Source organism: Micromonospora sp. WMMC250 (genome assembly GCF_027460215.1).
Classification (GTDB): Bacteria; Actinomycetota; Actinomycetes; order Mycobacteriales; family Micromonosporaceae; genus Micromonospora; species Micromonospora taraxaci.
Genome location: NZ_JAPZBJ010000002.1, coordinates 1,484,356 through 1,542,026, shown reverse-complemented (window position 1 = coordinate 1,542,026; position 57,671 = coordinate 1,484,356). Strand labels below are relative to the sequence as shown.

Sequence of the window (57,671 nt, the reverse complement as noted above, 5' to 3'; positions counted from 1 at the left end):
GGCGTGACGCTCAGCCGGCTGCACACCCCCGTCCCGCCCGAGTTGGGTGTCGCCCTGCGGTCGCTGGCCGAGGCGGTCAGCCACGCCGGTGCCGCCCTCGCCGCCGACCTGGACGGCCAGGACGACAACGCCGACCAGCGCGCCGCGCGGGCCGACGAGGCGGCGCTGGCCGCCGTGCGCACCGCTGGGCAGCTCTTCGGCACCACCCAGACCCTCCCGTTGGCAATGATCATCGGGCAGGTCCGGGCCACGGCCATCGACCTGCTGCGTGGCGTCAACCCCGAGGACGACGCCGCCGTCCTCGCCCGCGTCGACGAAGCCCTCGGCCTCCCCGCCGTCTGATCGGGCCGTCGGCCCCGCCACGAAGTGACCCGCCGGTCAGGCGCTGGCCCGGGCCACCAGGGCGGACGGGAAGAGGGTCACCGGCGCGGCCGGACGCCCGTCCAGCAGGGCGGTGGCAGCGGCGGCGGCGATCCGCCCCACCGGGTGGCTCGCCGTGGTCAGCGCCGGGGCGGTCAGCCCGGCCAGTGGGATGTCGTCGAAACCGGCCACCGCGACGTCGCCGGGCACCCGCACCCCGGCGTCGCGCAGGCCGGCGATCACCCCGAGCGCGCTGTCGTCGCTGATCGCGTAGATCGCGTCGACGTCCGGCCACTGACGCAGCACCACGTCGGCCGCCGCCCGGCCGCTCGCCGCCGTGAAGTCCCCGGGCAGCACCCGCTCCGGCATGGCGGCCTGACGCATCAGCCGGCGGTACGTCTCCACGGGGCGCTGCGCGCAGGGCAACCACCGGGGGCCGGCCACCATGGCGATGCGGCGTCGACCGGTGGCGTACAGGTGGCGCAGCACCGCCTCGGACCCGGCGACGTTGTCGACGTCGAACGACGGCACGCTCGCCGAGCCGACGCCGATCGAGACGACCCGGCCCCGCAGTGATCGGGGCACCGACTCCAGCAGCTCCTCTGTGGTGTTGACCAGGATCACCCCGCAGACGCTGCGATCGTCGAGCCGGGCCAGCCCGCCCGGGTCGTTCAGCGGCAGCCAGTGCAACGCCACACCGACACCGGCGGGCGTGCACACGCGGGCCGCCGAACCGACGACCTGGTGCACGTACGGGTCGTCCAGCACCGCCGCGCTGGCCCCCAGGACCGCCACGACCATCCGTACGCCGCCGCCGCGGACCAGCGCCCGGGCAGCCGGGTTGGGCACGTAGCCGAGCTGGTCGACAGCCGCCGCGACGAGCTCCCGGGCCGCCGGCGAGGCGAACCCCGTGCCGGCGATCACCCGCGACGCGGTGGACCGGGACACCCCGGCGACCCGCGCGACGTCCTCGAGAGTTGCCGGTCGGTGTGCCGCTGTCGTCATCGTCGCCTCCCCGCCGAGGCCCGCCCGGTCGGACAAACGCCTGCTCACATCATGCCCCGGCGGACACCTCAGCGGTAAGGGGCGGTTGCCGGTTGTGGTGGTAGCGCTCTCAGGTGTGCGATCGTCCCAGGAGATCACCCCGAGGAAGAGGACCCACCCCGTGAGCGCCCCCACCAGTCGACCCGTAGCCCCGGCCGCCGCGCCGTCCGCGAAAGCGGTGCTGCTCGCCAGAAACGGTGTCGCGGCCACCTTCACTCTCAACGGGCTCGCCGTCGGCAGCTGGTTCTCCCGGGTGCCGGCGGCCCGCGAGGCGTTGGACCTCTCCGCCGGCCGGCTCGGGCTGCTGCTGCTGGCGATGAGCGTCGGCGCGCTGCTCGCCATGCCCACCGCCGGGCTGCTCGCCCAGCGTCTCGGTGCGGCCCGCACCGTCACCCTCGCCACCGGGGTGGTCGCGGTCGGCCTGACCGTGGCGGGGCTGGGTGCCACGATGACCGGGTCGTTCGCCGTCGTGGCCGTGGGCCTCGTCGCCTTCGGCTACGGCTCCGGCGCCTGTGACGTGGCGATGAACGTCGAGGGCGCGGCGGTGGAGCGTCGACTCGGCCGCACGATCATGCCTCGTTTCCACGCGGGGTGGAGCCTCGGTTCGGTCGCCGGAGCGGCGCTCGGCGCCGGGGCGGCCCGGTTCGACGTGGCGGTGGGCGCGCACCTCGTCGCGGTGGCGGTGGTCGTGTTGACCGGCACGGTGCTCGCCGCCCGGACGTACTTGCCCCAGGGCGTCGACTCCACCGGCGACCCGGCGGACGCCACCCCGACCGCCCGCCGTCGGGCGCAACTCGCCGCCTGGCGGGAGCCGCGCACCCTGCTGATCGGGCTCTTCGTGCTGGTGGCGGCGTTCACCGAGGGCGCCGCCAACGACTGGCTGGCCGTCGCGTTCATCGACGGACGGGACCTCAGCGAGGCCGCCGGCGCGGCCGTCTTCGCGGTCTTCGTCGTGGGCATGACCGTCGGACGCACCGTCGGCACCGTCGCGCTGGACCGGTGGGGTCGGGTGCCGGTGCTCAGCGGCACCATCGGGCTCGCCGTGGTCGGCGCCGGCCTCGCCGTACTGGCCGGCTCCGGGCCGGTGGCCGTCGTCGGCGTCGCGCTGTGGGGCCTCGGCGCGTCGCTGGGCTTCCCGGTCGGCATGAGCGCTGCCGCCGACGACGAGGCGCACGCGGCGGTGCGGGTGAGCGTCGTCGCGGTGATCGGCTACACCGCGTTCCTCGGTGGCCCCCCGCTGCTGGGGCTGCTCGGCGACGAGGTCGGCACCCTGCGGGCGCTGCTGGTGGTGCCGCTGCTGTTGCTGCCGACACTGCTGCTGGTGCCGGTGCTGCGCCCGCCGCACGCCGTTTCGTCCGCCATAGAAAACTAACCCACCCCGCCGTCGAGCGGTATCGGGTGCGTGGCCGACTGCGTCACGTACCCGAGCTGGTTAGGGTCGCCCGATGCCAACCGACGAGATCACCGCCGCAGCGGCGGGCACCTGGACACTGGGCGACCGCACCGTGCGCCGGATGGGCTTCGGCTCCATGCGGATCACCGCCGACCCCGACCCGGCCCGGGCCGTCGCGCTGCTGCGCCGCGCCGTCGAGTTGGGCGTCAACCACATCGACACTGCCGCGTTCTACGTCTCGCCCGGCGGCACCCTGCGGGTCGGCACCGGCCCGGCCCGCTACGCCACCGAGCTGATCCGCGCGGCGCTCGCCCCGTACCCCCAGGATCTGGTCATCACCACCAAGGTCGGCTTCGGGTACGACCCGGAAGCGGGCTTCACCGAAGCGTTCACCCCGGCGCAGTTGCGTGCCCAGGTGGAGGAGAACCTGCGTCGGCTCGGCCGTGACCACCTCGACGTGGTGAACCTGCGCCTCGGCCGAGGGCCGGGCGAGGTGCCGCTGACCGAGCGGTTCGGCGCGCTCGCCGACCTGCGTGCCGCCGGGCTGATCCGGCACCTCGGGCTCTCCAACGTCCGGCCCGAGCAGCTCGACGAGGTGGCGGGCATCGCGCCGGTGGTCTGCGTACAGAACAACTACGGGGTGGACGCCTACCGGGAGCAGGACGACGTCGTCCGGCTCTGCGGCAAACGGGGCATCGCCTACGTGCCGTTCTTCGCACTCGCCGGCACCGGCCGGGAGGCGGGCGCGAGCGCCGCGCAGGGCGGGGCCGTCGAGGCCGTCGCCCGCGCGCACGGCGTCACCGGGCACCAGGTACGCCTGGCGTGGACCCTGCACCAGGGCCCCCACGTGCTGGCCATCCCCGGCACGGCAGACCCACACCACCTGGAACAGAACATCGCCGCCGGAGCCCTACGCCTGACCGCCGACGACCTGACCCGTCTCCACAGGCCGTAGGGCCTAGGCCCGCACGACGTGCACGACGATCTCCTGACCGTCGCCCACGGTGCCGGCGAAGCCCTCCGACACCGCGTCCGCCACCGTCAGCTTGAGCGCGAGGGTCTCGTGGGCGATGAGCTCTTGATGTGCGGAGATCGCCGCCGCGACATCGGCGGGCGCGGCGATCGACACCGTGATCCGGTCGGAGACCTCGAAACCAGCCTCGCGGCGGGCCTGCTGGACGATGCGGACGACGTCACGTGCGACGCCCTCGGCTGCCAGTTCCGGGGTGATCGCGGTGTCCAGCGCGATGGTCACTCCGCGCTGGGACTCCACCACCCAGCCGGTGCGCGGCACCTCCGTGACCAGGATGTCGTCCAGACCCACCTCGACCTGTTCGCCGTCGACCGACAGCGGGAACGTCCCGTTCGCCCGGACACCGTCGACCAGTTCCCGCGCGGCCACGGCGGCGACGGCCTTCGCGACGTGCTGGGTGCGGTTGCCGAACCGGCGACCCAGTGTCCGGAAGTTCGCCTTGACCCGCACGTCGATGACTCCGCTCTGGGCGTCGAGCGGTTGGAGGACCTTGACGTTCAGCTCGTCGCCGATGTCCTCCAGCAACGCGTGCGGGAGCACCGTGCCGGCCGGTAGTCCCACGAGCGCCCGGCTCAACGGCTGACGGATCCGCAGGCTGCTCGCCTTACGGGCGGACCGGCCCGCCTCGGCCAACGCCCGCGCCGTGGCCACCTGGGCCGACAGCTCCGTGCTGATCAGCGTGGTGTCGGGCGTGGGCCAGGTCGCCAGGTGCACCGACTCCGGTGCCGACGCGGCGCCGCGCCGGATGACCTGCTGCCACACCTCCTCCGTGATGAAGGGAATGAACGGCGCGAGAAGCCGCGTGAGGACGTCGAGGCACTCGTACAGGGTGGTGAGGGCGTCGGTGTCGCCCTCCCAGAAACGTTGCCGCGAGCGCCGGACGTACCAGTTCGACAGGTCGTCGATGAAGTCGGCGAGCAGCCGGCCGGCGCGGGCCGTGTCGTAGTTCCGCATCCGTTCGTCAACGGCGGCGGCGAGGGCGTGGACCTCGCCGACGATCCACCGGTCCAGCACCGGTCGCCGGGCGACCGGCTGCGCCAGGTGCGGCGTCCACGTCGCGTTCGCGGCGTAGAGGGAGAAGAACGCGGCGGTGTTCCAGTAGGTCATCAACACCTTGCGGACGATCTCGTCGAGCGGACCGGGACCGATCCGGCGCGGCGACCACGGTGAGCCGGAGCACGCCATGAACCAGCGCACCGCGTCGGCGCCGTGGGTGTCCATCAACGGGATCGGCAGCAGGATGTTGCCCAGGTGTTTGCTCATCTTGCGGCCGTCCTCGGCCAGGATGTGCCCGAGGCAGACGACGTTCTCGTACGGGGACCGGTCGAAGACGAGGGTGCCCACCGCCATCAGCGTGTAGAACCAGCCCCGCGTCTGGTCGATCGCCTCGCAGATGTACTGGGCCGGGTAACTGCGCTCGAAGACCTCCTTGCTGCCCGGCACGTGGGGGTAGCCCAACGACGCGAACGGCATCGCCCCGGAGTCGTACCAGGCATCGATCACCTCGGGGACCCGGCTGGCGGTCCGGCCACAGTCCGGGCACGCGAAGGTGATCTCGTCGACGTACGGGCGGTGCGGATCCAGCTCGGACAGGTCGGCGCCGGCCAGCTCCCCGAGCTCGGCGCGGGAGCCCACCGCGGTCACGTGGTCGTCCGGGCAGCGCCACAGCGGCAACGGGGTGCCCCAGTAGCGGGAGCGGGACACCGCCCAGTCGATGTTGTTCTTCAGCCAGTCGCCGTACCGGCCGTGTTTGATGTGCTCCGGGAACCAGTTCGTGTTCTCGTTCTCCCGGGTCAGCTGGTCGCGTACCTCGGTGGTCCGGATGTACCAGGACGGCTGCGCGTAGTACATCAGCGGGGTGTGGCACCGCCAGCAGTGCGGGTAGGGGTGCTCGAACGGCTCGTGCCGGAACAACCGACCGGACTCCCTGAGCCGGTCGATGAGCAACGCGTCGGCGTCCTTGAAGAACACCCCGCCGACCAGGTCGATGTCGTCGGTGAACCGCCCGTTCGGGGCGACCGGGTTCACCAACGGCAACCCGTAGGCGCGGCAGACGGCGAGGTCGTCCGCCCCGAAGGCCGGCGCCTGGTGCACCAGACCGGTGCCGTCCTCGGTCGTGACATAGTCCGCCAGGACCACGCGGTGCGCGTCCGGGATCTCCACCAGGTCGAACGGCCGCTCGTAGCGCAACCCCTCCAGGGCCGATCCCGGCACCGTCGCCAGGATCTCCGCCTCCTCACCGAGGACCCGCCGGACCAACGGCTCGGCGACGACGAACGTGCCCCGTTCGGTGCGGGCGAGCGCGTACATCACAGTGGGGTGGACGGCGACGGCGGTGTTGGACACCAGGGTCCACGGCGTGGTGGTCCAGATCAACAGCTCGACGTCGCGGTGTCCGGCCACCTCCTCGCGTACCGGAAACCGCACGTACACGGACGGGTCGGTGACCGTCTCGTACCCCTGCGCCACCTCGTGGTCGGACAGGGTCGTGCCGTCGCGGGTGCAGTACGGCGCGACCCGGAAGTCCTCCACCAGGCGCCCGCCGTCGTGGATCCGCTTCAGTGACCACCAGACACTGTCCACGTATTCCGGGGACATCGTCTGGTACGGGTGCTCCAGGTCGATCCAGTAACCCATCCGTTGGCTGAGCTGGACGAACTCGTCCACGTGTCGCAGCACCGAGGTGCGGCACAGGGCGTTGAACTCCGCCACGCCCATCTTCTCGATGTCGGGCTTGCCGCTCAGCCCCAGCTCCTTCTCCACGGCGAGCTCGACCGGCAGGCCATGGCAGTCCCACCCGGCGCGGCGGGGCACCGAGAAGCCCCGCATGGTCCGGTACCGGGGGAAGAGATCCTTGAACACCCGCGCCTCGATGTGGTGGGTGCCCGGTGTGCCGTTGGCGGTCGGCGGCCCCTCGTAGAACACCCACGGCGGCCCGTCGGCCGTCCGTTCCAGGCTCCGGTTGAACACGTCGTTGGTCTGCCACCACCCGATGACCGCACGGTCCATCCCGCTAAGGTCGATCCTGGTGGGCAGTGGCACGAATGGCGACTTCGACGGACCGTCCGGCACCGACGTTCTCCCTACACTCCACGTCCGCTCACGCGGGCATCAGCTCACTGCCCACGCGGGGACGAAGCGTCAGGCGTATGGCCAGGACTCCGCGGTACCACCCCGCTTGCGCCCCGGTGGTGCGGGCGCCGCTCGATTTCGCGACGTGACGTGCCGCGACGTCCGGTTCTACTGGGGCGTTGACGTGCCCGTTCTTCCGGAGGCTCCCCGGTGATGGCCGGATCGGTGCCGATGCCTCGAGCATAGCCGTCCGTGGGCGGACCACTGGGGCGTCGAGGGCGGGCCGTGGGCTCAGGGCGCGTAGACCAGGTCCATCGTGTCGGTGTGCCCGGACCAGCGCAGGTCCAGACGCCAGCAACCAGCCTGGGGCAGGTCGATGATCGACGGACCTGGACCGCCGGCGACCTCCCGGGTGACGGTGGTGTCGGTGCCGTCCAGCGTCGCGGTGATCACCAGCGTCGCGGGCGCGGCGGGGTCGGGCGAGGTCGTGGAGGCCTGGGCCACCCACAGGATCTTGTTGTTCGACCCGTCCTCGCGGTGCTGCCGCAGCGGGTGGGCGAACAGCACCGCCACGATGTCGCCCTTCGCGCCGAAGACGTGCGGGACGCGGGCGTCCCCGCTGAACCCGGCGTCCGCCCAGTCCGGCAGCGACCCCGTCTCGACCCGCGCCGCGCAGGCAGTCGGGGTGCTGGCGGTGGTGGCCGCACCCGCCGTCGGCGCCGCGCCGCTGGTCGTGGTGGTGCACCCCGTCAGCAGGACCATCGAGGATGCCAGCGTCAATCTGCCCCAGGAAACCATCTCGACCCTTCCGGTATCCGTCGACGACTCGTCACGTCTTTCCGACACCGCCCGGGCCCCCGGGGTTCCTACTGCGTCGTCGTGGCCCGGTGGTGCGCCACCCGTGCCCGACGAGGCACTAGTTGCCGACGCCGAGGCTCGACATGAACGCCGCCGGGTAACGGTCACCGCGCGCGGCGCCCTTCGGCACGGCCGCCTCGATCTCTTCGAGATCATCGGCCGACAGGTTCACGTCCAACGCCGGCAACGCCTCGGTCAGCCGCTGCCGGGTGCGCGCACCGACCAACGCAACGATGGACGGGTGCTGCGCCGCCACCCACGCGATCGCCAACTGCGCCACCGTGCACCCCTTCGCGTCAGCGACCCTGCGCAACGCCTCGACCAGGGCGAGGTTGTGCGACGCGTTCCCGGCGGAGAAGCGGGGACTGTGGTTACGCGGATCGTCCGCGCGCCCCGGCACCCAGTTCCCCGAGAGCAGGCCACGGCCCAGCACCCCGTACGCGGTCAGCCCGATGCCCAGCTCCCGCAGCGTGGGCAGCACGTCGGCCTCGACCGCCCGCGACAGCAGCGAATACTCAATCTGAAGATCAGCAACCGGATGTACGGCGTGCGCCCGCCGGACGGTCTCCGCGTCAACCTCGGAAAGCCCCACATACCGTACGTAACCGGCGTCGATCATCTCCTTGATCGCACCGATCGTGTCCTCGATCGGCACCGACCGGTCGAGCCGGGCCGGCCGGTAGATGTCCACGTGGTCGACGCCGAGCCGCGTCAGTGAGTAGCCCAGGAAGTTCCGCACCGAAGCCGGGCGGGAGTCCTGACCGGCGAACCGCATGCCCGGCCCCACCTGCTGCCCGAACTTCACACTCAGCAGATAGCTGTCCCGGTCACGTCCCCGCAACGCCTCCGACAGCAGCAGCTCGTTGTGCCCCATGCCGTAGAAGTCACCGGTGTCGACCACCGTGACCCCCGCGTCCAGTGCGGCCCGTACCGTGGCGATGCTCTCCTCGCGATCGGCCGGACCGTACGCGCCCGACATGCTCATCGCCCCCAGCCCTACCGCGGAAACCGTGGGACCCGTGTTGCCCAGAGTGCGTGTCTGCATCGAAACTCTCCCTCATCGGTCGATCTCGGCTCCACCATGCGCCGCTTTCCGGCCCGCCGGCAGCGGAGCGCTTATCGTGGGAGCGCCACTCCCTGGCTCGGTGCCCAGTCCCGAGGGAGCATGGACGCATGCAGCGTGAGCAGCTCGCCGACTTCCTGCGGCGCCGGCGCGAGGCCATCCGCCCCGCCGAGGTCGGCATCGTCGACGGCCCTCGCCGCCGCACCGCCGGCCTGCGCCGCGAGGAGGTCGCCATGATCGCCGGCATGTCCGTCGACTACGTCGTCCGCCTTGAGCAGGGCCGCAGCAGTCAGCCGTCGACCCAGCTGCTGGGCGCCCTGGCCCGGGCCCTGCGTCTGACCGACGACGAGCGAAGCCATCTGTTCCACCTGGCCGGCCACCAGCCGCCGCCCGCCGACGGCATCGCGCGCCTGGCCCGGGCCGGCCTGGTCCGCCTGCTCGACCTGGTGGGCGACACCCCCGCCATGGTCCTGTCCGACCTCGGCGAGGTCCTGGCGCAGAACCGCATGTCGATCCTGCTCACCGGCGACCACACCGGGCTGACCGGTGACCGCCGCTACGTCGCCTACCGCTACTTCACCGACCCGGCCATCCGCGACCTCCACGGCCCCGAGGAGTGGCAACGGCACGCCCGCCAGCAGGTCGCGGACCTGCGCGCGGTGGCCGGCCGGAGGGCCGGCGACCCGGCCGTGACCGGCCTGATCGAACGGTTGCGGTCTGCGAGCGACGACTTCCGGCGGCTGTGGGCCGAGCACGAGGTGGCGGTGCGCCGGGCCGACCGCAAGACGTTCCTGCACCCGCGCGTGGGCCGCGTCACGATGGACTGCGAAACCCTGGTCACCCCCGACCTCGGCCAGCAGCTGCTGGTGCTGACGCCGGCCGACGCCGAGGCCCGGGAAAAGCTTGAGCTGCTGCGCGTGCTGGGGGTCGAGGAGTTCCCGGCGTTAGCGCAGTGAGCGAGCGATCTCGAGCGCGTCGGCCTTGCTGAGGGACCCTTCGAGCCGGTAACTCACGTCGGCGTCCCGCCAGATCAGCGTCGAGGCGGCCAGTCGAGCGGTCTCCTCGCGGACCTCGCCCGCCCGGTCCACGTACGACAACACGTGTGGTCGGTCGACCCAGACCGCGAAGTCACCGCCGACCTGTGTCCACTCCGCCCCCGGCGGGGTGACCTCCTTGTGGAAGGCCAGGTTGAGGCGACCGTCGAACGCGTCGATGCGCAGCGCGCCCCCGCCGTAGAGCAGCGTCGCCACCCGGCAGACACCCGAAGGGTCGGGATCGGCGACCAGCACCTGCTCGGGAGGACCCAACGACGCCGGTAGCCGGATCGGGAACCGCACCGCCCGCTGCGCCTCGTCCAGGGCGACGGTCCGCTGCGCGGGAAACGGCGACGGGGTGCCGGCGGCCGGCGTCGGGGCGGACGAGGTGGCGATGCTGACACCGGCGAAGCGAAGCAGCCCGGCGACGGCGTCCGCGACGGCGGCCCGCGTCGGCGGCACCAACGCGACCAAGAGGGCGACCAGCGCCGCCGCGGCGAGCGGACGCCACCGGCGCACGGGCCTGTCGAGTCGTACGCGGACACGGGCGGTCACGTCGGGCGGCTCGGGTGTCTCCAGCCAGGCGGACAGGTCGCGCAACTCCCGTTCGAGGTCACCCATGCCGGACCTCCTCCCGGTCGAGGAGGCCGCGGAGTTTCGCCAGCGCCCGGGAGGTGCGCGACTTCACCGTCCCCCGGGGCCAGCCCAGTGCCGCCACCGTCTCCTCCTCGGTGAGATCGAGGAAGTACCGACAGACGATCACCTCGCGGTCCCGCACCGGCAGTTGCCGCAGGGCCCCGACCAGCGCATCCCGGCGCTCCCCGGCGAGGACCGCGCCGACCGCCCCGTCCTCGGCGATCTCCGACGTCGGGTCGGCCGCCGCCGCCCGCAGGACGAGCCCGTCCCGCCGGCCCCGGGACCGGTGCAGGTTGCGGGTCTCGTTGGCGACGATCGCGAGCAACCACGAGCGGAAGGACGAGTCGCCCCGGTAACGGGACAGCTTGCGGTACGCCTTCACGAACGCCTCCTGCGTGACGTCCTCGGAGTCCGAACCGGCGCCGAGCAGCACCGCCGTCCGGTACGCGGACGCGGTGTGCCGGGCGACCAGGAGGTCGTACGCCTCCAGGTCACCGGCCCGAGCGCGGGTGACGAGAGTGTCGTCGTCCAGGGGAGGCCTCCGTTCGGATCACACTCATGACACCGCCCACGCGTCGCGGGTTCCACCCGGCGCGGGTCAGGTTGCTCCCACCCGGCGTGCAGCGTATTGCCAGGATTCGGTGGTGCACTGGGAGAGGTGTCGAGGAGAGGGGCTGGTCATGAGCTGGTTCAATCGCCGGGCACGGGGTGCCGAGGCGACCCCGACGAAGCTGGACCGGGAGGCGACCCGCGAGGACCTCGCGGCGTTGGAGGCGTTCGTCGCCAGCCGCCGGGGTGTGGAGTTCTACCTGGAGCCGGAGACCACGGCGACGGACACCACCGTGGTGGCGATCGCCCACGACGGTGAGTGGATCCGCCGGCGCACCGGTACGCCCCGGGCGGCGGGGACCATCGCCCGCAAGCACGCGGTGCCGCTGTACGAGGCCGCCCGCACCGGCTACCCGGAACGGATGCGGGTGTGGAACCGCGCCCACCCGGAACGCCACGCCCGGTGAGGCTCGCCTGCTCAGGCGTCCTCGACGGCTGACCGGGCCTGTTCGGCGCGCACCTGCTCGTCCAGGTAGTGGACGGGTGCGGGTGGAGATGAGCCAGCGTGGTTGCGGTAGCCCGGCGGCGGCGAGCGCGATCTGGATCTCGCGGGCGTGCGCGGGGCTCTGCCCGGCGTCGATCATCACATCGCCGCGCTCGTCGACCACGACGGCGACGCCGGCCTGGACGGCCTCCGGGTCGGGATCGCCCGGACAGATCCAGACATGGCCGGCCAGGTGGTGGAGCTGCGGGGCGACCATGGTGATCGACCTCCGGAATTGATCGCGGACGTTGCTGCGGCGTGCGCCGATCGTGGGTGACGGTGCCGCGCGGCACCGTTCCGACGGGCGATCGGCGCAGGCCAGAGTAGGTCCGGCCATCCTTTGCTCTGCATACCTGGAGGCACCGGTGACGGTCCGTGTCCGGTGCGGATAGGTATGCAGAGCAAAGGGCCCGGGGCATTCATCCGGGGCATTGCGACAGCGCGCATCCGCCGTCACGGTAATCGCTGAAGTTCGATGGATGACGGCCGTCGGGCCGGGTCGGAGCGGCGTTGACCCGCAGCGCAGGGGTGTGGCAGCATTCGCGGCCTGACGGCAGTGAAGGAAGTCGGTGCGATTCCGACGCGGTCCCGCCACTGTCACCGGGGAGTGATCCCCCCTCGTGCGCCACGGCCGTGTGTCTGCGGTTGGAAGGCCGGGGGAGAGCGTCGATCCGGAAGCCAGGATACTTCGGCCGTCGGGACGTACCCCAGGGCGTGGACACCCGAGGAGGACCCGATGACGCACGGCGTCTCATTCATCGACGAACTTCGTCATGGCTCGCACGGTGGGCGATTCACCGCCCCCGCGACCGGTCACGCTCCGCTGAGCTGAGCGCCGCCCGCCGCCGACCGGCCCCGCCGCTCGCGCCCGCGAGTCGTCCGCCCCGCCGTCGTACCGGCTGACGCCGCACCCACCCGCATCGTCGCGGTCACCCTCGTGGTGGCCGGGGCGTCACTCCCCGGAGCCCGCCGTGCGCATCCTGCTACTGTCCACCGCTGACACCGACCTGCTGGCCGCCCGCGCCAGCGGCGCCGACTACCGGCTGGCCAACCCCGCCCGGGTCGCCGCCGACGAGGTGCCCGCCCTGCTCGACGGCGTGAACCTCGTCGTCGTACGCCTGCTCGGCGGCCGACAGGCCTGGCCGGACGGCCTGGCGGCGGTGCTCGCCACCGGCGTGCCGACTGTCGTGCTCGGCGGTGAGGCGCTGCCCGACGCGGAGCTGATGGCCATCTCCACGGTGCCGTCCGGGGTCGTCAGCCAGGCGCTCGCCTACCTGGTCGAGGGCGGGCCGGACAACCTGGGGCAGCTGGCCCGGTTCCTCTCCGACACGGTGCTGCTCACCGGCGAGGGGTTCGACCCGCCCACACCCACCCCGGCGTACGGCGTGCACCGTGAGTACCCCACGAATCCGGAGCAGCCCACCGTCGGGATCGTCTTCTACCGGGCGCACGCCCTCGCCGGTAACACCGGCTTCGTCGACGTGCTCGCCGACGCGGTCCGCGAGGCCGGCGGCAACCCGCTGCCGATCTTCTGCGGCTCGTTGCGAGGGCTGACCACGGGGTCCGGCCCGCTCGGGCTCTTCGCCCGCTGCGACGCCCTGCTGGTCACCGTCCTCGCGGCGGGCGGCGCGGTCGCCGCGGACGCCTCCGGCGGTGGCGACGAGGACGCCTGGGACGTCGGCGCCCTGGCCGCCCTGGACGTGCCGATCATCCAGGCGCTCTGCCTGACCAGCACCCGCAAGCAGTGGGCCGACAGCGACGCCGGACTGTCCCCGTTGGACGCCGCGATGCAGGTGGCCATCCCGGAGTTCGACGGCCGGATCATCACCGTGCCGTTCTCGTTCAAGCAGATCGACTCCGACGGGCTCTCGGTCTACGCCGCCGATTCCGAGCGGGCCGCCCGGGTCGCCGGGATCGCGGTGCGCCACGCCCGGCTGCGGTACCTTCCCAACCCGGACAAGCGGGTGGCCGTGGTGCTCAGCTCGTACCCCACCAAGCACTCCCGGGTCGGCAACGCCGTCGGGCTGGACACCCCGGTCTCGGCGGTCCGGTTGCTGGCCGCGCTGGCCGAGGACGGCTACGACCTGGGCGACGCGCCGCCCCCCGCCGACGGGGACGCGTTGATCCACGCGCTGATCGCCGCCGGTGGGCACGACGTGGAGTGGCTCACCCCGGAGCAGTTGGCCGCCGCCGAGGCCCGGATACCGGGGGACACGTACCGGCGGTGGTTCGACCAGGTTCCCGCCGAGCTGCGCGATCGGATGCGGGAGCACTGGGGTGAGCCGCCCGGCGAGCTGTACACCGAGGGCGGGGACATCGTGCTCGCCGGCCTGCGCTTCGGCAACGTGGTGCTGCTGATCCAGCCGCCGCGCGGCTTCGGGGAGAACCCGATCGCCATCTACCACGACCCGGACCTGCCGCCCAGCCATCACTACCTGGCCGCGTACCGCTGGTTGGCCACGCCGGCCGCCGACGGCGGCTTCGGCGCGGACGCCGTGGTGCACCTGGGCAAGCACGGCACCCTGGAGTGGTTGCCCGGCAAGGGTCTCGGTCTGGCCGCCGACTGCGCGCCCGACACGGTCCTCGGTGACCTGCCGCTGGTCTACCCGTTCATCGTCAACGACCCGGGCGAGGGCACCCAGGCCAAGCGGCGGGCACACGCCGTTGTCATCGACCATCTGGTGCCGCCGATGGCCCGTGCCGAAACCTACGGCGACCTGGCCAAACTGGAACAACTGCTCGACGAGTACGCCACCGTGCAGGCCCTCGACCCGGCGAAGGTGCCCACCGTGCGGGCGCAGATCTGGGACCTGGTGCGCGCCGCCGAACTGCACCACGACCTGCACGCCGAGGCGATGCCCGACGCGGACGACTTCGACGACTTCGTGCTGCACCTCGACGGGTACCTGTGCGAGGTCAAGGACGTGCAGATCCGCGACGGCCTGCACATCCTCGCCGACGCGCCGACCGGGGAGTCTCGGATCAACCTGGTCCTCGCGGTGCTGCGCGCCCCGCAGATCTGGGGTGGCGCACACGCTCTGCCCGGTCTGCGGCAGGCCCTCGCCGTCGCCTACGGCCTCGACGAACAGGAGCTGCTCGCGTCACCGGGGCAACGACTGGCGCTGCCCAGCGCGTTGACCGACGTGGTGGACGGGCCGGCCGGCACCGCCGCCGACGCTGTCGACCTGGTCGAGGCCCTCGCCCGGCGGCTGGTCATCGGCATGGAGACGCTCGGCTGGGACGCGGACACCGTCGACGCTGTGGTCGCGGAGGTGACCGGGCAGCCGATCCCGGACGTCGCCGCGGTGCTGCGCTTCGCCGCCACCGAACTGGTCCCCCGGCTGGACCGCACCACCGACGAGTTGACCAACACCCTCGGCGCGCTCGACGGCCGGTTCGTGCCGCCCGGCCCGTCCGGTTCCCCCACCAGGGGCCTGGTCAACGTGCTGCCCACCGGCCGCAACTTCTACTCGGTCGACCCGAAGGCCATTCCCAGCCGCAACGCCTGGGACGTCGGGGTGGCCCTCGCCGACTCCCTGCTGGCGCGGCACCTCGCCGACACCGGCGCGTACCCCCGATCGGTGGGTTTGACAGTGTGGGGCACCAGCGCCATGCGCACCCAGGGCGACGACATCGCGGAGGTGCTCGCGTTGCTGGGCTGCCGGCCGGTCTGGGACGAGCGGTCGCGGCGGGTCACGGGCGTCGAGGTGGTGCCCACTGCCGAGTTGGGCCGACCCCGCGTCGACGTCACGGTGCGGATCTCCGGCTTCTTCCGCGACGCGTTCCCGCACGTGGTGGCGCTGCTCGACGACGCCGTGCGGCAGGTCGCCGCCCGGGACGAGCCGGCCGAGGACAACTACCTGCGGGCGCACGTCACCGCCGACCTCGCCGAGCACGGTGACGAGCGGCGGGCCACCGCGCGGATCTTCGGCTCGAAGCCCGGGGCGTACGGCGCGGGGCTGCTGCCGCTGATCGACGCCCGGACGTGGCGCAGTGACGCCGACCTCGCCGAGGTGTACGCGGTGTGGGGCGGCTACGCCTACGGCCGCGGACTGGACGGGCGGGAGGCGCGGGCCGACATGGAACGGTCCTTCGCCCGGATCTCGGTGGCGGTGAAGAACCAGGACACCCGCGAGCACGACATCGTCGACTCCGACGACTACTTCCAGTACCACGGCGGGATGGTGGCGATGGTCCGTCACCTGACCGGCACGTCCCCGCAGGCGTACGTGGGTGACTCGGCGATGCCGCACGACGTGCGGACCCGCACCCTGGGCGAGGAGACCCGGCGGGTGTTCCGGGCCCGGGTGGTCAACCCGAAGTGGATCGCCGCGATGCGCCGGCACGGCTACAAGGGCGCCTTCGAGTTGGCCGCCACAGTGGACTACCTGTTCGGCTACGACGCCACGGCCGGTGTCGTCGACGACTGGATGTACGAGCACCTGGCCGCCGCGTACCTCTTCGACGACACCACCCGGGAGTTCCTGGAGCAGTCCAACCCGTGGGCGCTGCGCGGCATCACCGAGCGGCTGTTGGAGGCCGCCGACCGGGGGCTGTGGGCCAAACCCGAACCGGCCACCCTGGACCGGCTGCGCGACACCTACCTGGCCAGCGAGGGCGACCTGGAGGACCGGGCATGACGTATCCGTTCAGCGCTGTGCTCGGCATGGAGGACATGCGGTTGGCGCTGCTGCTCAACGCGGTGTCCCCGGCGATCGGCGGGGTCCTCGTGCGGGGCGAGAAGGGCACCGCCAAGTCCACCGCCGTACGCGCGCTCGCCGCGCTGCTGCCCCCGGTCCGCCGGGTGGCGGGCTGCCGTTTCGGCTGTGATCCGGTCGAGCCGGATCCGGCCTGCCCGGACGGGCCGCACCCGGCCGCCGCGACCGCCGAGATCCGCCCGGCCCGCCTCGTCGAGTTGCCGGTGGGTGCCGCCGAGGACCGGGTGGTCGGCTCACTGGACCTGGAGAAGGCCCTCGGCGAGGGTGTACGCGCCTACGAGCCGGGTCTGCTCGCCGCCGCGCACCGGGGGGTGCTCTACGTCGACGAGGTGAACCTGCTGCACGACCACCTCGTGGATCTGCTGCTGGACGCGGCGGCGATGGGCCGTAGCCACGTCGAGCGGGAGGGCGTCTCGGTCAGCCATGCTGCCCGGTTCCTGCTGGTCGGAACGATGAACCCGGAGGAGGGGGAGTTGCGCCCTCAGCTTCTCGACCGGTTCGGGCTGACCGTGGAGGTGGGTGCCAGCCGCGATCCGGAGGTCCGGGTGGAGGTGGTCCGCCGTCGGCTCGCCGCCGACGCCGACCCGGCCGGGTTCGCCGCACGCTGGGCCGACGCGGACGCGGCGATCGCCGCCCAGGTGGCCGCCGCCCGCCGCCGCCTTTCCGGGGTACGCCTGCCGGATGCCGCGTTGCGGCAGATCGCCGAGGTGTGCGCCGCGTTCGACGTGGACGGGATGCGCGCCGACATCGTCACCGCCCGTACCGCTCTGGCGCACGCCGCCTGGCACGGTCGGGACCGGGTCACCATCGACGACGTACGGGTGGCGGCTCGGCTGGCTCTGCCGCACCGCCGCCGCCGCGACCCGTTCGACACTCCCGGGCTGGACGAGAAGCGCCTGGACGAGGCGTTGCAGCGGGCCCAGGACGCCCACCCCGACGATCCCGACGACGACGGCCCCGACGACAGTGGCCCGAACGACAGTGGCCCGAACGACGGTGGCCCGAACGACGGTGGCCCGAACGACGGTGGCCCGAACGACAGCGGCCCGGGTGGCGGCGGTCCGCAGGATCATGCGACATCCGACGGTGAGTCCGTCGACCATCGTGGGCCCGGCCCGGCCGGACCCTCGGCGGCCGACGGCGACACCGGTGGGGCCGACGGCCCCGCTGGGGCCGACGGCGACACCGGTAGGGCCGACGGCCCCGCTGGGGCCGACGGCGACGCGCGCTCGGCGGACGACCGGGGCGGGCGCGCCCGGCACGGCGGCCGGGAAGCGCCGGACGGTGCCGACGCCGACCCGCGCCGAGGGCGGGACGGTGGCGCGGACGCGCAGCCGGTGGCCGTACCCCGAGGTGGGTTGACCGCCCGGCTGCTCACCGCGCCTGGCGTGGGTGACGGGGTGCCCGGGCGGCGTTCACGGGCCCGTACCGGGCGGGGGCGCACCACCGGCGCCCGGGTGCCCAACGGTCGGGTGGGTGCGCTGCACCTGCCGGCGACGGTTCGCGCCGCCGCGCCGCACCAGGCGTCGCGGGGTCGGTTGACCGGCCCCCTGCGGTTGCGTCCGGACGACGTGCGTGAGGCGGTCCGGGAGGGGCGCGAGGGCAACCTGGTGCTGTTCGTGGTGGACGCCAGCGGGTCGATGGGTGCCCGGCAGCGGATGACCGCGGTGAAGGACGCGGTGCTCGCGCTGCTCACCGACGCGTACCAGCGGCGGGACAAGGTCGCGGTGATCGCCTTCCGGGGCGCCGACGCGCGGACGTTGCTGCCGGCCACCTCGTCGGTGCTGGCCGCCTCGACCCGGCTGACCGAGCTGCCCACCGGTGGGCGTACCCCGCTGGCCGAGGGACTGCTCGCGGCGGCCGACCTGCTGCGGGTGGAGCGCCTGCGCGACCCGAAGCGGCGTCCCCTCGTCCTCGTCGTCACCGACGGCCGGGCCACCGCCGGCACCCGCCCGCTGGACCGCGCGGCGGGAGCCGCGACGGTCCTGGCGGCGACGGGCGCTCCCTGCGTCGTCGTGGACTGCGAGAGCGGTCCGGTACGCCTGAACCTGGCGCGTCGCCTGGCGACGCAGTTGAACGCGCCGCACCACCCGCTGGCCGCCCTCACCCACCCGCCGGCCCGCGATGCCGGGCTGCCGGTCGCGGCGTGACGGGGGCACCGATGGCGGGCCGAGACCGCAGGATCGCGCGAAGGGGAGATCGCTGATGCCGCAGGGACAGCCGAGTGTGGTGCCCGCCGACGGGTTGACGACCCGGCAGCGGCGGCACCGGCCACTGCTGATGGTCCACACCGGACAGATGAAGGGAAAGTCGACGGCGGCGTTCGGATTGGCGCTGCGGGCCTGGACGGCCGGCCTGCCGATCGGCGTGTTCCAGTTCGTCAAGAGCGCCAAGTGGCGGGTGGGGGAGGAGAACGCCTTCCGGGCCCTCGGCGAGGTGCACGAGCGTACCGGCCAGGGCGCACCGGTGGCCTGGCACAAGATGGGCGAGGGCTGGTCCTGGATCCAGCGCGGCGGCGACGCCGACCACGCCGCCGACGCCCTGGAGGGGTGGCGGCAGATCCAGCGGGACCTGACCGCCGAACGCTACGGGCTGTACGTGCTGGACGAGTTCACCTACCCGATGAAGTGGGGCTGGGTGGACGTGGACGAGGTGGTAGCCACCCTCGCCGACCGGCCCGGCTTCCAGCACGTCGTCATCACCGGTCGCGACGCCGACCCGCGCCTGGTCGCCGCCGCCGACCTGGTGGCCGAGCTGACCAAGGTCAAGCACCCGATGGACGCCGGCCAGAAGGGCCAGAAGGGCATCGAGTGGTGAGTGCCAGCACCGAACCGCTGTCGCTGCCCCGGGTGGTCGTCGCCGCGCCGGCCAGCGGCCACGGCAAGACGACCATCGCCACCGGGTTGCTCGCCGCGCTGCGCCGACGCGGCCTGACGGTCAGCCCGCACAAGGTCGGCCCGGACTACATCGACCCCGGCTACCACGCCCTCGCCGCCGGCCGGGCCGGTCGCAACCTGGACCCGTTTTTGGTCGGCGCCGAGCGGATCGCCGGTCTGCTGCGGCACGGCGCGAGCGTCCCCACGCCCGCCGACGTCGCAGTGGTGGAGGGCGTCATGGGTCTGCACGACGGTGCTGTCGGCCGTCGCGACTTCGCCTCCACCGCCCACGTCGCCCGGCTGATCGACGCGCCCGTGCTGCTGGTGCTGGACACCACCGCGCAGGGCCGTTCCGCCGCCGCGCTGACGCTGGGCATGGCCGCCTTCGACCCTGCCGTACGGATCGGCGGGGTGATCCTCAACCGGGTCGGCTCGTCCCGGCACGAGACCCTGCTGCGCGACGCCCTCGCCGAGGTGGGCGTACCCGTGCTCGGGGCCGTCACCCGGGCCGCCGAGGTGGCCGCGCCGGCCCGGCACCTCGGGTTGGTGCCGGTCGCCGAGCGGGCCCCCGAGTCGCTCGCCATCGTCGCCGCGCTCGCCGAGCTGGTCGAGGCCACAGTGGACCTGGACGCGGTGCTCGCCCTGGCCCGCAGCGCCGGGCCGCTGACCGCCCCGGCGTGGGACCCGGTCGCGGCCGTCGGCGGGCAGGCCGACGCGGGGCGGCCACGGGTGGCGCTCGCCGGGGGCCCGGCCTTCACCTTCTCGTACGCGGAGACCACCGAACTGCTCACCGCCGCCGGCGCGGACGTCGTCACCGTCGACCCGCTCCGTGACCCGGCACTGCCCACCGGCACCCGCGCGGTGGTCATCGGGGGCGGCTTCCCCGAGGCGTACGCGGAGGCGCTGGCCGGGAACACCGCGCTGCGCGCCGAGCTGGCCGACTTCGACGGGCCGATCGTGGCCGAGTGCGCCGGGCTGCTCTACCTCGGGCGGTCCCTGGACGGCGTACCCATGTGCGGCCGGCTGGACCTGACCGCCCGGATGACCGGCCGTCTCACCCTCGGCTACCGCGAGGCGGTGGCCGTCACCGACTCCCCGGTGGCCCGGGCCGGCGAGCCCGTACGCGGACACGAGTTCCACCGCACCACCACCGACCCGGGGCACGGCGACCGGCCCGCGTGGCGGTGGGACGACACCGCGCACGGCTTCGTCGCCGGACGGGTACACGCCTCCTACCTGCACACCCACTGGGCCGGTCACCCCGAGGCGGCCCGCCGGCTGGTCGAGGCCTGCCGATGACCGCCACACTCACCGGGGTCGGCGTCGGCCCCGGCGACCCGGAACTGCTCACCGTCAAGGCGGTGCGGGTGCTGCGCGAGGCCGACGTGGTCTTCGTACCCGTGATGGCGGACCGACCCGAACCGGACGCCGGGCGGGCCGAGACGACAGTGCGGGAACACGTCCCGGCGGACCGGCTGCGGCGGCTGCCGTTCGCCCTGGACGACCGGGGTGGGGTGACCGCCCGTCGGGCGGCGGCCTGGGACGACGCGGCCCGCGCTGTCGTCGAGGCGGTCGACGCCGGCGCGCTGTCGGTGGCCTTCGCCACCATCGGTGATCCCAACGTCTACTCCACCTTCGGCTACCTGGCGCAGGGCGTGCGGGCCCTCCGCCCGGCCGTGCGGGTGGCGACCGTCCCGGGCGTCACCGCCATGCAGGAGCTGGCCTCGCGCAGCGGCACCCCGCTCTGTGAGGGACGCGAACCGCTGACCCTGCTGCCGGCCACCGCCGGGTCGGCGCTGTTCGCCGACGCCCTCGCCGGGCCGGGCACCGTCGTCGTCTACAAGGGCTGGCGGCGGCACCCCGACCTGCTCGCCGAGCTGCGCCGACAGGGCCGCCTCTCCGACGCGGTCCTCGGACGCAGCCTCGGGCTGCCCGGCGAACGCGTCGGCCCGGTCGACGCCACCGAGAACGACCTGCCGTACCTGTCGACGCTGCTGGTCCCGGCCCGCCGCGACCACCGAGGAGGAAAACTGTGACCAGCGACGGCACCGTGTGGTTCGTCGGCGCCGGCCCCGGGGCCGCCGATCTGCTGACCCTGCGGGCCGCCCGGGTGATCGCCGAGGCGGACATCGTGATCTGGGCGGCCAGCCTGGTGCACGCCGACGTGCTCGGCCACGCCCGCCCCGACGCGGAGATCGTCGACTCGTCGCAGCTGCCCATCGAGGGCGTGCTGCCGCTCTACCAGCGGGCCGCCGAGCAGGGGCTGACGGTGGCGAGGATCCACTCCGGCGACCCGGCGCTGTGGGGCGCGGTACAGGAGCAACTGGACCTGTGCCGAGGGCTCGGTCTGGCCGTCGAGATCGTGCCCGGGGTGTCGTCGTTCACCGCCGTCGCGGCGATCGTCGGGCGGGAGTTGACAGTGCCCGAGGTGGCCCAGTCGGTGATCCTCACCCGTCTCGAAGGCGGCAAGACCCCGATGCCGCCCGGCGAGCGGGTCCGCGACTTCGCCCGGCACGGCACCACAATGGCGCTGTTCCTCTCCGCCGCCCGCTCCGGTCAGGTGCAGGCCGAGCTGCTGGCCGGCGGCTACCCGGAGGACACCCCGACCGTGGTGGCGTACCAGGCGACCTGGCCCGACGAGCTGGTGGTGCGCTGCACGGTCGGCACCCTGGAGGCCACCGTCAAGCAGCACAAGCTGTGGAAACACACCCTGTTCCTGGTCGGCCCGGCACTCGCCGCCGAGGGCACCCGATCGCACCTCTACCACCCCGGTCACTTCCACACCTTCCGCCGGGCGGAGCCGGCCGCCCGCGCCGAGCTGCGCCGCCAGGCCACCGGTCGCGCCGGGGGAACAGGCACACCATGACGTACCCCGAGCCGCCGCTGCGCGAGCCGGACCTGCCGCGTACCGCGAAGGTGCGGCCCACCGCGCTGCGGACCGGTTGGACCACCGGCGCGTGCGCGACGGCGGCGGCCAAGGCGGCGGTCACCGCGCTCGTCACCGGGGAGATCCAGCCGGACGTGGAGATCGGGTTGCCCGCCGGACGGCGGGTGCGCTTCCCGGTCGAACGCTGCGAGGTGACGGGCGACCCACCGGTGCGCGCCGAGGCGGTCGTCGTCAAGGACGCCGGGGACGACCCGGACGTCACCCACGGCGCGGAGCTGACCGCCACGGTGGGCTGGACCGACGTGCCCGGTCTGCGGCTCGCCGGCGGCGTCGGCGTCGGCACCGTCACCAAGCCCGGCCTCGGCCTCGCGGTCGGCGGCCCGGCGATCAACGACACCCCCCGCCGCATGATCGGCGAGGCGGTGGCCGAGGTGGTCGACCTCACCGAGGTCGGCGTACGCGTCGTGATCAGCGTGCCCCGAGGCGAGATCATGGCCCGCAAGACCACCAACCGGCGGCTCGGAATCCTCGGCGGCATCTCGATCCTCGGCACCACCGGCATCGTCCGCCCCTTCTCCACGGCGTCCTGGCGGGCCAGTGTCGTACAGGCCGTGCACGTGATGGCCGCCCAGGGGGAGCGGACTGTGGTGCTCTGCACCGGTGGGCGTACCGAGCGGGCCGCCCGCGCGCTCCTGCCCGACCTGCCCGAGGTCTGCTTCGTCGAGGTCGGCGACTTCACCGGTGCCGCGGTGACCGCCGCCGTGGGCGACGCGATGACCGGGGTGGTCTTCGTCGGCATGGCCGGCAAGCTGGCCAAACTTGCCGCCGGTGTGCTGATGACCCACTACACCCGCTCCAAGGTGGACCTCTCGCTGCTCGGCGCGGTCACCGCCGAGGCCGGCGGTGACGAGGCCCTCGTCGCCGCCGTGACCGAGGCGAACACCGGGCGGCACGCGTACGAGCTGTGGGAGGCCGCGGGGCTGCTCGAACCTGCCGGCGACGCGCTCTGCCAACGGGTCCGTCAGGTGCTGCGCCGCTTCGCCGGGCCGACGGTCACCGTGGACGTGGCGATGGTCGACTTCGCCGGTGCGCGCGTCGTCGCCTCGTCCGGCCGGTGGCCCCGATGACCCGGGCGGAGCCGGCGACCCCGGTGGATCCGAGGGCCGGCGTGACGGTGGTCGGCCTCGACGCGGCGGGCGCTCCGCCGCACCCCGCGCTCGCGCCGGTGCTGGCCACCGCCGGGCTGGTCGTCGGGGCCGCGCGGCACCTGGCAGCGGTGGCCGTACCGGCCGGCGCGGACACCGTCACCCTCGGGCCGCTCGTCCCCGCCCTGCACCGCCTCGCCGACACCGTCGCCGCCGGGGTGCCGGCCGTCGTGCTGGCCAGCGGCGACCCGGGCCTGTTCGGCATCGTCCGGCGGCTGCGCGCGGCGGGTCTGCCGCTGCGGGTGGTGCCGGCGGTGTCCAGTGTGGCCGCCGCGTTCGCCCGCGCCGGCCTGCCCTGGGACGGCGCCGCCGTGGTCACCGCTCACGGCCGTGACCTCCAACCGGCGCTGAACGCCTGCCGGGCGCTGCCACTGGTCGCGGTGCTCACCGCGCCCGGCACCGGCGCGGCCGAGCTGGGCGCGGGCCTGATCGGCTGGCCCCGCCGCCTGTTGGTCGCCGAGCACCTGGGCACCGACGCCGAACGGATCAGCGAGGTGACCCCCGAGCGGGCCGCCACCGGGACCTGGGCCGACCCGCACGTGGTCCTCAGCCGCACCGAGCCTGAGCCCGCCGAGGCTGCCGCACCCCGGGCGTCTGCCGACGCCGTGCCCGCTCCGTTCAGCGCCGGCGGGATGCGCGTCGACAACCAGCCGGCCGCCGCGCCGGCCGGTGGGTGGGCGCTGCCGGAGGTCCGGTACGCCCACCGCGACTCCATGATCACCAAGTCGGAGGTGCGGGCCCTCGTCGTCGCCCGGCTGCGCCCCCGGCTGGGCCGGCTGGTGTGGGACGTCGGGGCGGGCAGCGGCTCGGTCGGCATCGAGTGCGCCCTGCTCGGCGCGGCAGTGCTCGCCGTCGAGCAGGACCCCGAAGCCGGCGCGACCATCCGGGCCAACGCCACCGCGCACGCGGTCACCGTCCGGCTCGTCACCGGGCGGGCCCCGGAGGCGCTGGCCGGGTTGCCCGAGCCGGACGCCGTCTTCGTCGGCGGTGGCGGCGCGGACGTCCTCGCCGCCGTGGTGGCCCGCCGGCCCGAACGGGTGGTGCTGACCCTGGCCGCCCTGGACCGGGTCGCACCGGCGGTGGGTCTGCTGCGCGCCGCCGGCTACAGGGTCGAGGGCAGCCAGCTGTCCGCCGCCCGCCTCGCCGACCTGCCCGGCGGGTCGATCCGACTCGCGGCCACCAACCCGGTGGTCGTCCTCACCGGGGAGCGCCAGTGCCCGACCTGACAGTGACCACCAGCATCGGACTGGTGGCCGCCACCGCCGCCGGCCGCCGGCACGCCGACACCCTGGCCGCCGCATGGCCGCACGCCCGGCTGGTCGAGGGGGACACCGTCGCCGACGCGCTGCGGTCCGCCTGGGCCGGCTGCGACGCGGTGGTCGCGTTCCTGGCCACCGGCGCGGTGGTACGGATCCTCGCGCCGTTGCTCGGCGACAAGCACAGCGACCCCGCCGTGGTGGTCGTCGACGAGGCGGCCCGGCACGCCGTGGCGCTGCTTGGCGGGCACGCCGGCGGCGGCAACGACCTCGCCGAGCAGGTGGGCGCACTGCTGGACGCCCGACCGGTGATCACCACCGCCACCGACGCCGTCGGTCTGCCCGGGCTGGACACCCTGGGCTGGCCGGTGCAGGGCGCGGTCGCCGCGGTGTCCCGGGCCATCCTGGACGGTGAGCCCGTCCAGCTGATCGCCGACGCCGACTGGCCGCTGCCCGCCCTGCCACCGAACGTCCAACCCCCGGCCGACACCCACGGGGGTGCCGACGAGGATTCCGCCGTCGGCGGGTACCGGCTGCTGGTCACCGACCGGGTGGTGCCGCTCGACGAACGGACCGCCGTCCTACGGCCACCGTCGCTGGTCGCCGGGGTGGGCGCGAGTCGGGGCGTACCGGCCGAGGAGGTGGCCGAGCTGCTGCACCGGGTGCTGGCCGAGGCCGGGCTGCACCCGGCGAGCCTGCGATGCCTGGCCAGCGCCGACGTCAAGGCCGACGAGGCAGGCATCCGCAGCACCGCCGACGCGCTCGGCGTACCCCTGGTGACCTGGCCGGCGACGCGCCTGGCGGCGATCGACGTGCCGCACCCCAGCGAGGTGGTCCGCGCCGCCGTCGGCACCCCGAGCGTCGCGGAGGCCGCGGCCCTGCTCGGCGCGGACGGCCGGGCCGGCGACGCCACGCTGCTGGTCGGCAAGACCGCGACGGCGATGGCCACCGTCGCGGTGGCCCGGCACGCCCCGCGCGGCCGGCTGGCCGTCGTCGGCCTCGGACCGGGCGCGCCCGACCTGCGCACCCCCCGCGCGGTGGCCGAGCTGCGCCGCGCCGCCGTGGTGGTCGGCCTGGACCAGTACCTCGATCAGGTCCGCGACGTGTTCCGCCCGGGCACCCGGGTCCTGTCCAGCGGTCTGGGCGCGGAGGAGGCGCGGGCCCGCGCCGCCGTCACCGAGGCCGCCGCCGGCCGGGCGGTCGCGCTGGTCGGGTCCGGCGACGCCGGGGTGTACGCGATGGCCAGCCCCGCCCTGGAGTACGCCGACGAGCGGATCGACGTGGTGGGCGTGCCCGGGGTGACCGCCGCCCTCGCCGCCGGCGCGTTGCTCGGCGCGCCGCTCGGCCACGACCACGCCTACGTGAGCCTGTCCGACCTGCACACCCCGTGGGAGGTCATCGCGCGACGGGTGACCGCCGCCGCCGAGGGTGACTTCGTGACGGTGTTCTACAACCCGCGCAGCCGGGCCCGGGACTGGCAGCTCGGCAAGGCGCTCGGCATCCTCGCCGCGCACCGGTCACCGGACACCCCGGTCGGTGTGGTGCGCAACGCCAGCCGCCCCGGCGAGCGGGTGCACCTGGCGACGGTGGCCACCCTCGACCCGGCGGTGGTCGACATGTACAGCGTCGTCGTGGTCGGCAACAGCGACACCAGGCTGGTCGCCGGCCGGATGGTCACACCACGGGGGTACCGGTGGCGGTCGTGACGATCGACGCGTGCCAGGGCTGCGGCGCGTGCCTGCTCACCTGCCCCACCCACGCCATCCGACCGGTCCCCGGCGGCCTGACGGTCCGCGTCGACCGTTGCACCGGCTGCCTGGAATGCCTGGAGATCTGCCCCGTCGACGCGATCCGCGTGGTCGCGTCCGACAGTTCGGAAGGAGCCCGATGAGCCGGGTCGTGCACCCGATCGAGGTCGAGTCGTACCGCATCCTGCGCGAGCGCGTCGACCTGTCGCACCTGCCTCCGCTGACCCGGGCGGTGACCGAGCGGGTGGTGCACGCCAGCGCCGACCTCGCGTACGTCGACGAGCTCGTCTGCGACGAGGTCGCCCTCGAATCCGGCCTGGCCGCGCTACGCGCCGGAGCGCCGGTGGTCACCGACGTGGCGATGGTCGCCGCCGGCATCACCCGAGCCGGCCTGGAACTGGTCTGCCCGGTCGCCGAGCCGGCCGCCGCCGAGCTGGGCCGCTCGGCCGGGATCACCCGCTCGGCGGCGGCCGTGCGGATCGCCTTTGACCGGGTCGGCCCCGGCGCGGTCTGGGTGGTCGGCTGCGCGCCGACAGCACTTGTCGAACTACTCACACTGGACGCCGCTCCGGCGCTGGTCGTCGGCCTCCCGGTCGGCTTCGTGGGCGCCGCCGAGTCGAAGGCGGCGCTGCGGGCCAGTGGCCTGCCCGCCGTGTCCAACGTGGGCGAGAAGGGTGGCTCGGCGGTCGCCGCCGCCGCCCTCAACGCCCTGCTCTACGTCGAGGAGAAATCATGACCGGATTGGTCATCGTCGGGCACGGCACGCGCAGCACGGCCGGGGTCGACCAGTTCGCCGCGCTCGTCGAACGGGTCCGCCGCCGTGGCGACATAGAGGACGTCGAGGGTGGCTTCATCGAGCTGTCCCGCCCGCCGCTGACCGACGCCGTCGGCGCGCTCGTCGCGCGCGGGCACCGCGCGCTGGTGGCGCTGCCGTTGGTGCTCACCGGCGCCGGACACGGCAAGGGCGACATCCCCGCCGCGATGGCCCGGGAGCAGGAACGTCACCCGGGATTGACCTACCGCTACGGCCGCCCGCTCGGGCCCCACCCGCTGCTGCACACCGCCCTCGAGGAACGCATCGACGCCGCATTGGCGGGTGCCGGCCAAGCCGGCACCGAGCTGGTGGGTGCCGATCGGGTCGGCACCGAGCCGGTGGGTGCCGATCGGGCCGGCACGTGGGTGGCGCTGATCGGGCGGGGGTCCACCGACCCGGACGCCAACGCCGAGGTCGCCAAGGTCGCCCGTCTGCTCTGGGAGGGGCGCGGCTACGCCGGCGTCGAGCCGGGGTTCATCTCCCTCGCCCAACCGTCGGTCCCGGCGGTGCTGGAACGGCTGCGTCGCCTCGGCGCGCGGCGCATCGTCGTTGCGCCGTACTTCCTGTTCGCCGGGGTGCTGCCGGACCGCATCGTCGCCCAGTCGGCCGAGTTCGCCGCCGCCCACCCCGACCTCGACGTGCGGGTGGCCGAGGTGATCGGCGACTGCGACGCCCTCGCCGACCTGGTGCGGGAGCGCTACGCCGAGGCGCTCGGCGGCGACATCCGGATGAACTGCGACACCTGCGCGTACCGGGTGTTGATGCCCGGCTTCGCCGACAAGGTCGGTCGCCCGCAACGCCCGCACGACCACCCCGACGACCCGGTCGGCCACCACCATCACCACGGGCACGACCACCACCACCAGGACCACCACGAGCACGGGTCGGTCGCGGTGGTCGGCGGCGGGCCGGGCCCCGACGACCTGATCACGGTACGCGGGAAGGCACTGCTCGACGCGGCGGACGTCGTGGTGGTCGACCGGTTGGCCCCGCAGGGACTGCTCGCCGGGCTGCGCCCCGACGTGCTGGTGGTCGACGCCGCGAAGGTCCCCCGTGGTCCGTCGATGGCCCAGGAGGCCATCAACGCGGCGCTGGTGTCGCACGCCAAGGCCGGCCGCCAGGTGGTACGCCTCAAGGGCGGCGACCCGTACGTCTTCGGGCGCGGTCACGAGGAGGTGCAGGCCTGCGAGGCGGCCGGGGTGCCGGTGACGGTGGTGCCCGGGGTGAGCAGCGCCCTCGCCGCACCGGCCCTCGCCGGTGTCCCGGTCACCCACCGGGGGGTGGCGCACGACCTCACCGTCGTGTCCGGACACCTGCCGCCCGGGCACCCCGACTCGCTCGTGGACTGGGCGGCGCTGGCCCGCGCCCGGGGCACCGTCGTCCTGCTGATGGCCGTCGACACCATCGCCAAGATCGCGGCTGTGCTGATCGAACACGGCCGCGCCCCGGAGACCCCGGTGCTCGCCGTGCAGGACGCCGGGCTGGCCGACCAGCGGTCGGTGCCCGCCCGGCTGGACGAGATCGGTGCCGTGGCAGCCCGGGAGGGCGTCGGCCCGCCCGCCGTCTTCGTCCTCGGCCCGGTGGTCGCCCTCAGCGCCACCGGGCCGACGGGGTGACGACTACTCGCTGCGGGCGGTCTCCGGGCCGGTGATGCGTTCCAGCAGTGGCAGGGTGGAGGCGATGACGCCGAGGCAGGCGGCCAACCCGACGACGACGATCACGTAGAAGCCCGGCTGCGGCGCGACGAGGGCGTAGTCCATCTGCGCCCGCAGGAACAGGTGGGCGGCGAGCAGGCCCATGCCGATGGCGACGGCGGCGACGGCGAGCATCGGTACGGCGCTCTCCAACGCGACGACCCGACGCAGGACCCGCACCGGCGCGCCGCTGAGGCGCAGCAGGCTGAACGGGCGTCGGCGTTCGGTGAGACCGCCGATCACGCTGACCGCGAGGCTGCACCCACCGAGCGCGAGGCTGGCGATGATGACGACGTTGGCCAGTTGCTCCCAGCCGCGCAGCGTGTCGGCGAAGTCCGACTCGAAGTCACCGGGCACGTTCGGCCCGACCCAGAAGGTCGGGAAGGCGATCTCCAGCAGGGTGCGGGTGCGCTCGATCGCGGCGGCGGAGCCATCGGTGCCGACGACCATCGACACCACCGGGAGCCGCTGGAGGTCGTCGACGGTGAGCGACGCGGCGGGCCAGACCGTCGCGGGCGACGCCGACTCCCGCCAGCGGCTGAGGCCCAACGGCACCTTGATGACGCTCGCGCCGTCGGCGCACCGGCCGTACGCGCTGGGCAGGTCGGTGCACGCGATAACCCCGACCTCACCGCCGTCCATCATGGTCGGGTTCTCGCGGATGGCGGTCGCGGACCGTACGCCGGCAATCGCGCGTAGGTCGGCGACGAGCGCGTCGGGCACCGTCGGCACCTTCTCGTCGAAGACGGTGGTCACCGTGCTCGCGTCGGTCGAGCCGGTGGGCGCCGGGCCACGGTTGGCGACGATCGTGGTGATCACGCCGACGGCCACGCTCGTCACGAAGAGCGCCAGCATGATGCCGCTGATCGCCCGGAAGCCGGCCTTCGGGTTGTCGGCGAGGCGTCGCGCGGCGATGAGCGTGGCCGGGCGGTTGGCGTAGCGGGCCATCACCCGGGCGCCGACCATCGTCAACCACGGGCCGGCGACGACCAGGCCGACCATGATGAGCAGCAGCCCGGGCAGGAACACCGCCGCCTGACCGTCGGACGTTTCCGGTTTGAAGCCGATGGCGAAGAACAGCACGGCGACACCGAGCAGGGCCGGGATCAACCGGTACGCGCCCGGGGTGCGGGGGGTGACCCGCCGGGTGACGCCGAGCGGCGAGATCCGTACCCGGCGCAGTGAGACCTGGGCCGCCACCGCAGCGCCGGCCGGGACGCCGAGCGCCACCAGCAGGGCGTCCAGCACGCCCAGGGCCATGTCACTGGGGAAGAACGGCATGCCGGTGAACGGGATGCCAGCGAGCGGGTCGCGCAAGGCGTAGAACAGCCCGAAGCCGACGGCGGTGCCGGCGACGGCTGCGGCGGCGGCCTCCACGGCGGCGACCGTCGAGATCTGCCGAGGTGTCGCGCCGACCAGGCGCATCGCGGCGAAACGCTGCTCCCGGCGGGCGGCGCTGAGCCGGGTGGCGGTGCCGATGAAGATCAGCACCGGGAACAACAGCCCACCGGCGACGACGCCCAGGATGAGGTTCACCGTGGTCTCGGGGAGGGCGGGGGTGTCGCCGACGCTGGTGACCTGCTTCGCAGCGGGTAGTTTGGCGACCTGGTCGGGGGAGCCGCCCGCGATGACGAGCAGGGTGTCCGGCGAGGTCAGCGCGGCCGGCCCAACGGCGCCGAGGTCACGCCCCGGGTAGCGGTCACCCAGTTGGTCGGCCGGGTGGTCGGCCAGCAGGTCCCGCAAGGCCGGCGAGGCGTAGTACTCACCCGGCCCCGGAACGGCCGGGACACCGACCGGGGTGGGCGCGCTCGGACCGGTCGCGGCGACGTCGATCCGGATGATCTGCCGGCCCTGGAAGTAGTCCTGCCGGGTCGACCACCACAGCTTGTCGGCGTCGCCGGTCGAGGCGTTGGGATACATCGACGCGTACCGGGTGAGCTGTGCGTTCGTGGCGTTGACCCCGGCCAGGGTGGTCAGCAGCAGCCCGCTGCCGACCGCGACGGCGGCGGCGATGACGACCAGGCGGGTGAGCGCCTCACGACCGCCGGCCACGGCGAGACGGAGCCCGAACCGGATCATGAGGCGACCCGGTCCGGCGCGTTGACCCGCCCGTCGCGGACCATGACCTCGCGGTCGGCGTACGCGGCGATCCTCGGCTCGTGGGTGACCAGGATGACGGTGGTGCCCTGCTCCCGGGCTGCGCCGACAAGCAGGTCCATCACCTGCTCGCCGGTGAGCGAGTCGAGCGCGCCGGTCGGTTCGTCGGCGAAAAGCACCTGCGGCTCGGCGACCAGGCCCCGGGCCAGCGCGACGCGTTGCGCCTGCCCGCCGGAGAGCTCACCCGAGCGCCGCTGCTGTAGGCCGTCCAGGCCGAGCCGCGCGAACCAGTCGTGCGCCCTGGGCAGCGCCTGCCTGCGGTGTACGCCGCTGAGGAGCAGTGGCAGCGCGACGTTCTCCACAGCGGTGAGTTCGGGGACGAGTTGACCGAACTGGAACACGAAACCGAACCGGTCCCGGCGCAGGCTGCTGCGCTCGGCCTCGGCCATGGCGTGCACCCGGGCCCCGTCGAAGAGGATCTCGCCGGAGTCGGGCACCAGGATGCCGGCCAGGCAGTGCAACAGGGTGGACTTGCCCGAGCCGCTGGGGCCCATGACGGCGAGGACCTCGCCCGCCTCCACGGCGACGCTGGCACCGCGCAGGGCGGGGGTCTGGCCGAAGGAGAACTCGACGTCGCGCGCTTCGATCACGACACTCACGGCCGTACCTCTTTCCGCAGGGCGTCCAGTCGGGCGCTTGTCATCTCGATCCACCGGAGGTCCGCCTCCAGGTGGTAGAGGCCGTGGTCGGCGAGCAGCGCGTCGACCAGGCTGCCGGCGCGCTTGATCTCGGTCAGCTCCCGCATGCGGTGCAGGTGCGCGCCGCGCTGGGTGTCCAGGTATTCGGCCGCGGGGCGGTCGAGCATCAGCGCGAGCACGACCTTGGCGAAGAGCACCGTCTGCAGGTGCGGCTCCGGCTCGACCGGTTGGGTCAGCCACTGCTCGACCTCGGTCGCCCCGACGTCGGTGATGACGTAGCGCTTGCGGTCCGGGCCGGCACCGGGGGCGACGTCGCTGATCACCACCTTGCCGTCCCGGGCCAGCCGGCTGAGGGTGGAGTAGACCTGGCCGAACGGTAGCGGCTTGCCGCGCCCGAAGAAGGCGTCGTAATCGCGTTTCAGGTCGTACCCGTGGCTGGGCTCTCGTTCGAGGAGGCCGAGGAGGGTCAGTGGCACGCTCATGCCAGGAGACTACACCGAGGGTATACCCCGCGTATATACCTTCAGGACGTTCCCGCTCGGCTCCTGGTCAGGGGAGCGCTGGTCGGTCAGTTCGACAGGGCGCGCGCCACGGCGTAGCCGGCGGTGGCCGCGACGAGCCCGGCGGTGACGCTGCCCAGCACGTAGGCGACCGCGAGGAGCCGGTTGCCGCCCCGGACGAGTCGCAGCGTCTCGTAGCTGAAGGTGGAGTAGGTGGTCAGCGCGCCGCAGAACCCGGTGCCGAGCGCCGCGGTGACCGCCGGGCCGACCGGCCATCCGACGAGCCCGCCGAGCAGCAGCGACCCGATCACGTTGACGGTCAGCGTGCCCCAGGGGAACGCCGAGTCGTGCCGGGACTGCACGGCCCGGTCGGTGAGGTAGCGCAACGGAGCGCCGACGGCCGCACCCAGGGCGATGAGCAGGACGGTCATCAGGCCGTCCTCCGTCGCAGCGCCCGGGTGGTCACGGCGTCGCCCAGACCCACCGCCGCGAGCGCCCCGAGCAGCGTCGCGGCCAGGTAGGCCAGCGCGGTGCCCGGAGCGCCCGCGACCAGCGCCTGCTGGATGTCGACCGTGTAGGTGGAGAACGTGGTGAACCCTCCGAGCACCCCGACCCCGAGGAACGGGCGAGCCAGGGGATGCCCGCCGTCGAGGTGTCCGAGCACCGCCATCAGGGCGCCGATCAGGAGGCACCCCGACGTGTTGATGCCGAAGGTCGCCCACGGAAACCCCGTGGGCGGGTGCGGCGCGGCGTGCTGCAGGCCGGCCCGGGCCAGCGCGCCGAGCACCCCGCCGACCGCGATGGCGGCCAGGACAGTCGCGGGGTGCGCGGTCAGCTCACCCCGGTCGGCGGGGACCCGGAGGTCGACGTCGGGGTCGGTACGCGGGTCCAGCGGCTCTGCCACGGGTCCCCAGCGTAGTGCCGCCACCGGCGGCCCGAGTGCCCTGCCGGGTCAGCGCACCGCCGCGACGGCGGCGTCCGGGCCGCCCCGCCACACGGTGCCGACCTCGCCGAATCCGGCGGCGGTGAGCGCGGCGAGGTGCCAGGAGGCCGGTGGGCTCCACTCCGGGCTGTGCCCGGTCGGGTAGATGTCCTGTCGCTGGCGCACCAAGGGGGACAGCGCCGGATCCGCGCCGGCCCGGTCCCACCAGTCCGACCAGGACAGCATCGTGCCGGCCGCGTACCGGGCGTTGCGCCGGGTCCGGGCCCGGTCCATCAGCCGCTTGGTCAGCTCCGGCAGGCCGTCGTCCGGCATGTGGTCGGCGTTGACGAAGACACCGCCCGGTCGCAGCACGTCGCGCAGCTCGGCGTAGAGCTGACCGAGTCGGTCCGCCGGCACCCAGTGCAGAGCGGTGGCGGTGAGCACGGCGTCGTACTCGCGGTGGGGGAGCGCGGAGCGCCAGTCCGGGGTGCCGAGGTCGGCCGTGACGATGGTGGCCCGGTCGCCCAGCGAGGCGCGGGCGATGGCGAGCAGTGCCGGGTCGAGGTCCAGCAGTGTCGCCTCGGCGTCGGGGAAGCGCGCCAGCGTTCGCAGCGAGATGCTGCCGGTGCCACCGGCCAGGTCGAGCACGCGCGGTGGCCGACCGTCGAGGATCGCGTCGACGGTGTCGAGCATGGCGGTGAACCGGTGTTCCCGGTCCGGCATGAACGCCTCCTGCTGGCGGTCCCAGCTCTCCTGCCACGCCCACGGATCCGTGATGTAAGGACTCATGGAGGGGAGGCTAGTTACGACCCGTCGGCGTTGTCCAGACCTTGTTGCACATAACTTGCAATTGCGAGATGATGGCGGGGCGATGATCAGAGTGACGCCGGGTCGGGCATCCGCCCGGCCCGGCGTACTCCTGTCGGCGGCTCAGGCCGCCGTGTCGACCAGGTCCGCTCCGGTCGCCGCCGGCTCGCTGCGGCGGGCCAGGCGCAGCGCCCCGAGGAGGACGCCCAGCCCGGCCAGTGTGAGCGCGGCGCCGGCCCAGATCGGCGAGGTGTAGCCGAGCCCGGCGGCGATGGTCACCCCGCCGATCCAGGCGCCCAGCGCGTTGCCGAGGTTGAACGCGGCGATGTTCGCGCCGGACGCCAGGGTCGGGGCCTGGTGCGCGTAGTGCATGATCCGCATCTGCAACGGCGGCACCGTGGCGAAGCCGAAACCGCCCATCAGCACCAGCGAGACGATGGTCAACACCGGGCTCGTCGCGGTCAGCGCGAAACCGACGAGCACGACGGTGAGCACCGCCAGGACGGTGACCAGGGTGCGCGACAGGGACCGGTCGGCGGCCCGGCCGCCGAGCAGGTTGCCGGCGAAGAGTCCCACTCCGAAGAGGACGAGCAGCCACGGCACCGTGCTGCTGGCGAAGCCGCTGACCTCGGTCAGCGTGTAGGCGATGTAGGTGAACGCGCCGAACATGCCGCCGAAGCCCAGGACCGTGATCACCAGGGAGAGCCAGACCTGCGAGTGAGTGAAGGCGCGCAGCTCACCACGTAGCCCGGCGGCCGGGCGGTCGGCGCTGGCGGTGTCGCGACCCGGGATGAGCACTGCCAGCCCGATCAGCGCGACGACGCCGATCGCGGTGATCGCCCAGAACGTCGACCGCCAGCCGAAGTGCTGCCCCAGGAAGGTGCCGAAGGGGACGCCGAGGACATTCGCGATGGTCAGGCCGGCGAACATCATGGCGATGGCGCCCGCCCGGCGGGCCGGTGCGACCAGGCCGGCAGCCACCACGGCGCCGATGCCGAAGAACGCGCCGTGGCAGAGGGCGGCGACGATCCGGCCGGCCATCATCACGGCGTAGTCACCGGCGACGGCGGAGAGCAGGTTGCCGATGATGAAGAGCACCATCAGGCCGAGCAGCACCGGCTTGCGGGGCAGCCGGGTGACCGCCGCGGTGAGGGCGACCCCGCCGACGGCCACGCTGAGCGCGTAGCCGGAGATCAGCCAGCCGGCCACCGGCTCGGTGACCGCGAAGTCGGCGGCCACCTCGGGCAGCAGGCCCATGATCACGAATTCGGTGAGCCCGATGCCGAAGGCGCCGATGGCCAGCGCGATCAGGCCGGGCGGCAGGGACTGTTGGCGTACGGACATGGTCTTCCCATCGGGGAGGGGTCAGATGGACGGCGCGTGCAACTACACGCGTCAGCAACGAAATACTTGCACGCGCTTTATATCGGCGCAAGCGTGGTAGCCTGGGGCCGTCCAGATCACACCCGAGGAGGGCCGGCATGGGCATCGCCGACGACGCCGTCGAGATCCGCGCGCAGGGTTGGCGCACCCTCGCCGCCCTGCACGGGCTGATCGAGGCCTCCCTGGAACGGGCGTTGCAGGCCGGTCACGAGCTGTCCGTCGTCGAATACACGGTCCTCGACGCGCTCTCGCGCCAGCACGGTTGGCACATGCGGATGAGTCAGCTCGCCCGCGCCGCCGCGCTCTCCGGCAGCGCCACCACCCGACTGGTCACCCGCCTGGAGCAACGCGGTCTTCTCACCCGCATCCTCTGCGCCGACGACCGGCGCGGCATCTACACCGAGCTGACCCCGGCCGGCTCCGAGCTGCTCGACCAGGCCCGGCCCACCCACGACCGGGTGCTCGGCGACGCGCTCGCCGAGGCGGAGGCCACCCCCGAGCTGGCCCCGCTGGTCGACGCCCTGCACCGGCTGCCCGCCGCCCGCTGACCGCCGCGCCAGCCTCACGACGGCGGGCGTACGGTACGCGCAGCCCACGGGACCGCCGCACCAAGGAGGCACGCGATGGAGGACCGCACCCCTCGTCCGGAGGAGCTGGAGCCGATCGAGCGCGCCGACGTCGACGAGCTACGCGCCCTGCAACGTGAACGGCTGCGCTGGTCGCTGCGGCACGCGTACGACAACGTGCCGCACTACCGCCGGGCGTTCGAGGCGGCCGGGGTGCACCCCGACGACTGTCGTGACCTCGACGACCTGGCCCGCTTCCCGTTCACCGGCAAGGCGGAGCTGCGGGACAACTACCCGTTCGGCATGTTCGCCGTACCCCGGGAACGGGTCTCCCGACTGCACGCCTCCTCCGGCACCACCGGCCGCCCCACAGTGGTCGGCTACACCCGCGACGACCTGCGCACGTGGGCGCGGCTGATGGCCCGGTCGATCCGCGCCTCCGGCGGCCGCCCCGGCGACCGCGTGCACGTCGCGTACGGCTACGGGCTCTTCACCGGCGGGCTGGGCGCGCACTACGGCGCCGAGGAACTGGGCTGCACCGTCATCCCGGTATCCGGTGGCATGACGGAGCGGCAGGTCATGCTGATCCGCGACTTCGAACCCGAGGTCATCATGGTCACGCCCAGCTACATGCTCGCCATCGCCGACGAGATGCAGCGCCAGGGCCTCGACCCGCGCGCCACCTCGCTGCGGGTGGGGATCTTCGGCGCGGAGCCGTGGACCGAGGACATGCGCCGGGAGATGGAGCGACGACTGGACATCCACGCGGTGGACATCTACGGACTCTCCGAGGTGATGGGCCCCGGCGTGGCCACCGAGTGCGTCGAGACCAAGGACGGGCTGCACGTCTGGGAGGACCACTTCTACCCGGAGATCATCGACCCGGTCACGGGTGCGGTGCTACCCGACGGTGAACGAGGCGAGCTGGTGCTGACCTCGCTGACCAAGGAGGCGATGCCGGTCGTGCGCTACCGCACCCGCGACCTGACCCGGCTGCTGCCCGGCACCGCCCGCCCGATGCGCCGGATCGAGAAGATCACCGGCCGTACGGACGACATGATGATCGTGCGCGGCGTGAACATCTTCCCCACCCAGATCGAGGAGCTGATCCTGCGGACGCCGCAGCTGTCGCCGCACTTCCAGTGCGTACTCGATCGGCAGGGTCGATTGGACACCCTGACCGTGCGGGTGGAGCGGCGGACCGGGGTCGCCGCGGACGCGGCCGCGCGGGCCGGCGCGACGCTCGCCGAGCTGGTGAAGAACACCATCGGGGTGAGCGTCGCCGTCGACGTCCTCGCCCCGGACGCGGTGGAACGGTCGATGGGCAAGATGCGCCGCATCGTCGACCGACGACCGGCGGCCGACTGACGGTCGGTGGCTTGCCGTCTCCGGTGGAGCTGCTCCGTTCGGGGCCCCGCCGGGCACAGGTGGCGACATAGGATCCTGCCCATGCGTGTGCTGGTGGTCTCCGCCCCGCTCGTCGGGCACGTCTTCCCGCTGGTGCCGCTCGCGGTCGCGCTGCGCGACGCCGGTCACGACGTGTTGCTGGCCACCGGCGGCGGTGGTCTGACCGCCGCCGACGCCGGGCTGGCCGTCCATGACATCGCACCGGGCTTCGACTTCGGCCGGATCGCGCGGCGCGTCTTCCCCCGCCACCCGCTGACCGCCCGCGCCGAGATGGCCGGCAGCGCCGGCACCCGGGGCGCCGGCCTGCTCTTCGGCGCGCTCAACGACCAGCTCACCGACCCGGTTCTCGCACTGGCCGCCCGCTGGCGGCCGGACCTGGTGCTACACGAACCGTTCGCGGTCGCCGGCGCGGTGGCCGCTGCTCGCCTCGACGTGCCGGCCGTACGCCAGGAGAACGCCCTCTTCGACGGCCGCGACCTGGTCCGCGCGACCACCGCCCGGCTCGGCGCCGCACTGCGCCGACACGGTCTGACCGAACTGCCGCCACCCGCCGCCGCCCTCGCCGTGGCCCCTCCCAGCGTCGCCACCCAGGCCGGTTGGCCGATGCGGTACGACTCCTACGTCGGCGGCGGCGAGCTGCCGACCTGGCTGCGCGAGCCGGGCGACCGGCCCCGGATCCTGGTCACCCGCAGCACCCTGACCGGCCCCGGCGACCGGGGGCCGATGCCCGCCGTGGTGGCCGCCGCCGCCCAGGTGGACGCCGAGATCGTGCTGGTCCGACCGGACGAGCGGTCGGCCCGTTCGCTGCCCGGCAACGTGCGGGTGGTCGACTGGATCCCGCTCGACGAGGCGTTGCCGGCGAGCGCGGCGCTGGTCCATCACGGCGGAGCGGGCAGCGCGCTGGGAGCCCTCGCCGCCGGCCTGCCCCAGCTGGCGACTGTGGGCCCGGGGGACCGGCGGCACAACGCCGAGCTGGTCGCCCGCCGCGGCGCCGGTCTGGCGCTGCGCCCCCGGGACATCACCGCGCAGGCGCTCACCCGCCTGTTCACCGACGACGCCCTGCGCACCGCCGCCGGTCAGGTCAGCCGGGAGATCGCCGCGATGCCGCCGCCGTCCGACCTCGTCGCGCGGCTGGCGGCGTTGGTCTGACCGCTGCCCCGCGTGACCACCCCGGGCGCGCTGTCTGGCGGCGTCGGTCTGACCTCCGCCCCGCGTGGCCACCCTTGTCGCTCGGCGGGTTGCGGCAGGATGACGTGATGCGACACGTCGTGCTGTTCCACTCCGTGTACGGGCTGCGGCCCGCCGTGCGCGCCGCCGCCGACCGGTTGCGCGCCGCCGGGCACCAGGTCAGCACCCCTGACCTGTACGGCGTCCCGGCCGCCGACACCGTCGAGGAGGGCTTCGCGCTGCTCGACAAGGTCGGTCACGAGGTGGTGCTCGACCGGGCCCGGAACGCGCTCGACGACCTGCCAGCCGAGACGGTTCTCGCCGGTTTCTCGATGGGCGCCGGCGTGGCCGGGGCGCTGCTGGCCGAGCGACCCGACGCGGGCGGGCTGCTCCTGCTGCACGGCACCGGCGGCGCGCCGGACGCCGTCCGGCCCGGGTTGCCGGTGCAGATGCACCTCGCCGACCCCGACCCGTACGACACCCCGGACGAGGTCGACGAGTGGCAGCAGGCGATGACCGACGCCGGAGCCGACCTGGCGGTCTTCCATTACCCCGGCGTGGGTCATCTGTTCACCGACCCGGAAGCCGGTGAGTATTCCCCGAATGCCAGCGCGGCGACCTGGCCGCGTGTGCTGGAGTTCCTGGCCGCCCCCTGACCAGGCCCGATGTGACCGCGCCGCCCCCAACGCGCTCACATCGCCCCCCCGGACGTGACCGCGCTGCCCCCAACGCGCTCACATCGCCCCCGGACGTGACCGCGCTGCCCCCAACGCGCTCACGTCACCCCCCGACGTGACCGCGCTGCCCCCAACGCGCTCACGTCACCCCCCGACGTGACCGCGCTGCCCCTCCACGGCGCGGTCGACCTCGGCGCCACCGAACCTCGCGGCTCACCCCTCCGGTCGGTTGTCGACCCCGCTCAGTGGGCCCCGGCGCCGATGCGCGGGGGAGTGGCGGTGCCGTGCACCCGCTTGGCGTGGCTGGCGTAGAGCCGGGGCGCGATGAGTGGCATGAGCAGCCGTGCCGGCAGCGGGGCGTGGGCCAGCACCGCCTTGATCACGTCGGGGTCGCCCTCGTACATCACCAGGCCGAAGGCCAGCGGCAGTTGCTTCTTCGGAGCCTCGCTCATCCCGTGCTCGCCGAGTTCCATCCACTCGCTGGCGGTGATGTGCCGTTGCGCCAGCGGCAGGATCTCGGCCTCCTCCAGCGCCATGTGCTCGATCAGTGCGGCGCGCAGGTGTTCGAACGCGTCCGCGAGCTGGTCACCGCCGCGCCCGGTGCGACGCCAGCCGGGCAGCAGCGCGACCACCGCCGCGTGAGCCTCCTCGATGGCCTGGTGTTGCCCCTCCATCGTGGGCACGATGGCTGCGGCCTCCGCGCCGCCGCGCTCCTTCAGCCGTGGCCACAGCATCAGGTCCTCACCCTCGTGGTGCAGGTGCAGGATGGCGCAGAGCATCTCGGCGTGGGCGCCGACGACCTCCGCGCGCCTGGCGTCGCCCGGTGTGACGTCGCGGACGAGCTGCGGCAGCAGGCTGAACTCACGACGGAACATCGTGTGCGCCATGTACATGTCGCGTACGTCGGCCATGGCTTCGCGGTGGTTCTGGTTCACGGTGACCTTTCCGAGGATCAACTGGCACAGATCTGTTGATCATGCGTGGTGTCACTTGGAACCGGCTTGGAATCCACCAGGCGCGCCGGTCAGTCGGCCAGCGCCGCCGTCGCCTCGGCCAGCCAGTGCGGCGAACCCCATCGACGAGCCAGCCGGGCTGCCAGGGTGAAGTGCTCCGTCGCGTCCTCGGTGCGTCCCAACAGCAGGGACAGCTCTCCGAGGGTCAGCGCCACCGGTCGCACCACGGCCGCGGTGCTGGAGAAACCGGCCAGTTGGTCGCGGACCGGGAGTAGCGCGTCGATCACCGGCTGGGCCAGGTCCCGTCGGCCCAGCGCCACGATGACCATCCCGCGTACGGTGAGCAGCGCGGACTCGAAGTAGTCCGGGCGGTAGACGTGCCGCCCGGTCGGCATGGCCCGCGCCTCGTCGACCCGTCCGCGTTCGATGAGCGCCAGCGCCAGAAGGTCGTTCACGATCGGGCCCAACGACCCGCGGATCCGGCGGGTGGCCTCCAGGTGCTCGCCGAAGCGCCCCTGACTGATCAGCAGGGTCGCCACGGCGAAGTAGTGGAACGCCTCCGCGTGCAGCGAACCCTGCCGCCGCATCTGCGCGGTGACCTCGTCGTAGTGCCGGCGCGCGGCGACGAAGTCCCCGGCGATGTGTGCGAGGGCGCCCAACGAACAGAGGTGGATCACCTGGCCCTCCTTGATCTGGTAGGTCGTGGCCAACCATCCCTGCTGGGCCACGCTGACGCGAAGCTCGTCGGGCTGGTTGAGCACGGCGGCGCAGTGGCCGAGAACCTGCTCGGCGACCCAGCGGTAGGTCACCAGCCCGTGTTCGTCGGCGAGGTCGCGCAGCTCCAGGGCCAACTCCCGGCGGCCCGGCGCCTCCCGCTCGTAGCTCATCGTGCGGAGCCGCGCAGCCAGCCCGAGGGCGCGCAGCTCGGGGGCGTCCAACCGCCGCGAGAGTGCCAGCGCCTCCCGGCCGGCCGCCACACCACGAGGGTCGGACTCGCCGTCCAGTTCTGTGGCCATCGCGTCGAGCAGTCGGCAGCGGGAGACCGGGTCCAGGTCGGCGGTACGCAGGAGGCGGGTGAGCAGCTCCACGACGTGGTGGTCCACGATGCCGTACGCGTGCGTCAACCACGGGGTGGGCACGGTCCACGCGGTGAACGCCGCGACCAGCAGATCGTCCCGACCGGACGCGGTGGCGACGTCGATCGCCCGGGCGCGGGTCGCCCGGGCGGCGGCCACCGCACCGGCCCGGGCCTGGGCACGCAACAACCGGCCGAGCAGGTCGACCCGCAGCGCGTCCCGGTCCCCGGCGACCGTCGCGGCGGCGTCGAGCGCGTTGCCGAGCACCTCGACGGCGGTGTCGTACGCGTACCGCCGCTCGGCCAGCTCGGCGGCGCGGATGGCGTAGTCGACGGCGAGTGGAGCGGTGTCAGCCGACGCGGCGCGGGCGTAGTGGTAGGCCAGCGACGGGTAGTCGGTGGGTGCCAGTCGGCGGGTGGCGTCCGCGACCCGGGCGTGCAGGCGGGTCCGCCGTAGGTGGGACAGGTCGGTGTAGATGGTGTCGCGGACCAGGCCGTGCACGAAGCGCACCCGCCCGGGGGCAGGTTCGGTGAGCAGGCCGGCGGTCAGTCCGACCTCCACGGCTTCGAGGGTGGACGCCTCGTCGACGTCGGCGGCGTCGAGAAGTGTCGGTAGGTTCGCCTCCCGTCCCAGCGTGGCGGCGAGACGCAGCACCGAGACCGCGGACGACGGCAGGCGGGCGAGTCGGCGGCGCAACACGTCGCGTACCCCCTCCGGCACGTCGGAGGTGGCGACGAGCGTGCCCTCGGCGGCGAGCAGCCGCGCCGACTCCCGGACGTAGAAAGGGTTCCCGCCGGTGCGTTCGGTCAGCGCGGCGACCGTGTCCGGGTCGAGGGTGGTCCGGGCCAGCGCTCCGAGCAGCCGTTCGACCTCGGCCGTGCTCAGGCCCCCCAACTGGATCCGGTGGGGCGACCGACGGGCCAGGACGGCCATCGTGTCGGCGAGCCGCTCGCGGTTGTCCGTCGGTCGCATCGCCGCGACGAACAGCACGGCGCCGGTGGTCAGCTCGGTGACGCTGTTCAGCAGGAGCAGTGTCTCGGCGTCCGCGGCGTGCAGGTCGTCGAGGACGACAGCCACCGGCCGACGGACCGCTGTCGCGTTCAACCACGCGCCGACGGCGTGGTGCAACCGGAACCGGCCGGCGGCGACGTCACCACCCGACTCGCCGTCGCCGCCGCCGAGCAGCGGGGCGAGCGCCGACGCGACACCCTCCGGCGGCGCCTCCTCGGCGAGCTGCCGCAGCGCCTCGACCCACGGCCAGGCCGGCGGCGCGCCCTCGACCTCCGGGCAGCGGCCGACGGTGACCAGCCAGCCGCGCGAGCTGAGTTCCTCCCGGAACCGGCCGAGCACCGTCGTCTTGCCCGCGCCGGCCTCGCCGCTGACGATCGCGACCCGCGGCCCGCTGGTCACGCACTCGGCGGCCGCCTGCCCGAGAGCCGCCAGTTCGGCCTCCCGTCCGACGAACACCTCCTCGGTCGCCGGTGGCGGTGCGGCGATCCGTGCCGCCGTCGCGACCACCGGCGGGAGCAGGTCGAGACGCTGGGCCAGGATCGCGGACTCCAGCTCCACCAGGGCCGGGCCCGGATCCAGACCGAGCTGGTCGGCCAGCGTCGCCCGGGCCCGACGCAGCGCCGCGAGGGCGTCGCCCTGCCGGCCGGTACGCCACAACGCCAGCGCGAGCAGCCGCCAACTCTCCTCCCGCAGTGGCGCCTGCCGGGTCAGCGCCTCCGCCTCCGGCACCGCCTCGGCCGCGTCGCCCCCACGCACTGTCACGTCGAGCAGCAGCTCCCGGGCGGCGAGGCGCAACTCCTCCAACCGCAGCACCTCCGGCTGCGCCCACGGCTCCTCGACGAACTCGGCGTACGCGGGCCCGCGCCACAGGTCGAGTCCGGCGCCCAGCAGCAGGCGTGCCCGGCCCGGGTCGGCGGCGTTGACAGCGCGTGCGTCGGCGAGCAGCGCCTCGAAACGACCGGCGTCGACGGCGTCGGTGGGCACCCGGATCGCGTATCCGGGCGGGGCGGTGACCAGGACCCGCGCCGGCGCCCGGCGTTCGCGGGCCGGCTCCAACAGGCGGCGCAGGTGCGAGACGTACGCCTGTAGGGAGGCGATCGCCCGTGGCGGTGGGTCACCCCGCCACAGATCCTCGATCATCCGACCGACGGAGACGACCTCGCCTCGGGCCGCCAGGAGCAGCGCGAGCACGGCGCGTTGGCGGGGGCCGCCGAGGTCGACCGGTCCGCCTGTGTCGACCTCGACCTCGAGCGGCCCGAGCACCCGTAGCAGCATGACTGGGCTGATCCTAGTCGCCCGCGTTCGGGCTCACCGGTTGCCGGTGGACAACCGACGCCCAGCTCACCGGGGGCCCGCCCGGTGTCGCGTCGGTGCGCGGGCCGTCCGGAACGTGCCTCCTTCGATATCCTGACGCCGACATCATGATCACCGTCGACGGGGTGGGGCGATGACGACGACTGCCTACGACGAGCACGTACGGTCGCACTGGTCCGGGCGGGCTGCCGCGTACGACAGTAGCCTCGCCGCGCTCTGCGCCTATCCGGCGTCATCGTTGTTGGACGCCGCACACATCGGTGCGGGCACCCGCGTGCTCGACGCCGGCACCGGTTCCGGGACGGTGGCCGGCCTGGCGAGCGCTCGTGGCGCTGTCGTCGTCGCCGTCGACGCCGAGCCGAGCATGGTGGAGTTGACGCGCCGTCGTGTCCCGTCGGCCGAGGAGGTGCGACTCGCGGCCCTGCCCCGCCTGCCGTTCACCTCCGGATCCTTCGACGCGGCCGTGGCGAACTTCGTGATCAACCACGTGGGTGATCCGGGCGCGGCGATCGACGAGCTGCGCCGGGTCGTCCGGCCCGCCGGTCGGATCGCGGTGACGATCTGGCCCGACCCGCCGCCCGAGGCGCAGAGCCTGTGGGGGGAGGTCTTCGATGCCGCCGGGGTCGACCGCCCGACCGCCCCGACGGTGGACGCGGACCGGGACTTCGCCCGTACCCCGGATGGCCTCGGGGGTTTGCTCGACGCCGCCGGTCTCGCCGACGTGCGGTGCGAGACGATCACCTGGGCGCATCGCACCGACCCCGAGGCGTGGTGGAGCGGCCCCGCCAACGGCATCAGCAAGCCCGGCCTGGTGCTGGTTGCCCAACCTCCGGACGTGCTGGCCCGCATCCGCGCCGCGTACGACGAGGTGACCGCTCCCTACCGGGACGCGGACGGTCTGCTCGCGCTGCCCACGGCGGCGCTGCTGGCCTCGGCGGCAGTGCCCTGACACCGCTGGGCTGACCTCGGTCCGGCGGGGATGGGAACCGGCGTCGACAATGTGCGGCATGGAATTCCTGTGCTACCACCGTGACCGGCCCGGCTCGGGTGCGTTGCGCGACGAGTTGCTGGCCGAGCACTGGTCCTACATGGACCGGTTCGCGACGGAGATGATCGCTCGCGGCCCGACTCTGTCCGGTGACACCGCCACCGGCAGCGTGCACATCGTCGACCTGCCCGACTCGGCCGCCGCGCGGGCGTTCGCCTTCGACGAGCCCAACTACCAGGCAGGCGTCTACCGGGATGTGCTGGTGCGCCGGTGGAGCAACACGCTGGGCCGCACGATGTGGGACTTCCCGGGCGGTCGGACCGGCGGTGACAGGTACCTGGTGCTCGGCCTCGGAGAGGGGCAGGCCGTCGACCTGGCCGTGCCACCTGACCCGGACGAGCTGGTCGCGTACGGGCCGCTGCTGTCCGACGACGGCGACGCGTGGCTGGGCACCGCGGCGCTGCTCCGGGCGTCGTCCCAGGACGCGGCCCGCGCCATCCTGACCGTGGACCGGTACGCCGACGTCGAGGTGCACGACTGGCGGTTCGGCGGGCGACCGACCTGACCCGCTACCGTGGCAGCTCAGCGGGGCGCTGCTCGGCGTGTCGAGTTGCTCGGCTGCCAACGATCAAGGAACTAGGCCCTGTTTCATAAGGGCGGTCGAGCCGAGGCGGAGTCCGGGCGGCGATCCGGCAAGGCGCGGTTTCGTCCGGATACCGGTGTTGTATCCGGACGAAACCGCAACGCCGCCGGGCGTCGTCCGGGCCCGCCGCAGGCCGGCCAGTTCTTGTGAAACAGGGCCTAGGCCGCTGACGGAGCCTCAGGCGGAGGCGGCCAGGCCGTCCGACCACCGGGCCACCGGCGGGCCCGGCAGGGTGCGCACCGCCCCGGGTGCAGCCCCGACGCCGGCGAGGGTGTGCTCGGCTGACTCCGGCGCCGCTGGCACGGCGCGGATCGACGCCGAGACCCGGTCGGCGTCAGGCGCACGACGACCGCCCGCACCATCCGGTGTCGCGGACCCGTGCGTCGGCGGCACGTCACCCGCCGACGCGACGGCGCGGAGCCGGCGGGAGCCCGCCGATCGGTTCATCCCACCGGTGGGCACGGCCGGCACGGTGGCCACCGTCAGTCGTGGCGGGCGTCGACGCAGCGCCCCGGAGGGCGGCACTGTGAACACCGCGCCGAGGCGGTCGTTCCCGGCTGGAACGGTGTCCAGGCTGGTGTTCCTGGCCCGAACGGTGTCCAGGCTGGTGTTTTCGACGCCAGCGGCGTCGAGGGGCACGACCTCGGCGCGTCGTACGGCCGACCTGCCGATGGCCGCACGGCCGGTACCCGATCGGCCGCCTGCCAGGTCGGTGTCAGCGCGGTCAGCGGCTTCGACGGTGTCGAGGCCCGCGACGCCGGCGACGCGGCGACCGAAGACGGCCCGCAACACGCGAGGCAGGCGCTCGGCGGCGACCTGACGCAGCGCGGGCGCGGCGAACGCGTACCCGCCGCTGTGGTGGGGGAGCAGGAGCCCGGCGGCGACCAACCCTCGTAGCGCGGGCGCGGACCGGCCGGGCGTCCAGCCGAGGGCCCGGTCGACGGCAGCACCGGAGATCACCCCGCCGAGGGTGCCGGCGGCCATCAGCACCGCCCGCCGCTCACCGTCGAGGTGGTCCAGCTCCGCCCCGACGACCCGGCGTAGCGCCTCGGGCAGGGGGAGCGTCGCCGGGTCGGCGCCGTCCACCAGCGACGCGACGTACGCCGCAGCGTGCCCGGGGCGACCCCCCACCAGCGGCAGCAACCGGTCGGTCAGGGTCACCGGCTGCCCGGCCCGGCTGAGCAGGTGGCGCAGCAGTCGACCGGACTGCACAGTCGCCAGTGGTCCGATCGTCATCCGACGCGCCGGGCTCGGCCGGGTGTCGGCCCACTGCGGTTGGTGCACTGTGATCAGGGCGAGCGGCAACCCGCGCGCCGTCGCCGCGCCGAACAGCGCGTGCAGGAAACGGCTCATCGCGGGCGCCGCCCGGTCCACGTCGTCCACGGCGACGACCAGCGGCTGGTGAGCGGCGAGGCGCAACAGGACGTCCCGGCAGATCGCCGCCCCCGCCAGCGCCGCCGACGAGCTGTCCGGGGTGGTCAGGAACCGCTGCAGGGCCGGGATCGCCGCCGCGACGCGCTCCGGCGGGAACAGCGAGGTCAGGGCGGCGACCAGTCGGTCGTGGACCACGGCCGGGCCGTCGCCGTGCCGCACGCCCGCGAGGCCGCGGAGCAGGTCGGCGGCCGGGGCCAGGATTTGATCGGGGTACGGCTGGCAGGTCGCCACACACCACCGCACCGACGCCCCGTCCACCGTGGTCAGTCCCCGGGTCAACTCGTGCAGGAGGCGGCTGCGGCCACTGCCGGTCGGGCCGACCACCGACAGCCACCTCGGGCTGTGCTTGCGGATGGCCTCGCTCACCTCGTCGCGGATGGTGGCCAGTTCGCGGCGACGGCCGATCAGCGGGCCGTCGTGGCGGTCGGTGCCGGGGCGTACCAGGCCGACGGCGTGCCAGACGGGCATCGGAGGCACCCGTCCGGCGACCGGTACCGCCGCCAGCTGACGCTGGGTGATCAGGCCGGCGGTGGCCCGTGCGGTGGCCGCGCAGAGCGCCACCGAACCCGGCTCCGCGTACTCCTGGAGGCGGGCCGCTGTGGTGATCACCGCGCCGCTGGCCACGCCGTGCCCGCCACTGACGGCGCCGCCCAGGTCGACCACGACCTCACCGGTGGCGACACCGACGCGTACGCGCAGTCTGATGTCGCCGACCATCGGCCGGCGGTCCAGCGCCGCCTGGATCTCGAGCCCGGCGCGCACCGCCCGGTACGCGTCGAAGCCGTCCGAGTGCCGGGCGCCGAAGAGGGCCATCACCGCGTCGCCGACGTACTTCTCCACGACTCCCTGCCAGCGGTGCAGCACGCCGGCGACGGTGTCGAAGTAGGCCCGTTGCAGAGCGCGGACGTCCTCCGGATCGAGTCGGTCCACCAGACCCGTGGAGCCGACGATGTCGGCGAAGAGGACGGTCACTGTGCGTCTCTCCTCCGGCACCGGCCAGTGTCCGGTCCCGGTTCGCTGCGGGTCGATGACGACGATGCTGCTGGTCATGGGTATCGCACCGGCCCTTCTTCCCGCTTCTGCCTGATGACTCCGGAGATTGGCATCCCTGGGCCCACGGGGGATCTGCAGAACGACGTATGTCGGCCACCCGCAACCTTTAGTCGCAAAGTCGACGCGAGGAGTACCACAAGCGGCGGATGGCCATAGAACGGTGCGGGGCCCTGTGATTAGGCTGCGTGCCATGGCCAGCGATGTGGACACCGCACCGCTCGTGGGTCGGGCCGAGCTGGTGCGGTCGGTCCGATCCGCGTTGCTCGGTGACGCGGCGCACGGGCAGACCGCCGCCGTCTTCCTGACCGGCGAGAGCGGTGTGGGCAAGACCCGGTTGCTGGGCGAGATCGGTGACCGGTTGCGTGACCAGGGCGCCGTGGTGCTCACCGGCAGCTGCCTGGACATCGGCGACGCCTCGCCGCTGCACCCGCTGTTGCAGGCGCTGCGCCGCTACGACGCCGACCTGTCCGCCTCTCGCGCGCGCAGCTCGTCGGCGGTACGCGGGCTGTTGCAGATGGTCGCCGACGAGACCGCCGGCCCGGACGGCGCGGGCGCGTTGCTGGAGCGGGTCTCGCGCGGGCTGCACCTGATCGCCGAGGGCAGACCACTGGTGCTGATCCTCGACGACCTGCAGTGGGTCGACCGCAGCACCCGGCAGTTGCTGCTCTACCTGTTGGCCGGCCTGGGCGATCTGCAGCTCTCGGTGTTGGCAGCGGTACGCGCCGAGTCGTTGCAGGGCGCGCACCCACTGCGCCGGGTGCTCACCGAGCTGCGTCGCCTGCGGACGGTGCGGGTGCTCGACCTGGCGCCGCTGGGCCGAACCGAGACCGAGGAGCTCGCCGCCGCGGTGGTCGGCCGACCCCTGTCCGGGGACGCGGCCGACCAGGTGTGGCAGCGCAGCGGCGGTAACCCGTTCGTCATCGAGGAGCTGGCCCGCGACCTGCGCGACGGCCGCGACGGTCTGTCCGAGACACTGCGGGAGATCTTCCTCGACCGGGTCGACGCGCTGCCGCAGCACGCGCACGCGGTGGTGCACGCGGTGGCCGCCGGCGTCGAGCCGGTGCAGCACTGGCTGCTGGCCGAGGTGCTGCGGTTGCCCGAGGACGAGCTGATCGACGCGGCTCGCGCGGCCGTGGCGCACCGGCTGCTGGTCGGCGCCGACGACGGCTACCGGCTGCGGCACCGCCTGGTCGCCGAGGTGCTGGCGCACGAGCTGCTGCCGGCCGAGCGGTCCGGGCTACACCGCCGCTACGCCGAGGCGCTGACCTCGGCGCCGGGGGAGCTGCACCAGGCCCGGCTGGCACACCACTGGCGACTGGCCGGTGACCCGGCGCGCGCGTTGCCGGCGGCGGTGGCCGCCGCGCAGGAGGCCGAGCGGCTGGGCGGCTACGCCGAGGCGCACCGGCACTGGTCGGCGGCGTTGCAGCTCGCCGCCGACTCGGGTCCGCTCGCCGTGGACCGGGTCGAGCTGCTCGGCAACGCCGCCGAGGCCGCCCACCACTGTGGGGAGCACGCCCGGGCGTTGGCCCTGCTGGAGGAGTTGGCCACGCTCCAGGGCGGCGAACCGAACTGCGCGCTGCACATCCGCCGGGCCCGCTACCTGGCCGCCGCCGGTCGCTCGGCGCTGGCCGAGGAGGAGTACCAGCGGGCGCTGAAGGCGGCGGACTGTTCGCCGCGCGACCGGGCCGCGGCCGCCGCCCGCCTGGCCGAGTTGTTGCTGCACCTGGGCCGGTACGCCGACGCCGGTGAGCGGGCGCGGGAGGCGCTGGCGCTGGCCGAGAACGTGGAGGGGTCCGCTACGGAGGTCGTGCTGGCCAGCTCGGCGCTGGGCTTCAGCGACGCCTTCCTGGAAGACCCGGACGCCGGCCTGGCGGTCATGCGCGACGCCCTCGACACCGCCGAGCGCGCCGGCCAGCCCGAGGACGTGGCCTGCGCGTACCTGCACCTGGCGGAGTTGCTCACCGGGCCGCTGAACATCCTCGAGGAGGGTGTGGTCGTGGCCCGGCGGGGCGCCGAGCGGGTGGCCGAGCTGGGGCTGGGCCGCACCTGGGGCACCCGGCTGCTGGCGATCGCCATCAACGGGTTGTTCCGGGTGGGCCAGTGGGCCGAGGCGGAGAAGGTGGTCGCGGCGGCGCTGCGGCACCGACCGTCCGGTGCGGACGCCGTCGAGTTGCTGCTCGCCCGGTGCCGGCTCTCGGTGGGCTACGGCGACATCGAGGCCGCCGGCCGGGACCTGGACGCGGTCGCGACCCTGCTCGCCGGTGGTGGGGCGCGGCACGTCATTCCGCTGCTCACCCTGCGCTCCGGGCTGGCCATGTGGGAGGGCCGGCACGACGTGGCGCGGGCGGCGGTGCAGCGCGGCCTCACCGAGATCCGCTCCGACGACGTGATGATCCTGTCCGCCCTGGTCTGGCACGGTCTGCGCGCCGAGGCGGAGGCGCACGTCAGCCGCACCGTGGAGGTGGACCCGACGGCCGTGCGCCGACTGCGCGACGTCGCCGACCGGATGGCGCGCAAGAGCGCCGGCGCGGCCCGACCGGTGCGCTCGGTGGTGGAGGGGTTCCTGGCGCTCTGCGCCGCCGAGGTCAGCCGCCTCGACGGCAGCGACCCGGAGCTGTGGGCGGCGTCGGTCGCCGAGTGGGACCGGCGTAACCACCCCTATCCGGCGGCGTACTCGCGGCTGCGGCAGGCCGAGGCGCTGCTGGCCCGCCGCAGTCGGCTGGCGACCGCGGGCAAGCTGTTGCGCGAGGCGTACGAGGTGGCGCAGGGGTTGGGCGCGGTGCCGTTGACCTCGGAGATCCGCGAGCTGGCCGGGCGGGCCCGGGTGTCGCTGGAGGAGCGGAAGCCCACCGGCGCGACGCGGGGGGCGTCGACCCAGGCGTCCGACGACGAGCTGGCCGCGCTCACCGCGCGGGAGCGGGAAGTGCTCGCGTTGGTCGCGGAGGGGCTGACCAACAAGGAGATCGGGCAGCGGCTGTTCATCAGCGAGCGGACCATCGGCGTGCACGTCTCGCACATCTTCGACAAGTTGCAGGTCCGCACCCGCGTCCAGGCCAGCGCGATCCAGTTGCGCAACCACCGGGGCTGACCGACCACGACGTATCCCGGCGCGCCTGTGCGTGCCGGGATACGTCGTTCTACTGATCCGGCCGACGGGTGCGGGCTGAAAGGCTGAGCCGCGTCGACGACGGCACGGGGGATGCCGCCGACCACGATGGAGGAGAGATGATCGAACCGGTCTGGGGGCCCGTGCACCGGGACATCGTCGACCTGCTGGCCGACCACCCCGCTGACGTGCCGGCCGTGGTCGATCACCTCACCAAGCTCCAGGACCTGTTGGTGCGGCTGCCTCCGCTGGAGGACAGCTGCCCCCTCGCCGACTTCAACAAGCTCTACCTGACCATCACCAGCAGCGTGCTCGACGGGCTGTACGAGGACCGCTTCGTCGATCCGGCGTTCCTGTCCCGGCTCGACGTCGAGTTCGCCGCACGGTACTTCGACGCGATGCGGTTGTGGACCGACTCCAGCCCGGGCACCCCGAAGGCCTGGTCGTGCCTGTTCGAGCGGATGCGGGGGCCGGACGCCCGTCCGTTGCCCTCGGCGGCGGCCGGGGTGAACGCCCACATCAACTTCGACCTGCCGTTCGCGTTGGTGACGACGTTCGACCACCTGGAGTCGGAGCCGGTCGACGGTAGCGACCAGCACCACGACTACCTGGAGATCAACAACATCTTCGCCGACAAGATCCCCGGCCTGCGCCGGGGCTATCTGGAGCGGTGGCAGCTGCTCATCGACATGCTCAACGGCGACATCGACGACTGGTACCAGGGGGAACTGGTCGAGTACACCCGCGATGTCGCCTGGCGTAACGCACAGAAGATCTGGCGGTGCCGGCACGATCCGGACGCCCGCGAGTGTGAGCGCCTGCGGTTGGACGACAACGCCGCAGCGCTCGGCCGGCTGCTGCTCTCGCCCCTCGGGGCGTTCCTGCAGTAGTCGGGACGGGGGGTCCCCGCGCTCCGCCCCGTGGGGGGCGGCGGAGCGCGGGGGCGCATCCCACCAGCTCCACCCACCCCCGGGGGTCGGCCGACGTCAGGTCGGCCCGGGGGGTACAGCCGGTCGGCCCGGGGGGTGTCGACCGTCTGCCACCGTCGGCCGGCCCGGGGGGTGTCGGCCGGCGGTGGGGCGGGGGCGTCGACGGCGCGGAATTTCCGGGGTGTCGGCGGGCGCGTAACGGGTACGCCCGCGCCATGACCGTCCTGGCCCGGCGGCGGCCCGCCGCCCGACCCCGGCCCGCGCGGCCCGGGCCCCTTCGCCCGGGTGGCCCGGTGTCCCGACCCACCGCCCGGCCGGGTGCCCGGTGACCGACGTCGCGACGCGGTTCCCGTTCCGCTTCGATCCGGTGTTCCGTCCGGTGTTGGCGTTGGTGGGTGTCCGCCCGGCGACGGCCTGGGTCGCCGTGACCGACCGGGACCTGATGATCCGGTACGGGCCGTGGCGGCTGCGCACCGCCCGGGCCAACGTGATCGCCGTCGAGCTGAGCGGCCCGTACCGCTGGTGGCGGGTGATCGGCCCGCACGTGTCGATGGTCGACCGGGGCGCGAGCTTCGGCAGCAGCACGGCGGGCGGCATCTGTCTGCGCTTCGGCGCGCCGGTGCCGGCCCTGGTGCCCGGCGAGCGCGTACGGCACCCGGCGGCGACGGTGACTGTCGCCGACCCTCCTGCGCTGGCCCGACTGCTCGCCGTGCCGGACCTGTCCTGAGCAGCGCGTTCACGTCCCCGGTTCGCCCGGCCGGGCGCCCGGCCACCGCCTACCGTCGGGTCAGGACCGGTGAGGGTGGGGACTGACGATGGGTGACGAGCACCGGGCGAGAGCCCGACGCTGGGGTGGACGCCGCCACGCGCCGACCGGGCCGGACCCGGCGCTGCGGGCTGCCCGTGACCCCGCCCGCCCGCACCCGGGCGGCCGGCCCGGGGTGGTGGTGCCCGAACGCGTGGCCACCCCGGCCCGTTCGGCGCCGCCGGCCAGCCCGTTGCGCCGGTGGCTCTTCCAGCACCAGGTGCAGCCGCCCGGGCCGGAGACGAGCGAGGGGCAGAACCGCCGGCACGCCTGGTGGCAGGTGATGTGCCTGACCGGGGTGGACTACTTCTCCACGCTGTCGTACCTGCCGGGCATCGCCGCGGTGGCAGCCGGCGCGCTCTCCCCGCTGGCGACCCTTTTGATCGTGGCGCTCACCCTGTTCGGCATGTTGCCGATGTACCGGCGGGTGGCCCACGAGAGCCCGCACGGTCAGGGTTCGGTGGCGATGTTGGAGCGGTTGCTGCCGTTCTGGCGGGGCAAGATCTTCGTCCTCGTGCTGCTCGGCTTCGTGGCGACCTCCTGGATCATCACGATCACGCTCTCGTCCGCCGACGCGACGGTGCACCTGTTGGAGAACCCGTACCTGCCGGACGCCCCGGAGGGCGCCCTGGTGCCGGTCGCGGTCACCGTCGTGCTGCTGCTCATCCTCGGCGGGGTGTTCCTGCTCGGGTTCCGCGAGGCGGTGGTCGTCGCCATCCCCCTCGTCGCGATCTTCCTGGCGCTCAACGCGGTGATCGTCGGGGTGGCGGTGGCCCGGATCGTCGAGGATCCGGGCATCGTGTCGGACTGGACGGCCGCGTTGACCACCACCGGCGGCGGACCGGGCCACGTGCTGCTCACCGCCGTGTTGGCCTTCCCGCTGCTGGTGCTGGGGTTGTCCGGTTTCGAGACCGGGGTCAGCATGATGCCGCTGGTGGCGGCCGACGGGCCGGACAAGCAGGCCCGCCTGGCCGCCCGGATCCGCAACACGCGTCGGCTGCTCACCACCGCGGCCCTGATCATGTCGGTGTACCTGATCTCGACGACGTTCGTGACCACGGCGCTCATCCCGCAGGAGGAGTTCCGGCCGGGTGGCGGCGCGAACGGGCGGGCGCTGGCGTTCCTGGCGCACACCTATCTGGGCGAGGCCTTCGGCACCGTCTACGACGTGAGCAGCGTGCTCATCCTCTGGTTCGCCGGCGCGTCGGCGATGGCCGGGTTGATCAACATCGTGCCGCGCTACCTGCCCTCGTACGGCATGGCGCCGGAGTGGGCGAGGGCGGTGCGCCCGGTGGTGATCGTGTACACCGTCGTCAGCGTCGGCCTCACGATCGCCTTCCGGGCCGACGTCAACGCGCAGGCCGGGGCGTACGCCACGGGCATCCTGGCGATGATGGTCTCCGGCGCGGTGGCGGTGACGATCGCGGCGGCCCGCCGCCACCAGCGCGTGGGCGCGATCGGCTTCACGGTGCTGACGCTGGTGCTGCTGTACGCGCTGGTCGAGAACGTCATCGAGCAGCCGGACGGGATCACCATCTCGGCGTTGTTCATCCTCGGCATCATCGCCGTCTCGCTGGTGTCCCGGGTCACCCGCACCACCGAGCTGCGGGCCGAGCGGATCGAGTTCGACGAACCGGCCCGCCGGTTCATCACCGAGTCGCTGGCCCATGACGGGCAGCTGCACCTGATCGCGAACAAGCGGCAGAAGGGATCGGTGAAGGAGTACACGGTCAAGGAACGGGCGCAGCGCGGGATGAATCCGGTCCCCGGGGCCGCCGACGTGCTGTTCCTGGAGATCGACGTGGTCGACCCGTCGGAGTTCAGTCAGGTGCTGCGGGTGCACGGGATCGAGGTGAGTGGCTTCCGGGTGCTGCGGGCGAGCAGCCCGGCCGCGCCCAACGCGATCGCCGCGATCCTGCTGGCCCTGCGGGACGCGACCGGCGTGCGACCGCACGCGCACTTCGAGTGGTCGGAGGGGAGTCCGATCGCGCACCTGGCGCGCTATCTCATTCTCGGCCGTGGGGACACCCCGCCGGTGGTACGCGAGATCATCCGCCGGACCGAGCGGGACCCGCTACGACGCCCCGGCATCCACGTCGGCGGCTGATCGGGGTGGCCCGTTTGGTGGGTTCTGAAGATGAATAAGGGCACTATTCACGTTCACACCTTCCTGTCCGTATTGCGGATTTATCGTGACGTCTGGTGGTCGACGGTACGTCGAGCGCCCCGCGCCCTGATCGGCGCGCGGTCACGGCAGTAAGGCAGGAAGGTAGGCATTCTTGATGTCCACGTACCCAGGAGGAGACCGCGCGACCCGACCAAGGCGGCGGTCCCGATGGTTCCTGGCCAGCGGTTTCCTGGCGGGGAGCCTGGTCGTGGGAGCGGCCGGAGCAGCAGGCGTGGCCGCCGCCGCCGACCGGGCCCTCGCCCTTCCCGGTCTGGGCCGGCTCACCACGGCCGGTAGCGACGACGACCGGCGGGCCGACGACCGGCCCGGCGAGGACCGCGAGCGGGGCGACGGCGAGCGGGACCGACCGAGCACACCGGGCACCGGCAAGCGCGGCGTGGTGTCGGTCCCCTGCGACGCCGCGAAGCTGGTGGCCGCGCTGGTGACGGCCAACGCCGAGGGCGGGGCGGAACTCCGCCTCGCGCCGAAGTGCCGCTACGTCCTCACCGAGGCGTTCCACGAGACCGACCAGTACGACGGCGGGATCCGCGACGCCCGGGAGGCCGCCGACGCCGCCGAGACCCCCGGTGACGCCGAGGCGCCCCCGCACAACCCGGCCGACGACACCGCCGGCCTGCCGGTGATCTACCAGCCCATCACCATCGACGGCGCCGGGGCCACCATCGCCCGCGACGCCCAAGCCGCCGCGTTCCGGTTCTTCACAGTGCGCGACGGCGGGGAGCTGACCCTGCGGGACGTGGAGTTGCACAACGGCCGCTCGGCGATCGAGGGCGGCAGCGTGCACGTGGTGCACGGCGCCACGGCCGTGGTGGAGCGGGTCACGGTCTCCCAGAGCACGTCGCTGTCGCCCGAGGGCGGCGGCGGGGGCATCTTCAACGACGGCAACATGGTGGTCACCGACTCCACGTTCGTCGGCAACAGCGCCTCCGGCGCCGCGGGCAAGGGCGGGGGCCTGCTCAACGGTGGCGTGCTGACGTTGAAGCGCTCCGAGTTCCACCGCAACAGCGCCAACGCGTACGGCGGCGGGCTCGGCAACTACCGGGGCGCGGCCGATGTGGAGAGCGTCTCCTTCACCCACAACAGCGCTGTGCAGGGTGGCGGGCTGGCCAGCTTCTCGGCCCGGACCAAGGTCTCCGACACCGAACTGCTGAACAACACCGCGCAGGTCGGCGGCGGTGCCGCGAACTCCGACGCGGTGCTGGTGATGCGCAGGATGACCATCCGTGGCAACACGTCCACCGTCAACGGCGGCGGCATCTCGACAGTCAAGGGCCTGACCCCGCTCGACGACAGCGTGGTCGACGGCAACACCACCCACGGCCTGGGCGCCGGCATCTACGCCGAGAAGGCGAACCTGCTGGTGCGCGGCAGTGACGTGACCCGCAACGAGGCGGTCGGCGCCACGTCCACGGGTGGCGGCATCTACGCGACGGCAGGCTCGGTGGCGATCTACACCAGCAAGATCACCCACAACGCGTCGACGCTCAAGCCGGGCGGGGTCTTCGCCTCGCACGCCCAGGTCAAGATCGACGACGAGAGCGTTGTCGTCGAGAACGAGCCCACCAACTGCGAGGGCAGCCAGGTGCCGATCGCGCACTGCTTCCGCTGAGGACACCGCGCACCCATCCCGAACGCGCAGCCGGCCGCCCCGACGACCAGTCGGGGCGGCTCGGCACGTCCGGGTGTTCGCCTGCCGCCGGTGGTCAGCTCACCGCGCGCAGCCGCCCGGACAGGTCGGTGGCGAAGAAGTCCAGGAAACCGTCCGGGTCGGGACCGGCGTTCTGCAGGACGATGTGGTCGAAGCCGGCGTCGACGTACGACCGGACCTTGGCGACGTGCGGCTCCGGCTCCGGGCCGACGGCGAAGAGTTGACGGATGTGCTTCTCCTCGACGTACGCGCTGGCCGCGTCGAAGTTCACCGGGTTCGGCAGCTCGCTCATCACCTTCCAGCCGGTGACCATCCACCGGCTGGTCTGCAACACCGCCTGCACCGCCTGCTGCTCGTCGGTGGCCCAGGCCAACGGCACCTCGGCGTAGCGGGGGCCCGAGCCGTGCGCGCGCCGGTAGTGCTCGACGATCGACGCGTCCGGCTCGGTGGCGAACAACCCGTCGCCGAGCTCGGCGGCGAGCCGGGCAGACGCCTCGCCGCTGGCCGCCACGGCGATCACCGGCGGGGTGTCCGGCAGGTCGAACACCCGGGCGTCCTCCAGTTGCAGGTGCCGGCCCTCGTACGACTGGTAGCCGCCCTGCCAGAGCAGCCGGATGATCTCCAGTGCCTCGCGAAGTCGCTCGTGACGCCCTCGTACGCTGGGGAAGCCCTGCCCGACGACGTGCTCGTTGAGCCGCTCGCCGGCGCCCACCCCGAGGGTGAACCGTCCGTCGGAGACCAGCGCCATGGTCGCCGCGGCCTGCGCGATGATCGCCGGGTGGTAGCGGACGGTGGGGCAGGTGACGCCGGTGGCCAGGCGCAGGGTGGTGGTCCTGGCCGCGATGGCGCCGAGCACGCTCCAGGTGAACGACGAGTGGCCCTGCGCGTCGAGCCAGGGGTGGTAGTGGTCGCTCATCTCGACGAAGTCGAAACCGGCCTGTTCGGCCAGGACGGCCTGCCGGATGATCTCCTGGGGGCCGTACCCCTCCGAAGCCAGCTTGTAGCCGATCTGCATGCCCTGCTCCCGACGCCGTCCGCCTGACTGACGCGGGGTCGGTTCCCGACCGGAGCACCGACAAACGCCACCGGGACCGCAAACCAGCCTCCTAGGATGCCGTACGGGGTGTGGCGGTCACGTCTGTCGAAGGAAGGGCTGGGCACCTCCGCGCTGACGCGGCAGGAATCTCGAACGTCTCCGAACTGGCCCGTGACCAGGTCGAACACCCGGCCGGCTGTTCGAAACAGCGGACACCCCTTCCGGCGGTCACCGTCTGGCCAACAGACTTCTCCTCGTCCGGCGGAGCCACCGGGCCGAGGCGGTCAGGAATCTGACGTCACTCCCGATCGTGGCCTGCCGCCAGACGAGGTCAGGCGTGGACCAGTGTCGGCGGCCGTAGCGGTCGCGGCAGAGCCAACAGGGGGAGTCAGGATGACCAGCAGTGTGTTCCGTCGTGCCGCCGCCGTGCTCGTGGCGGCCGTCCTCGGGGGCGGAACAGCCCTCACCGGCGCCTCGCC

General features: G+C 73.5%; 46 protein-coding genes and 1 riboswitch (2 of these 47 only partly in view). Of the genes, 29 read left to right on the top strand and 17 right to left on the bottom strand.

From position 1 onward, the window contains the following. Positions 1–342, top strand: partial view of an FUSC family protein gene (locus O3438_RS06650; protein ID WP_269683587.1) — the 3' end only. It extends 780 nt beyond the left edge of the window; 342 of the gene's 1,122 nt are visible here — the last part of the coding sequence; its start codon lies off the left edge, out of view; it ends in the stop codon at positions 340–342. 36 nt (positions 343–378) lie between these two features. On the opposite strand, the gene O3438_RS06645 is transcribed toward O3438_RS06650, so the two are convergent. After that, entirely contained in the window at positions 379–1,365 is a 987-nt protein-coding gene (locus tag O3438_RS06645) for a LacI family DNA-binding transcriptional regulator (protein ID WP_269679087.1), read from the bottom strand. 160 nt (positions 1,366–1,525) lie between these two features. Here O3438_RS06645 and O3438_RS06640 point away from each other — a divergent pair, with 160 nt between their 5' ends. Both O3438_RS06640 and O3438_RS06635 read left to right on the top strand, forming a co-directional pair. Continuing rightward, positions 1,526–2,776, top strand: coding sequence for an MFS transporter (locus tag O3438_RS06640; protein WP_269679086.1), 1,251 nt, complete (start codon positions 1,526–1,528; stop codon positions 2,774–2,776). Between the two features lie 73 nt (positions 2,777–2,849). After that, on the top strand, positions 2,850–3,752 hold the full coding sequence (locus O3438_RS06635) for an aldo/keto reductase (protein WP_269679085.1): 903 nt from the start codon (positions 2,850–2,852) through the stop codon (positions 3,750–3,752). Between the two features lie 3 nt (positions 3,753–3,755). Here the strand turns inward: O3438_RS06635 and ileS are convergent, their stop codons facing one another. From ileS to O3438_RS06620, 3 genes are all read right to left on the bottom strand, one after another. Beyond that, complete coding sequence (gene ileS, locus O3438_RS06630) at positions 3,756–6,872, bottom strand: isoleucine--tRNA ligase (protein ID WP_442929707.1); 3,117 nt, start codon at positions 6,870–6,872, stop codon at positions 3,756–3,758. A 321-nt stretch (positions 6,873–7,193) separates the two neighbouring features. Beyond that, positions 7,194–7,664 carry a hypothetical protein gene (locus O3438_RS06625; RefSeq protein ID WP_269679083.1) on the bottom strand — a complete coding sequence of 157 codons (471 nt, stop codon included), beginning with the start codon at positions 7,662–7,664 and terminating at the stop codon, positions 7,194–7,196. Positions 7,665–7,818: 154 nt separating this feature from the next. Beyond that, the gene (locus O3438_RS06620; RefSeq protein WP_269679082.1) at positions 7,819–8,805 is read right to left on the bottom strand and encodes an aldo/keto reductase; all 987 of its coding nucleotides are present in this window, start codon (positions 8,803–8,805) and stop codon (positions 7,819–7,821) included. A 128-nt stretch (positions 8,806–8,933) separates the two neighbouring features. Between O3438_RS06620 and O3438_RS06615 the strand changes: the two genes are divergently transcribed. After that, positions 8,934–9,779 carry a helix-turn-helix transcriptional regulator gene (locus O3438_RS06615; RefSeq protein WP_269679081.1) on the top strand — a complete coding sequence of 282 codons (846 nt, stop codon included), beginning with the start codon at positions 8,934–8,936 and terminating at the stop codon, positions 9,777–9,779. On the opposite strand, the gene O3438_RS06610 is transcribed toward O3438_RS06615, so the two are convergent. Further along, positions 9,768–10,478, bottom strand: coding sequence for a hypothetical protein (locus O3438_RS06610; RefSeq protein WP_269679080.1), 711 nt, complete (start codon positions 10,476–10,478; stop codon positions 9,768–9,770). The genes O3438_RS06615 and O3438_RS06610 overlap by 12 nt on opposite strands. Beyond that, on the bottom strand, positions 10,471–10,926 hold the full coding sequence (locus tag O3438_RS06605) for an RNA polymerase sigma factor (RefSeq protein WP_442929572.1): 456 nt from the start codon (positions 10,924–10,926) through the stop codon (positions 10,471–10,473). Before O3438_RS06605 ends, O3438_RS06610 begins: the two co-directional genes overlap by 8 nt. A gap of 247 nt (positions 10,927–11,173) precedes the next feature. Here O3438_RS06605 and O3438_RS06600 point away from each other — a divergent pair, with 247 nt between their 5' ends. The 13 genes from O3438_RS06600 (at position 11,174) to cobA (ending at position 28,706) form a co-directional block, all read left to right on the top strand. Then, positions 11,174–11,509, top strand: a complete 336-nt coding sequence (locus O3438_RS06600; RefSeq protein WP_088989393.1) for a hypothetical protein — start codon at positions 11,174–11,176, stop codon at positions 11,507–11,509. Between the two features lie 611 nt (positions 11,510–12,120). Beyond that, positions 12,121–12,297: riboswitch (cobalamin riboswitch) on the top strand. A gap of 260 nt (positions 12,298–12,557) precedes the next feature. Then, a complete protein-coding gene (gene cobN, locus O3438_RS06595) occupies positions 12,558–16,226 on the top strand; it encodes a cobaltochelatase subunit CobN (RefSeq protein WP_269679079.1) in 3,669 nt (1,222 codons plus the stop codon). Beyond that, on the top strand, positions 16,223–18,454 hold the full coding sequence (locus tag O3438_RS06590) for a VWA domain-containing protein (protein ID WP_269679078.1): 2,232 nt from the start codon (positions 16,223–16,225) through the stop codon (positions 18,452–18,454). Before cobN ends, O3438_RS06590 begins: the two co-directional genes overlap by 4 nt. A gap of 55 nt (positions 18,455–18,509) precedes the next feature. Beyond that, entirely contained in the window at positions 18,510–19,121 is a 612-nt protein-coding gene (gene cobO, locus O3438_RS06585) for a cob(I)yrinic acid a,c-diamide adenosyltransferase (RefSeq protein WP_269679077.1), read from the top strand. After that, positions 19,118–20,479, top strand: a complete 1,362-nt coding sequence (locus O3438_RS06580) for a cobyrinate a,c-diamide synthase (protein WP_442929571.1) — start codon at positions 19,118–19,120, stop codon at positions 20,477–20,479. Before cobO ends, O3438_RS06580 begins: the two co-directional genes overlap by 4 nt. After that, entirely contained in the window at positions 20,476–21,216 is a 741-nt protein-coding gene (cobI, locus tag O3438_RS06575) for a precorrin-2 C(20)-methyltransferase (protein ID WP_269679075.1), read from the top strand. The genes O3438_RS06580 and cobI overlap by 4 nt, the downstream gene beginning before the upstream one ends. After that, a complete protein-coding gene (gene cobM, locus O3438_RS06570) occupies positions 21,213–22,046 on the top strand; it encodes a precorrin-4 C(11)-methyltransferase (RefSeq protein ID WP_269679074.1) in 834 nt (277 codons plus the stop codon). Before cobI ends, cobM begins: the two co-directional genes overlap by 4 nt. Next, on the top strand, positions 22,043–23,194 hold the full coding sequence (locus O3438_RS06565; protein ID WP_269679073.1) for a cobalt-precorrin-5B (C(1))-methyltransferase: 1,152 nt from the start codon (positions 22,043–22,045) through the stop codon (positions 23,192–23,194). Before cobM ends, O3438_RS06565 begins: the two co-directional genes overlap by 4 nt. After that, the gene (gene cbiE / locus O3438_RS06560) at positions 23,191–24,498 is read left to right on the top strand and encodes a precorrin-6y C5,15-methyltransferase (decarboxylating) subunit CbiE (RefSeq protein ID WP_269679072.1); all 1,308 of its coding nucleotides are present in this window, start codon (positions 23,191–23,193) and stop codon (positions 24,496–24,498) included. The genes O3438_RS06565 and cbiE overlap by 4 nt, the downstream gene beginning before the upstream one ends. Further along, positions 24,486–26,234 carry a precorrin-3B C(17)-methyltransferase gene (cobJ, locus tag O3438_RS06555; RefSeq protein ID WP_269679071.1) on the top strand — a complete coding sequence of 583 codons (1,749 nt, stop codon included), beginning with the start codon at positions 24,486–24,488 and terminating at the stop codon, positions 26,232–26,234. Before cbiE ends, cobJ begins: the two co-directional genes overlap by 13 nt. Continuing rightward, a complete protein-coding gene (locus O3438_RS06550) occupies positions 26,222–26,419 on the top strand; it encodes a DUF362 domain-containing protein (RefSeq protein WP_442929570.1) in 198 nt (65 codons plus the stop codon). The genes cobJ and O3438_RS06550 overlap by 13 nt, the downstream gene beginning before the upstream one ends. After that, positions 26,416–27,012 (top strand): precorrin-8X methylmutase, encoded by a 597-nt coding sequence (locus O3438_RS06545; protein ID WP_269679070.1) that lies wholly within the window; start codon positions 26,416–26,418, stop codon positions 27,010–27,012. The genes O3438_RS06550 and O3438_RS06545 overlap by 4 nt, the downstream gene beginning before the upstream one ends. After that, the gene (cobA, locus tag O3438_RS06540; protein WP_269679069.1) at positions 27,009–28,706 is read left to right on the top strand and encodes a uroporphyrinogen-III C-methyltransferase; all 1,698 of its coding nucleotides are present in this window, start codon (positions 27,009–27,011) and stop codon (positions 28,704–28,706) included. Before O3438_RS06545 ends, cobA begins: the two co-directional genes overlap by 4 nt. Before the next feature lie 3 nt (positions 28,707–28,709). Here cobA and O3438_RS06535 read toward each other — a convergent pair whose 3' ends face one another. The 7 genes from O3438_RS06535 to O3438_RS06505 all read right to left on the bottom strand — a co-directional run bounded on the left by O3438_RS06535 (position 28,710) and on the right by O3438_RS06505 (position 35,152). After that, positions 28,710–30,863 carry an ABC transporter permease gene (locus tag O3438_RS06535; protein ID WP_269679068.1) on the bottom strand — a complete coding sequence of 718 codons (2,154 nt, stop codon included), beginning with the start codon at positions 30,861–30,863 and terminating at the stop codon, positions 28,710–28,712. Next, entirely contained in the window at positions 30,860–31,540 is a 681-nt protein-coding gene (locus O3438_RS06530) for an ABC transporter ATP-binding protein (RefSeq protein ID WP_269679067.1), read from the bottom strand. Before O3438_RS06530 ends, O3438_RS06535 begins: the two co-directional genes overlap by 4 nt. Beyond that, positions 31,537–32,061: a PadR family transcriptional regulator gene (locus tag O3438_RS06525; protein ID WP_269679066.1), complete on the bottom strand. Its 525-nt coding sequence runs from the start codon at positions 32,059–32,061 to the stop codon at positions 31,537–31,539. Before O3438_RS06525 ends, O3438_RS06530 begins: the two co-directional genes overlap by 4 nt. An 86-nt stretch (positions 32,062–32,147) precedes the next feature. Further along, a complete protein-coding gene (gene crcB / locus O3438_RS06520) occupies positions 32,148–32,510 on the bottom strand; it encodes a fluoride efflux transporter CrcB (RefSeq protein WP_269679065.1) in 363 nt (120 codons plus the stop codon). Continuing rightward, complete coding sequence (locus tag O3438_RS06515) at positions 32,510–32,983, bottom strand: fluoride efflux transporter FluC (protein ID WP_269679064.1); 474 nt, start codon at positions 32,981–32,983, stop codon at positions 32,510–32,512. Before O3438_RS06515 ends, crcB begins: the two co-directional genes overlap by 1 nt. Positions 32,984–33,031: 48 nt before the next feature. Beyond that, the gene (locus O3438_RS06510) at positions 33,032–33,790 is read right to left on the bottom strand and encodes a class I SAM-dependent methyltransferase (RefSeq protein WP_269679063.1); all 759 of its coding nucleotides are present in this window, start codon (positions 33,788–33,790) and stop codon (positions 33,032–33,034) included. 141 nt (positions 33,791–33,931) lie between these two features. Beyond that, entirely contained in the window at positions 33,932–35,152 is a 1,221-nt protein-coding gene (locus tag O3438_RS06505; RefSeq protein ID WP_269679062.1) for an MFS transporter, read from the bottom strand. A gap of 137 nt (positions 35,153–35,289) precedes the next feature. On the opposite strand from O3438_RS06505, the gene O3438_RS06500 reads away from it, so the two are divergent. From O3438_RS06500 to O3438_RS06485, 4 genes are all read left to right on the top strand, one after another. Next, the gene (locus O3438_RS06500; protein WP_269679061.1) at positions 35,290–35,739 is read left to right on the top strand and encodes a MarR family winged helix-turn-helix transcriptional regulator; all 450 of its coding nucleotides are present in this window, start codon (positions 35,290–35,292) and stop codon (positions 35,737–35,739) included. A gap of 75 nt (positions 35,740–35,814) precedes the next feature. Continuing rightward, positions 35,815–37,125 carry a phenylacetate--CoA ligase PaaK gene (gene paaK / locus O3438_RS06495; RefSeq protein ID WP_269679060.1) on the top strand — a complete coding sequence of 437 codons (1,311 nt, stop codon included), beginning with the start codon at positions 35,815–35,817 and terminating at the stop codon, positions 37,123–37,125. An 81-nt stretch (positions 37,126–37,206) separates the two neighbouring features. Further along, positions 37,207–38,313: a nucleotide disphospho-sugar-binding domain-containing protein gene (locus tag O3438_RS06490; RefSeq protein ID WP_269679059.1), complete on the top strand. Its 1,107-nt coding sequence runs from the start codon at positions 37,207–37,209 to the stop codon at positions 38,311–38,313. 107 nt (positions 38,314–38,420) lie between these two features. Continuing rightward, positions 38,421–38,987 (top strand): dienelactone hydrolase family protein, encoded by a 567-nt coding sequence (locus O3438_RS06485; RefSeq protein WP_269679058.1) that lies wholly within the window; start codon positions 38,421–38,423, stop codon positions 38,985–38,987. A gap of 263 nt (positions 38,988–39,250) precedes the next feature. Here the strand turns inward: O3438_RS06485 and O3438_RS06480 are convergent, their stop codons facing one another. Together O3438_RS06480 and O3438_RS06475 are read right to left on the bottom strand one after the other, a co-directional pair. Beyond that, positions 39,251–39,943 carry a hemerythrin domain-containing protein gene (locus tag O3438_RS06480; protein WP_269679057.1) on the bottom strand — a complete coding sequence of 231 codons (693 nt, stop codon included), beginning with the start codon at positions 39,941–39,943 and terminating at the stop codon, positions 39,251–39,253. Between the two features lie 89 nt (positions 39,944–40,032). Beyond that, a complete protein-coding gene (locus O3438_RS06475) occupies positions 40,033–43,323 on the bottom strand; it encodes an ATP-binding protein (protein WP_269679056.1) in 3,291 nt (1,096 codons plus the stop codon). Between the two features lie 172 nt (positions 43,324–43,495). On the opposite strand from O3438_RS06475, the gene O3438_RS06470 reads away from it, so the two are divergent. Both O3438_RS06470 and O3438_RS06465 read left to right on the top strand, forming a co-directional pair. Continuing rightward, complete coding sequence (locus O3438_RS06470) at positions 43,496–44,311, top strand: class I SAM-dependent methyltransferase (RefSeq protein WP_269679055.1); 816 nt, start codon at positions 43,496–43,498, stop codon at positions 44,309–44,311. Between the two features lie 58 nt (positions 44,312–44,369). Next, positions 44,370–44,915 carry a YciI family protein gene (locus O3438_RS06465; protein ID WP_269679054.1) on the top strand — a complete coding sequence of 182 codons (546 nt, stop codon included), beginning with the start codon at positions 44,370–44,372 and terminating at the stop codon, positions 44,913–44,915. 255 nt (positions 44,916–45,170) lie between these two features. Here the strand turns inward: O3438_RS06465 and O3438_RS06460 are convergent, their stop codons facing one another. Continuing rightward, the gene (locus O3438_RS06460) at positions 45,171–47,477 is read right to left on the bottom strand and encodes an adenylate/guanylate cyclase domain-containing protein (RefSeq protein WP_269679053.1); all 2,307 of its coding nucleotides are present in this window, start codon (positions 47,475–47,477) and stop codon (positions 45,171–45,173) included. 193 nt (positions 47,478–47,670) lie between these two features. Between O3438_RS06460 and O3438_RS06455 the strand changes: the two genes are divergently transcribed. The 5 genes from O3438_RS06455 to O3438_RS06435 all read left to right on the top strand — a co-directional run bounded on the left by O3438_RS06455 (position 47,671) and on the right by O3438_RS06435 (position 56,117). Continuing rightward, positions 47,671–50,568: a helix-turn-helix transcriptional regulator gene (locus O3438_RS06455; RefSeq protein ID WP_269679052.1), complete on the top strand. Its 2,898-nt coding sequence runs from the start codon at positions 47,671–47,673 to the stop codon at positions 50,566–50,568. A gap of 137 nt (positions 50,569–50,705) precedes the next feature. After that, entirely contained in the window at positions 50,706–51,476 is a 771-nt protein-coding gene (locus tag O3438_RS06450) for a DUF5995 family protein (protein WP_269679051.1), read from the top strand. Between the two features lie 364 nt (positions 51,477–51,840). Beyond that, positions 51,841–52,242 carry a hypothetical protein gene (locus O3438_RS06445; RefSeq protein ID WP_269679050.1) on the top strand — a complete coding sequence of 134 codons (402 nt, stop codon included), beginning with the start codon at positions 51,841–51,843 and terminating at the stop codon, positions 52,240–52,242. An 88-nt stretch (positions 52,243–52,330) separates the two neighbouring features. Then, positions 52,331–54,427: an amino acid transporter gene (locus tag O3438_RS06440; RefSeq protein WP_269679049.1), complete on the top strand. Its 2,097-nt coding sequence runs from the start codon at positions 52,331–52,333 to the stop codon at positions 54,425–54,427. A 175-nt stretch (positions 54,428–54,602) separates the two neighbouring features. After that, positions 54,603–56,117 carry a hypothetical protein gene (locus O3438_RS06435; protein WP_269679048.1) on the top strand — a complete coding sequence of 505 codons (1,515 nt, stop codon included), beginning with the start codon at positions 54,603–54,605 and terminating at the stop codon, positions 56,115–56,117. A 94-nt stretch (positions 56,118–56,211) separates the two neighbouring features. On the opposite strand, the gene O3438_RS06430 is transcribed toward O3438_RS06435, so the two are convergent. After that, positions 56,212–57,171 (bottom strand): TIGR03557 family F420-dependent LLM class oxidoreductase, encoded by a 960-nt coding sequence (locus tag O3438_RS06430; RefSeq protein WP_269679047.1) that lies wholly within the window; start codon positions 57,169–57,171, stop codon positions 56,212–56,214. A gap of 414 nt (positions 57,172–57,585) precedes the next feature. Here O3438_RS06430 and O3438_RS06425 point away from each other — a divergent pair, with 414 nt between their 5' ends. Next, positions 57,586–57,671 carry the beginning of a hypothetical protein gene (locus O3438_RS06425; protein ID WP_269679046.1) on the top strand. 367 nt of this gene lie beyond the right edge of the window, so only the first 86 of its 453 coding nucleotides appear in the window; the start codon lies at positions 57,586–57,588; its stop codon lies beyond the right edge, outside the window.

Coding starts and splice junctions, on each gene's coding strand:
- O3438_RS06645 (WP_269679087.1), bottom strand. CDS start 1,365: ATGACGACAGCGGCACACCGACCGGCAACTCTCGAGGACGTCGCGCGG.
- O3438_RS06635 (WP_269679085.1), top strand. CDS start 2,850: ATGCCAACCGACGAGATCACCGCCGCAGCGGCGGGCACCTGGACACTG.
- O3438_RS06625 (WP_269679083.1), bottom strand. CDS start 7,664: ATGGTCCTGCTGACGGGGTGCACCACCACGACCAGCGGCGCGGCGCCG.
- O3438_RS06620 (WP_269679082.1), bottom strand. CDS start 8,805: ATGCAGACACGCACTCTGGGCAACACGGGTCCCACGGTTTCCGCGGTA.
- O3438_RS06615 (WP_269679081.1), top strand. CDS start 8,934: ATGCAGCGTGAGCAGCTCGCCGACTTCCTGCGGCGCCGGCGCGAGGCC.
- O3438_RS06610 (WP_269679080.1), bottom strand. CDS start 10,478: ATGGGTGACCTCGAACGGGAGTTGCGCGACCTGTCCGCCTGGCTGGAG.
- O3438_RS06600 (WP_088989393.1), top strand. CDS start 11,174: ATGAGCTGGTTCAATCGCCGGGCACGGGGTGCCGAGGCGACCCCGACG.
- O3438_RS06590 (WP_269679078.1), top strand. CDS start 16,223: ATGACGTATCCGTTCAGCGCTGTGCTCGGCATGGAGGACATGCGGTTG.
- cobO (WP_269679077.1), top strand. CDS start 18,510: ATGCCGCAGGGACAGCCGAGTGTGGTGCCCGCCGACGGGTTGACGACC.
- cobI (WP_269679075.1), top strand. CDS start 20,476: ATGACCGCCACACTCACCGGGGTCGGCGTCGGCCCCGGCGACCCGGAA.
- O3438_RS06565 (WP_269679073.1), top strand. CDS start 22,043: ATGACGTACCCCGAGCCGCCGCTGCGCGAGCCGGACCTGCCGCGTACC.
- cbiE (WP_269679072.1), top strand. CDS start 23,191: ATGACCCGGGCGGAGCCGGCGACCCCGGTGGATCCGAGGGCCGGCGTG.
- O3438_RS06545 (WP_269679070.1), top strand. CDS start 26,416: ATGAGCCGGGTCGTGCACCCGATCGAGGTCGAGTCGTACCGCATCCTG.
- cobA (WP_269679069.1), top strand. CDS start 27,009: ATGACCGGATTGGTCATCGTCGGGCACGGCACGCGCAGCACGGCCGGG.
- O3438_RS06535 (WP_269679068.1), bottom strand. CDS start 30,863: ATGATCCGGTTCGGGCTCCGTCTCGCCGTGGCCGGCGGTCGTGAGGCG.
- O3438_RS06525 (WP_269679066.1), bottom strand. CDS start 32,061: ATGAGCGTGCCACTGACCCTCCTCGGCCTCCTCGAACGAGAGCCCAGC.
- crcB (WP_269679065.1), bottom strand. CDS start 32,510: ATGACCGTCCTGCTCATCGCCCTGGGTGCGGCCGTCGGCGCTCCGTTG.
- O3438_RS06510 (WP_269679063.1), bottom strand. CDS start 33,790: ATGAGTCCTTACATCACGGATCCGTGGGCGTGGCAGGAGAGCTGGGAC.
- O3438_RS06505 (WP_269679062.1), bottom strand. CDS start 35,152: ATGTCCGTACGCCAACAGTCCCTGCCGCCCGGCCTGATCGCGCTGGCC.
- O3438_RS06500 (WP_269679061.1), top strand. CDS start 35,290: ATGGGCATCGCCGACGACGCCGTCGAGATCCGCGCGCAGGGTTGGCGC.
- paaK (WP_269679060.1), top strand. CDS start 35,815: ATGGAGGACCGCACCCCTCGTCCGGAGGAGCTGGAGCCGATCGAGCGC.
- O3438_RS06490 (WP_269679059.1), top strand. CDS start 37,207: ATGCGTGTGCTGGTGGTCTCCGCCCCGCTCGTCGGGCACGTCTTCCCG.
- O3438_RS06485 (WP_269679058.1), top strand. CDS start 38,421: ATGCGACACGTCGTGCTGTTCCACTCCGTGTACGGGCTGCGGCCCGCC.
- O3438_RS06475 (WP_269679056.1), bottom strand. CDS start 43,323: ATGCTGCTACGGGTGCTCGGGCCGCTCGAGGTCGAGGTCGACACAGGC.
- O3438_RS06470 (WP_269679055.1), top strand. CDS start 43,496: ATGACGACGACTGCCTACGACGAGCACGTACGGTCGCACTGGTCCGGG.
- O3438_RS06465 (WP_269679054.1), top strand. CDS start 44,370: ATGGAATTCCTGTGCTACCACCGTGACCGGCCCGGCTCGGGTGCGTTG.
- O3438_RS06460 (WP_269679053.1), bottom strand. CDS start 47,477: ATGACCAGCAGCATCGTCGTCATCGACCCGCAGCGAACCGGGACCGGA.
- O3438_RS06455 (WP_269679052.1), top strand. CDS start 47,671: ATGGCCAGCGATGTGGACACCGCACCGCTCGTGGGTCGGGCCGAGCTG.
- O3438_RS06450 (WP_269679051.1), top strand. CDS start 50,706: ATGATCGAACCGGTCTGGGGGCCCGTGCACCGGGACATCGTCGACCTG.
- O3438_RS06440 (WP_269679049.1), top strand. CDS start 52,331: ATGGGTGACGAGCACCGGGCGAGAGCCCGACGCTGGGGTGGACGCCGC.
- O3438_RS06435 (WP_269679048.1), top strand. CDS start 54,603: ATGTCCACGTACCCAGGAGGAGACCGCGCGACCCGACCAAGGCGGCGG.
- O3438_RS06430 (WP_269679047.1), bottom strand. CDS start 57,171: ATGCAGATCGGCTACAAGCTGGCTTCGGAGGGGTACGGCCCCCAGGAG.